The organism is Streptomyces lucensis JCM 4490 (genome assembly GCF_014650035.1).
Classification (GTDB): Bacteria; Actinomycetota; Actinomycetes; order Streptomycetales; family Streptomycetaceae; genus Streptomyces; species Streptomyces lucensis.
Genome location: NZ_BMUE01000004.1, coordinates 169,777 through 227,256 on the forward strand (window position 1 = coordinate 169,777; position 57,480 = coordinate 227,256).

Annotated in this window: 46 protein-coding genes (2 of these 46 cut by a window edge); 19 read left to right on the forward strand and 27 right to left on the reverse strand. The window is 72.9% G+C overall.

The features are described from left to right. Positions 1–620, forward strand: partial view of an ergothioneine biosynthesis protein EgtC gene (gene egtC / locus IE177_RS12000; RefSeq protein WP_190015252.1) — the 3' portion only. The gene continues 160 nt to the left of window position 1, outside the view; only the last 620 of its 780 coding nucleotides appear in the window; the start codon falls outside the window, past its left edge; it ends in the stop codon at positions 618–620. Then, positions 617–1,576 carry an L-histidine N(alpha)-methyltransferase gene (egtD, locus tag IE177_RS12005; protein ID WP_190015253.1) on the forward strand — a complete coding sequence of 320 codons (960 nt, stop codon included), beginning with the start codon at positions 617–619 and terminating at the stop codon, positions 1,574–1,576. Before egtC ends, egtD begins: the two co-directional genes overlap by 4 nt. A 29-nt stretch (positions 1,577–1,605) precedes the next feature. Here the strand turns inward: egtD and IE177_RS12010 are convergent, their stop codons facing one another. After that, the gene (locus IE177_RS12010; protein WP_190015254.1) at positions 1,606–2,862 is read right to left on the reverse strand and encodes an extracellular solute-binding protein; all 1,257 of its coding nucleotides are present in this window, start codon (positions 2,860–2,862) and stop codon (positions 1,606–1,608) included. 205 nt (positions 2,863–3,067) lie between these two features. Between IE177_RS12010 and IE177_RS12015 the strand changes: the two genes are divergently transcribed. Next, a complete protein-coding gene (locus IE177_RS12015; protein WP_190015255.1) occupies positions 3,068–3,283 on the forward strand; it encodes a dodecin in 216 nt (71 codons plus the stop codon). 12 nt (positions 3,284–3,295) lie between these two features. Here the strand turns inward: IE177_RS12015 and IE177_RS12020 are convergent, their stop codons facing one another. After that, the gene (locus tag IE177_RS12020) at positions 3,296–3,787 is read right to left on the reverse strand and encodes a phosphatase domain-containing protein (RefSeq protein WP_190015256.1); all 492 of its coding nucleotides are present in this window, start codon (positions 3,785–3,787) and stop codon (positions 3,296–3,298) included. 101 nt (positions 3,788–3,888) lie between these two features. On the opposite strand from IE177_RS12020, the gene IE177_RS12025 reads away from it, so the two are divergent. From IE177_RS12025 to IE177_RS12035, 3 genes are all read left to right on the forward strand, one after another. Continuing rightward, positions 3,889–4,896, forward strand: a complete 1,008-nt coding sequence (locus IE177_RS12025; RefSeq protein ID WP_190015257.1) for an LLM class flavin-dependent oxidoreductase — start codon at positions 3,889–3,891, stop codon at positions 4,894–4,896. 80 nt (positions 4,897–4,976) lie between these two features. Beyond that, positions 4,977–5,165: an antitoxin gene (locus tag IE177_RS12030; protein WP_190015258.1), complete on the forward strand. Its 189-nt coding sequence runs from the start codon at positions 4,977–4,979 to the stop codon at positions 5,163–5,165. A 79-nt stretch (positions 5,166–5,244) separates the two neighbouring features. Then, on the forward strand, positions 5,245–7,575 hold the full coding sequence (locus IE177_RS12035; RefSeq protein WP_190015259.1) for an ATP-binding cassette domain-containing protein: 2,331 nt from the start codon (positions 5,245–5,247) through the stop codon (positions 7,573–7,575). A gap of 145 nt (positions 7,576–7,720) precedes the next feature. On the opposite strand, the gene IE177_RS12040 is transcribed toward IE177_RS12035, so the two are convergent. Genes IE177_RS12040 through IE177_RS12050 form a run of 3 tightly spaced genes read right to left on the reverse strand, consistent with a single transcriptional unit; the run spans position 7,721 to position 11,102 of the window. After that, a complete protein-coding gene (locus IE177_RS12040; protein ID WP_190015260.1) occupies positions 7,721–8,473 on the reverse strand; it encodes a succinate dehydrogenase/fumarate reductase iron-sulfur subunit in 753 nt (250 codons plus the stop codon). Beyond that, entirely contained in the window at positions 8,470–10,428 is a 1,959-nt protein-coding gene (locus IE177_RS12045) for a fumarate reductase/succinate dehydrogenase flavoprotein subunit (RefSeq protein ID WP_190015261.1), read from the reverse strand. The genes IE177_RS12040 and IE177_RS12045 overlap by 4 nt, the downstream gene beginning before the upstream one ends. A 2-nt stretch (positions 10,429–10,430) precedes the next feature. After that, positions 10,431–11,102, reverse strand: coding sequence for a succinate dehydrogenase (locus IE177_RS12050; protein ID WP_190015262.1), 672 nt, complete (start codon positions 11,100–11,102; stop codon positions 10,431–10,433). A gap of 120 nt (positions 11,103–11,222) precedes the next feature. On the opposite strand from IE177_RS12050, the gene IE177_RS12055 reads away from it, so the two are divergent. Beyond that, entirely contained in the window at positions 11,223–12,107 is an 885-nt protein-coding gene (locus IE177_RS12055) for a LysR family transcriptional regulator (protein WP_190015263.1), read from the forward strand. A 58-nt stretch (positions 12,108–12,165) separates the two neighbouring features. Here the strand turns inward: IE177_RS12055 and IE177_RS12060 are convergent, their stop codons facing one another. The 3 genes from IE177_RS12060 to IE177_RS12070 all read right to left on the reverse strand — a co-directional run bounded on the left by IE177_RS12060 (position 12,166) and on the right by IE177_RS12070 (position 16,364). Next, the gene (locus tag IE177_RS12060) at positions 12,166–14,310 is read right to left on the reverse strand and encodes a putative bifunctional diguanylate cyclase/phosphodiesterase (protein WP_190015264.1); all 2,145 of its coding nucleotides are present in this window, start codon (positions 14,308–14,310) and stop codon (positions 12,166–12,168) included. Beyond that, on the reverse strand, positions 14,307–15,119 hold the full coding sequence (locus IE177_RS12065) for an SAM-dependent methyltransferase (RefSeq protein ID WP_190015265.1): 813 nt from the start codon (positions 15,117–15,119) through the stop codon (positions 14,307–14,309). The genes IE177_RS12060 and IE177_RS12065 overlap by 4 nt, the downstream gene beginning before the upstream one ends. Before the next feature lie 279 nt (positions 15,120–15,398). After that, positions 15,399–16,364 (reverse strand): SCO0930 family lipoprotein, encoded by a 966-nt coding sequence (locus IE177_RS12070; RefSeq protein ID WP_190015467.1) that lies wholly within the window; start codon positions 16,362–16,364, stop codon positions 15,399–15,401. 780 nt (positions 16,365–17,144) lie between these two features. Between IE177_RS12070 and IE177_RS35380 the strand changes: the two genes are divergently transcribed. Together IE177_RS35380 and IE177_RS12075 are read left to right on the forward strand one after the other, a co-directional pair. Beyond that, a complete protein-coding gene (locus IE177_RS35380) occupies positions 17,145–17,273 on the forward strand; it encodes a hypothetical protein (RefSeq protein ID WP_268253158.1) in 129 nt (42 codons plus the stop codon). A gap of 31 nt (positions 17,274–17,304) precedes the next feature. Beyond that, on the forward strand, positions 17,305–18,069 hold the full coding sequence (locus IE177_RS12075) for a bestrophin-like domain (protein ID WP_190015266.1): 765 nt from the start codon (positions 17,305–17,307) through the stop codon (positions 18,067–18,069). Positions 18,070–18,190: 121 nt separating this feature from the next. On the opposite strand, the gene IE177_RS12080 is transcribed toward IE177_RS12075, so the two are convergent. Then, the gene (locus IE177_RS12080) at positions 18,191–18,877 is read right to left on the reverse strand and encodes a hypothetical protein (protein ID WP_190015267.1); all 687 of its coding nucleotides are present in this window, start codon (positions 18,875–18,877) and stop codon (positions 18,191–18,193) included. Between the two features lie 332 nt (positions 18,878–19,209). Here IE177_RS12080 and IE177_RS12085 point away from each other — a divergent pair, with 332 nt between their 5' ends. Next, a complete protein-coding gene (locus IE177_RS12085; protein WP_190015268.1) occupies positions 19,210–19,881 on the forward strand; it encodes a class F sortase in 672 nt (223 codons plus the stop codon). Positions 19,882–19,920: 39 nt separating this feature from the next. On the opposite strand, the gene IE177_RS12090 is transcribed toward IE177_RS12085, so the two are convergent. Then, on the reverse strand, positions 19,921–20,760 hold the full coding sequence (locus IE177_RS12090) for a polysaccharide deacetylase family protein (RefSeq protein ID WP_190015269.1): 840 nt from the start codon (positions 20,758–20,760) through the stop codon (positions 19,921–19,923). Positions 20,761–20,851: 91 nt separating this feature from the next. Then, positions 20,852–24,130: a bifunctional lysylphosphatidylglycerol synthetase/lysine--tRNA ligase LysX gene (lysX, locus tag IE177_RS12095; protein ID WP_190015270.1), complete on the reverse strand. Its 3,279-nt coding sequence runs from the start codon at positions 24,128–24,130 to the stop codon at positions 20,852–20,854. Positions 24,131–24,219: 89 nt separating this feature from the next. On the opposite strand from lysX, the gene IE177_RS12100 reads away from it, so the two are divergent. From IE177_RS12100 to IE177_RS12120, 5 genes are all read left to right on the forward strand, one after another. Continuing rightward, entirely contained in the window at positions 24,220–24,690 is a 471-nt protein-coding gene (locus tag IE177_RS12100; RefSeq protein ID WP_190015271.1) for a universal stress protein, read from the forward strand. Positions 24,691–24,861: 171 nt separating this feature from the next. Then, positions 24,862–26,286, forward strand: coding sequence for an amino acid permease (locus IE177_RS12105; RefSeq protein ID WP_190015272.1), 1,425 nt, complete (start codon positions 24,862–24,864; stop codon positions 26,284–26,286). Between the two features lie 159 nt (positions 26,287–26,445). Further along, positions 26,446–27,015 carry a sigma-70 family RNA polymerase sigma factor gene (locus IE177_RS12110; RefSeq protein WP_190015273.1) on the forward strand — a complete coding sequence of 190 codons (570 nt, stop codon included), beginning with the start codon at positions 26,446–26,448 and terminating at the stop codon, positions 27,013–27,015. A gap of 126 nt (positions 27,016–27,141) precedes the next feature. Beyond that, on the forward strand, positions 27,142–27,657 hold the full coding sequence (locus IE177_RS12115) for a hypothetical protein (protein ID WP_190015274.1): 516 nt from the start codon (positions 27,142–27,144) through the stop codon (positions 27,655–27,657). 215 nt (positions 27,658–27,872) lie between these two features. Then, entirely contained in the window at positions 27,873–28,526 is a 654-nt protein-coding gene (locus IE177_RS12120) for a zf-HC2 domain-containing protein (RefSeq protein WP_190015275.1), read from the forward strand. 3 nt (positions 28,527–28,529) lie between these two features. Here the strand turns inward: IE177_RS12120 and IE177_RS12125 are convergent, their stop codons facing one another. From IE177_RS12125 to IE177_RS12135, 3 genes are all read right to left on the reverse strand, one after another. Continuing rightward, entirely contained in the window at positions 28,530–29,393 is an 864-nt protein-coding gene (locus IE177_RS12125) for an Fpg/Nei family DNA glycosylase (protein ID WP_190015276.1), read from the reverse strand. A 78-nt stretch (positions 29,394–29,471) separates the two neighbouring features. Then, positions 29,472–31,538 carry a SpoIIE family protein phosphatase gene (locus IE177_RS12130; protein WP_190015277.1) on the reverse strand — a complete coding sequence of 689 codons (2,067 nt, stop codon included), beginning with the start codon at positions 31,536–31,538 and terminating at the stop codon, positions 29,472–29,474. A gap of 78 nt (positions 31,539–31,616) precedes the next feature. Further along, on the reverse strand, positions 31,617–32,633 hold the full coding sequence (locus IE177_RS12135) for a DUF6777 domain-containing protein (RefSeq protein WP_190015278.1): 1,017 nt from the start codon (positions 32,631–32,633) through the stop codon (positions 31,617–31,619). Between the two features lie 128 nt (positions 32,634–32,761). On the opposite strand from IE177_RS12135, the gene IE177_RS12140 reads away from it, so the two are divergent. Next, entirely contained in the window at positions 32,762–34,183 is a 1,422-nt protein-coding gene (locus tag IE177_RS12140) for a lipase maturation factor family protein (RefSeq protein WP_190015279.1), read from the forward strand. 58 nt (positions 34,184–34,241) lie between these two features. Here the strand turns inward: IE177_RS12140 and IE177_RS12145 are convergent, their stop codons facing one another. Further along, positions 34,242–37,271, reverse strand: coding sequence for an alpha-mannosidase (locus tag IE177_RS12145; protein ID WP_190015280.1), 3,030 nt, complete (start codon positions 37,269–37,271; stop codon positions 34,242–34,244). A gap of 232 nt (positions 37,272–37,503) precedes the next feature. Between IE177_RS12145 and IE177_RS12150 the strand changes: the two genes are divergently transcribed. Next, positions 37,504–38,853, forward strand: a complete 1,350-nt coding sequence (locus tag IE177_RS12150; protein WP_190015281.1) for an amidase — start codon at positions 37,504–37,506, stop codon at positions 38,851–38,853. Positions 38,854–38,976: 123 nt separating this feature from the next. On the opposite strand, the gene IE177_RS12155 is transcribed toward IE177_RS12150, so the two are convergent. The 7 genes from IE177_RS12155 to IE177_RS12185 all read right to left on the reverse strand — a co-directional run bounded on the left by IE177_RS12155 (position 38,977) and on the right by IE177_RS12185 (position 48,822). Beyond that, positions 38,977–39,150: a hypothetical protein gene (locus IE177_RS12155; RefSeq protein WP_190015282.1), complete on the reverse strand. Its 174-nt coding sequence runs from the start codon at positions 39,148–39,150 to the stop codon at positions 38,977–38,979. Between the two features lie 387 nt (positions 39,151–39,537). Further along, positions 39,538–41,031 carry an SDR family NAD(P)-dependent oxidoreductase gene (locus IE177_RS12160; protein WP_190015283.1) on the reverse strand — a complete coding sequence of 498 codons (1,494 nt, stop codon included), beginning with the start codon at positions 41,029–41,031 and terminating at the stop codon, positions 39,538–39,540. A gap of 480 nt (positions 41,032–41,511) precedes the next feature. Next, entirely contained in the window at positions 41,512–42,843 is a 1,332-nt protein-coding gene (locus IE177_RS12165) for a wax ester/triacylglycerol synthase family O-acyltransferase (protein WP_190015284.1), read from the reverse strand. 147 nt (positions 42,844–42,990) lie between these two features. Beyond that, positions 42,991–45,312 (reverse strand): GH92 family glycosyl hydrolase, encoded by a 2,322-nt coding sequence (locus IE177_RS12170; protein WP_190015285.1) that lies wholly within the window; start codon positions 45,310–45,312, stop codon positions 42,991–42,993. A 242-nt stretch (positions 45,313–45,554) separates the two neighbouring features. Next, positions 45,555–46,775 carry a glucose-1-phosphate adenylyltransferase gene (gene glgC, locus IE177_RS12175; protein ID WP_190015286.1) on the reverse strand — a complete coding sequence of 407 codons (1,221 nt, stop codon included), beginning with the start codon at positions 46,773–46,775 and terminating at the stop codon, positions 45,555–45,557. A gap of 51 nt (positions 46,776–46,826) precedes the next feature. Beyond that, positions 46,827–47,990, reverse strand: a complete 1,164-nt coding sequence (glgA, locus tag IE177_RS12180; protein WP_190015468.1) for a glycogen synthase — start codon at positions 47,988–47,990, stop codon at positions 46,827–46,829. A gap of 46 nt (positions 47,991–48,036) precedes the next feature. Then, positions 48,037–48,822 (reverse strand): (2Fe-2S)-binding protein, encoded by a 786-nt coding sequence (locus IE177_RS12185; RefSeq protein WP_190015469.1) that lies wholly within the window; start codon positions 48,820–48,822, stop codon positions 48,037–48,039. 323 nt (positions 48,823–49,145) lie between these two features. On the opposite strand from IE177_RS12185, the gene IE177_RS12190 reads away from it, so the two are divergent. Further along, positions 49,146–50,420, forward strand: coding sequence for a DMT family transporter (locus IE177_RS12190; protein WP_190015287.1), 1,275 nt, complete (start codon positions 49,146–49,148; stop codon positions 50,418–50,420). On the opposite strand, the gene IE177_RS12195 is transcribed toward IE177_RS12190, so the two are convergent. Continuing rightward, a complete protein-coding gene (locus IE177_RS12195; RefSeq protein ID WP_190015288.1) occupies positions 50,410–51,609 on the reverse strand; it encodes a transglycosylase family protein in 1,200 nt (399 codons plus the stop codon). The two genes, IE177_RS12190 and IE177_RS12195, sit on opposite strands and share 11 nt — an antisense overlap. A 271-nt stretch (positions 51,610–51,880) precedes the next feature. On the opposite strand from IE177_RS12195, the gene gnd reads away from it, so the two are divergent. Then, positions 51,881–53,320 (forward strand): NADP-dependent phosphogluconate dehydrogenase, encoded by a 1,440-nt coding sequence (gnd, locus tag IE177_RS12200; RefSeq protein ID WP_190015289.1) that lies wholly within the window; start codon positions 51,881–51,883, stop codon positions 53,318–53,320. A 788-nt stretch (positions 53,321–54,108) separates the two neighbouring features. On the opposite strand, the gene narI is transcribed toward gnd, so the two are convergent. The 4 genes in view from narI to IE177_RS12220 are tightly spaced (at most 1 nt apart) and all read right to left on the reverse strand, a layout consistent with a single transcriptional unit that may run on beyond the window. After that, the gene (gene narI, locus IE177_RS12205) at positions 54,109–54,879 is read right to left on the reverse strand and encodes a respiratory nitrate reductase subunit gamma (protein WP_190015290.1); all 771 of its coding nucleotides are present in this window, start codon (positions 54,877–54,879) and stop codon (positions 54,109–54,111) included. Beyond that, a complete protein-coding gene (narJ, locus tag IE177_RS12210) occupies positions 54,876–55,538 on the reverse strand; it encodes a nitrate reductase molybdenum cofactor assembly chaperone (protein WP_190015291.1) in 663 nt (220 codons plus the stop codon). The genes narI and narJ overlap by 4 nt, the downstream gene beginning before the upstream one ends. Beyond that, positions 55,535–57,235, reverse strand: a complete 1,701-nt coding sequence (narH, locus tag IE177_RS12215) for a nitrate reductase subunit beta (RefSeq protein ID WP_190015292.1) — start codon at positions 57,233–57,235, stop codon at positions 55,535–55,537. Before narH ends, narJ begins: the two co-directional genes overlap by 4 nt. Before the next feature lies 1 nt (position 57,236). Beyond that, a protein-coding gene (locus IE177_RS12220) for a nitrate reductase subunit alpha (RefSeq protein WP_190015470.1) crosses the window boundary here: on the reverse strand, positions 57,237–57,480 show its end. The gene runs 3,446 nt beyond the window's last position; 244 of the gene's 3,690 nt are visible here — the last part of the coding sequence; its start codon lies beyond the right edge, outside the window — the gene reads right to left on this strand; its stop codon occupies positions 57,237–57,239.

Below are 57,480 nucleotides of genomic sequence, written 5' to 3' on the forward strand. Positions count from 1 at the left end.
ATCCGCTTCCGGCCCGCTACCGGCGGGCCGGGCCGATCTGGGCCGACCTGTCCTTCGCCGACCTGGTCCGGGTGGTGCGCTCCGGCGCCGTGCTCGCCGCCGTGCGGGACGCGACGCTCGCGGGCGCGGACGCCGAGGCCGCGGCGGCGCCGTTCGCCTCCGGGCGGTGGCTGTTCAGCCACAACGGCGCGATCGCGGGCTGGCCCGACGCGGCGGCGCCCCTGGTGTCCGCGCTGCCCCCGGTCGAGCTGCTGTCCCTGCAGGCCCGCACCGACTCGGCGTTCGTCTGGGCCCTGGTCCTGCACCGCCTGCGGGCCGGCGAAGACCCCGCGGAAGCCCTTGGTGAAACGGTTCGCCAATTCGCCGGTGCCGCTCCCGCCTCCCGACTCAACCTCCTGCTGACGGACGGGGAGACGATCACCGCCACCGCCTGGGGCGACACCCTGTGGTACCGCGCGGAGCCCGGCCGCGGCACGGTCGTCGCCTCCGAGCCGTACGACGACGACCCGCTCTGGCAAGAGGTACCCGACCGCACCGTGCTCACCGCGAGCCGCGCCGGCGTGCTGCTCGCCCCGCTGGAGGATCCGGCGGCCGCAATCCCGAAGGAGCCCTGCCGTTGAGCCCCCTGCACGTCACCCGCACCCTGCCCGAGGACGCGACGGAGGCCGCGCTGCGCGCCGACGTCCGCCACGGGCTCACCGTCTCACCCAAGTGGCTGCCGCCGAAGTGGTTCTACGACGCCCGCGGCAGTGAGCTGTTCGAGCGGATCACGGAACTGCCCGAGTACTACCCCACGCGCGCCGAGCGGGAGATCCTCGTCGCCCGGTCGGGCGAGATCGCCGCCGCGAGCGGGGCCCGCACGCTGATCGAACTGGGCTCGGGGTCCTCGGAGAAGACCCGCTATCTGATCGACGCGCTCGCCCCGTCGGCGTACGTCCCGGTGGACGTCAGCGAGAGCGCCCTCACCCAGGCCGGGCAGGCGCTCATCGAGGAACGCCCGGACCTCGAAGTCCACGCGCTGATCGCCGACTTCACCGCCCCGCTGGCCGTGCCCGCCACCCCCGGCCCCCGGCTGGTGGCCTTCCTCGGCGGCACGATCGGCAACCTGCTGCCCGCCGAACGCGCCGGCTTCCTCACCTCGGTGCGCACCCTGCTCGCCCCGGGCGACGGGCTGCTGCTCGGCACGGACCTGGTCAAGGACGAGGAGGTGCTGGTCCGGGCGTACGACGACGCCGCCGGGGTGACGGCCGCGTTCAACAAGAACGTGCTGGCCGTCGTCGACCGGGAGCTGGGCGCCGACTTCGACCCCGACGCCTTCGACCACGTGGCGCTGTGGGACCCCGAGCGGGAGTGGATCGAGATGCGGCTGCGCTCCCGTACCGCGCAGACCGTGAAGGTGCCCGCGCTGGACCTCGCGGTGGACTTCGCGGCGGGCGAGGAGCTGCGCACGGAGGTGTCGGCGAAGTTCCGCAAGGAGAAGGTGGCGGCGGAACTGTCCGCCGCGGGCCTCGAACTGACCCGCTGGTGGACCGACGCCGAGGACCGCTACGCGCTGTCGCTGAGCGTGGTGCGGTGAACCGGCCGGGATGAGCGGGGGGCGCCGGGTCAGCCCACGTCCGGGGTGAGCGCCCCGGTGATCTTCCGGGAGGCCCGGCGTGCCTCGGTCGCCGGGTCCGCTCCCCGCAGCACCCGGGTCATGTACTCCTTGATCGGGTTGTCGGCCTCGACGGCGGCCCACTGGGGAGTGTTGGGGGTCGCCCGGCCGTGGGCCGCGCCCGCGGCCATGGCGGCGACCCCCTCCTCACCCGCGACCGCGCCGGACAGGGTGGTCTTGTTGGGCACGTAGTTCATGGTGCGGGCGAGTTCGGTGTCCCACTTGGCGCCGGTGAGCGCCGCGACGACGGTGGTCGCGGCGAACTGGTCCCCGGTGTTCTGCGGGACGACGAGGTCGGAGCCGCCGGTGAACACGGTGCCGGGCCGGGCGGCGGTCCTGCCGGGCACGGGGAAGAAGCCCAATTTCCCCTTGAGGGCCGGGCTCTGCCGCACGATCGACTGGGCGAGCCCGGGCACGGCGATGATCTGCGCGACCTTGCCGCGGGCGAACACGCCCGCCTGGGGCGGGTGTTCCTCGTCGGCGTCCACGGGTCCGTCGCCCAGCGCCTGGAGCCGCCGGTAGAAGTCCATGCCGCGCAGGGCGGCCGGGGTGTCCAGGGTGCCGTGCCACTCGTGGTCCTTCTCCCGGGCGAGGTCGCCACCCTCGTCCCAGATGAACCCGGAGAGCGTGTACCAGTCCTGTCCGGCGAGGTAGATGCCCTGGTCGCCGCCGGAGTCGAGCTTCTCGGTGTCGGCCAGCCACTCGTCGCGGGTCCTCGGCGGACGGGTGATGCCGGCCCGCTCGAACAGGTCCTTGCGGTAGACCACGACGCGGTTGGCCGCGTACCAGGGGATGCCGTACTGCTTGTTGCCGTCCTCGCCTGGTTCGGCGAGGCCGGGCAGCCACTTCTCCTGGCCCCAGTCCCGCATCGACTCCAGCGTGAGGTCCACGAGCCTGCCGTCGTCCGCGTACAGCGGCACCTGGGTGTTGCCGACCTCGATCACGTCCGGGCCGTCCCCGGAGTCGTCCTCCAGCGCCGCGCGGACCTTCTCGACGATGCCGGTCCACTCCTGGACGCGGATGTCGAGACGCAGGTCCTCGTGGGTGCGTTCGAAGTCCTCGGTGAAGCGCTGCAGGAACTCCCTGGAGGCGCTGTCCTTCATCAGCCACACGGTGACCGTCCTGCGCTCGTGCTCGCCGGGGAGCATCCCGCAGGCGCTGACGAGGGAACCGGTGACGCAGAGGAGGGCGAGCAGGCGACGTCTCACGAGGGGTCCTGTTCTGTCTGGCATTGGGCGGTGCGGACAGGGGTGGGGGCCCGGCGTGGGGGGACGAGCGCACGGCTCGTACGGGTGTGCTGGATTTTGGTATGGACCAATGCGTAGGTCAAGGGCCGCTCCTCGGCAGGCCCATGACGCCGTGCGGGACGGGCGCGGATGCGGCACGGTGGAGTCCGGCGAGAGGAGCATCCGCATGTCCAACCACACCTACCGGGTCACCGAGATCGTCGGCACCTCGCACGAGGGCCTGGACCAGGCCATCCGCAACGGCATCGCGCGCGCCGACCAGACCCTGCGCAACCTGGACTGGTTCGAGGTGACCCAGATCCGCGGCCAGATCGAGAACGGCCGGATCGAGCACTACCAGGTGGGTCTGAAGGTCGGCTTCCGCCTGGAGGACGAGGACTGACCGTCCCGCGCCTCAGGTGCGTCCGTCGCACTCCTGCGCCTCCTCCAGCGCGGCGGACCTCGCCGCCCAGCGGGCCCGTACGACGGTGAACCCGGCCCGTTCGGCGGCGTCGCAGACCAGTTCGTCGTCGTCCACGAGAACCCGGACCTCACGGTCCCGGGCGAGCCGGCGCAGGATCTCCAGTTTGGTGAACCGGGCGGGCCTGCGATCGGCGTTGCCGCGCATGTACAGGCAGCCCTCGGGCAGCCCGTGCGCCGCGAGCCAGTCCAGCGTGTCCCGGCGGCACCGCGCGGGGCGGCCCGTGAGGTAGACGACCTCGCACTCGCGGGCGCTGTCGACGGCCAGCGCCACTCCCTCGGCCAGCGGGGGGTCCGCGGGAGCCGCGGCGAAGAAGGCGTCCCAGTCGCGCGGCCGGACCCGCAGGAAGTGCTGCCGGTGGGCGGTGTCGGCCAGGGTGTTGTCGAGGTCGAACACGGCGAGCGGCGGCTTGCTGCTTTCTGTCACCCCGCCACCCTAGCCAGCCGTGCCGGGGCGGCCCCGGGTGTCCGTGGGCCCGCACCTGGCGCGGGCGGGAATCCCGGGCCCGCCGGGGCGTTGAACGGTGTGTGAGCAGCGCAGTGATCGCCCGGACCCGGTTCTCCGTCCTCGACCGCTCCCGCATCCGCGCCGGGCGCCCGCCCGGTGAGGCGCTGCGGGACACCGTCGCACTGGCGCGGGAGGCGGAGGCGCTCGGGTACCACCGTTTCTGGGTGTCCGAGCACCACGGCGTGCCCGGGGTGGCGGGGTCCGCGCCGACCGTGCTCGCCGCGGCGGTCGCCGGGGCCACCCGGACGATCCGGGTCGGCACGGGCGGGGTGATGCTGCCCAACCACCGGCCGCTGGTCGTCGCCGAGCAGTTCGGGGTGCTGGAGTCGCTGTTCCCGGGACGGATCGACATGGGGCTCGGCCGGTCCGTGGGCTTCACCGACGGCGTGCGCAAGGCCCTCGGCCGCGGCAAGGGCGACGCCGAGGACTTCGCGGCCCAGCTCGGCGAGTTGCTGGGCTGGTTCGCCGGAACCTCGCCGACGGGCGTGCGCGCCCGCCCCGCTGAGGGGCTGCGGGTGCCGCCGTTCGTCCTGGCCATGGGTGAAGGGGCGCGGATCGCGGCCCGCGCGGGCCTGCCCTTGGTCATCGGGGACCTGCGCGGCCGCGAGAAGATGCTGCGCGGCATCGACGAGTACCGCTCCCTGTTCCGCCCGTCGGCGTGGGCGGCCGAGCCGTACGTGGTGGTGTCCGGCACGATCGCGGTCGCCGGCACCCAGGAGGAGGCGCGCCGGCTGCTGGTCCCGGAGGCGTGGGCGATGGCGTACTCGCGCACGCACGGCACGTTTCCGCCCCTCGTCGACGCGCGGGAGGTGGCCGCCCGGACGATGACGGCGAAGGAACGGGACCGGTACGAGGCCTCTCTCGCCGGTCACGTCGCCGGTACGCCGGAGCAGGTCGCCCACCGGCTGGAGAGGGTGCTGAAGGAGACCGGCGCCGCCGAGGTGCTGGTCACCACCAGCACCTACGACCGTGCCGCGCTGCTGGACTCGTACCGGCGGCTCGCCGCCCTCTTCGCCGCGGGCGGGTGAGCCCGGGCCTCCCGAGATGCGGACCCGGGCCGGTCCGGTGACCCTGGGAGGGCAAGCCTCAAGCGATGAGGAGGGCTGCCATGTCCTTCATGGACAAGATCAAGGGAATGCTCAAGGGCCACGAGGGAACGGCCGACAAGGGCATCGACAAGGGCGGCGACTACGCCGACCAGCGCACCGGGAACAAGTACCAGTCGCAGGTCGACACCGCCCAGGACAGGATGAGGGACGAATTCGGCAACCCGCAGGACCGGCCCCCGCGGTCCTGACCGACCCGGGGGCGGGACAGGGCCTTAGGATCGCGGGGTTCGTCCCCGCCCAGGCAGGCCCGTACGGAGTGTCCCCGCGATGCACAGCCCCCACGACCCGTACGTCCGCGTCCGCGGCGCCCGCCAGCACAACCTCAAGGGCGCCGACGTGGACGTCCCGCGGGACGTGCTGGCCGTGTTCACCGGCGTGTCCGGCTCGGGCAAGTCGTCCCTCGCCTTCGGCACGATCTACGCCGAGGCGCAGCGGCGCTACTTCGAGTCGGTCGCGCCGTACGCGCGCAGGCTGATCCACCAGGTCGGGGCGCCTGAGGTGGGCGAGATCACCGGGCTGCCGCCCGCGGTGTCACTGCAGCAGCGCCGCTCGGCCCCCACCTCGCGGTCCTCGGTGGGCACGGTCACCAACCTCTCCAATTCGCTGCGCATGCTGTTCTCGCGGGCCGGGGAGTACCCGGCGGGCGCCGAGCGGCTCGATTCGGACGCGTTCTCGCCGAACACGGCGGCGGGCGCCTGCCCCGAGTGCCACGGACTCGGCCACGTGCACGACACCACCGAGGAGCTGCTGGTCCCGGACCCCTCACTGTCCGTCCGCGAGGGCGCCATCGCCGCCTGGCCGGGCGCCTGGCAGGGCAAGAACCTGCGGGACATCCTGGACACGCTCGGGCACGACGTGGACCTGCCCTGGCGCGAGCTGCCCCCCGCCGAGCGCGAGTGGATCCTGTTCACGGACGAACAGCCGGTCGTCACCGTGCACCCGGTCCGGGACGCGGACCGCATCCAACGGCCCTACCAGGGCACGTACATGAGTGCCCGCCGGTACGTGCTGAAGACGTTCTCGGACACCAGGTCCCCGACGCTGCGGGCCAAGGCCGAGCGCTTCCTGACCAGTTCGCCCTGCCAGGCCTGCGGGGGCAGCCGGTTGCGGCCCGAGGCCCTGGCGGTGACCTTCGGCGGCCGGACCATCGCCGAGCTGGCCGCGCTGCCGCTGACCGACCTCGCCGGACTGCCGGCCGGCGCGGGCGAGACGGCCAGGGTCCTCACCGAGGATCTCAGGTCCCGGATCGCACCGGTCGTCGAACTGGGCCTCGGTTACCTCAGCCTCGACCGGGCCACCCCCACCCTCTCGGCCGGCGAGCTGCAACGGCTGCGGCTGGCCACCCAGTTGCGGTCCGGGCTGTTCGGCGTGGTGTACGTGCTCGACGAGCCGTCCGCCGGTCTGCACCCGGCGGACACCGAGGCGCTGCTGACCGTGCTGGACCGGCTGAAGGGCGCGGGCAACTCGGTGTTCGTCGTGGAGCACCACCTGGAGATCGTGCGCGGCGCCGACTGGGTGGTGGACGTGGGTCCGGGTGCGGGCGAGCACGGCGGACGGGTGCTGTACAGCGGGCCGCCGGCCGAGCTGGCGGCCGTGGAGGAGTCGGCGACGGCGGCGTTCCTGTTCGACGAGTCCCCCGGACCGGCGCGTGAGGTCCGGTCGCCTCGCGGCTGGCTGACGGTCGGGCCGGTCACCCGGCACAACCTGCGCGCGGTGACGGCCGAGTTCCCGCTCGGCGCGTTCACCGCCGTCACCGGGGTGTCCGGTTCCGGGAAGTCCACGCTCATCGGCGAGCTGACGGAGGACCTGGCGGGGGTGGGCCGTCTGGTACGGGTGGACCAACGGCCGATCGGGCGCACCCCGCGCTCCAACCTGGCCACCTACACCGGCCTGTTCGACGCCGTGCGCAAGGTGTTCGCCGGCACCGAGGAGGCGCGGGCGCGCGGGTACGGCGTCGGGCGCTTCTCCTTCAACGTGGCCGGGGGGCGCTGCGAGACCTGCCAGGGCGAGGGGTTCGTCAGCGTCGAACTGCTGTTCCTGCCGAGCACGTACGCGCCCTGCCCGGACTGCGGCGGCGCCCGCTACAACCCCGAGACGCTGCGGGTGACGTACCGGGGGCGTGACATCGCCCAGGTGCTGGACCTCACGGTGGAGGCCGCGGCCCGCTTCTTCGCGGACGTCCCGGCCGCGGCCCGCAGCCTGGCCACGCTGCTGGACGTGGGCCTCGGCTACCTGCGGCTCGGCCAGCCGGCGACCGAGCTGTCCGGCGGCGAGGCTCAGCGGATCAAGCTGGCGAGCGAGCTGCAGCGCGGCCGCCGCGGCCACACCCTCTACCTCCTGGACGAGCCGACGACCGGACTGCACCCCGCGGACGTCGAGGTGCTGATGGACCGGCTGCACGGGCTGGTCGACGCCGGACACACGGTCGTGGTGGTGGAGCACGACATGACGGTGGTCGCGGGTTCCGACTGGGTGATCGACCTGGGACCGGGCGGCGGCGCCCGGGGCGGCCGCGTCGTGGCGGCCGGCCCCCCGGACCGGGTGGCCCGGGCGGCGGACAGCGCGACGGCCCCGTACCTGGCCCGGGTCATGCCCTGACCCGGGCCGGGAGCGGCCTCGTCCCGACCCCGGCGACGGGGGCGGCGGGCCGGTGAGTACTCGTGGACGGGAGAACCAGACGGGGCCGGGGATGAGCACCACTCCCGGCCCCGCCCGTCCACCACCGCGGCGAACGTTCTTCCGGTTACCGGCCCCCCGCCGCCTTGCGGGTGGCGCGCAGCCATTCCTTGTTCATGCTCGTGATCGACACCAGGGGGATGCCCTTCGGGCAGGCGGTCGCGCACTCACCGGCGAGCGTGCACCCGCCGAAGCCCTCGGCGTCCATCTGCGCCACCATGTCCAGCACCCGCGTCTCCCGCTCCGGCGCGCCCTGCGGCAGCACGTTGAGGTGGTTGACCTTGGCCGAGGTGAACAGCATCGCCGCCCCGTTGGGACAGGCGGCCACGCAGGCCCCGCATCCGATGCACTCCGCGTGCTCGAAGGCGAAGTCGGCGTCGGCCTTGGGTACCGGCGTGGCATGGGCCTCCGGCGCGGATCCGGTCGGCGCGGTGACGTAGCCGCCGGCCTGGATGATCCGGTCGAACGCCGACCGGTCGACCACCAGGTCCTTGATCACCGGGAACGCCGACGCGCGCCACGGCTCGACGTCGATCGTGTCGCCGTCCCGGAAGGAGCGCATGTGCAGCTGGCAGGTGGTGGTCCGCTCCGGCCCGTGCGCGTCGCCGTTGATCACCAGGGAGCACGCGCCGCAGATGCCCTCGCGGCAGTCGTGGTCGAAGGCGACGGGCTCCTCGCCGGCGAGGATGAGCCGTTCGTTGAGGACGTCCAGCATCTCCAGGAAGGACATGTCGGGCGAGATGCCGTCCACCTCGTAGGTGGACATGGCTCCTTCGGCGCCGGCGTTCTTCTGCCGCCAGACGCGCAGGGTGAGCTTCATGCGTAGCTCCGCTGGGTGGGGTGGACGTACTCGAAGACCAGGTCTTCCCTGTGCAGGGCGGGGGCGCTGCCCGTGCCCGTGAACTCCCAGGCGGCCGCGTAGGCGAACTCGTCGTCCCTGCGGGCCGCTTCACCGTCCGGTGTCTGGGACTCCTCGCGGAAGTGGCCGCCGCAGGACTCCGCGCGGTGCAGCGCGTCGAGGCACATCAGTTCGGCCAGTTCCAGGTAGTCGACGATGCGGTTGGCCTTCTCCAGCGACTGGTTGAACTCCTCGCCCGTCCCGGGGACCTTGATGCGCCGCCAGAACTCCTCGCGGATCTGCGGGATGCGTTCCAGGGCCTTGCGCAGTCCCGCGTCCGTGCGCGCCATGCCGCAGAACTCCCACATCAGCTCGCCGAGTTCGCGGTGGAAGGAGTCGGGGGTGCGGTCGCCGTCGACGGCCAGCAGCAGGTTCAGCCGGTCCTCGGTCTCCGCCAGCACCTCCTGCACCGCGGGGTGCCCGGTGGTCACCGGCTCCTGGTGCGGGTGGCGGGCCAGGTAGTCGTTGATCGTCGCCGGGAGGACGAAGTAGCCGTCGGCCAGGCCCTGCATCAGCGCGGAGGCGCCGAGCCGGTTGGCGCCGTGGTCGGAGAAGTTGGCCTCGCCGATGGCGAACAGGCCGGGGACGGTGGTCTGCAGGTCGTAGTCGACCCAGAGGCCGCCCATCGTGTAGTGCACGGCCGGGTAGATCCGCATCGGCACCTCGTACGGATCCTCGTCGGTGATCCGCTGGTACATGTCGAAGAGGTTGCCGTACTTCGCCTCGACCGCCTTGCGGCCCATGCGCTCGATGGCGTCGGCGAAGTCCAGGTAGACGCCCTGGCCGCCGGGGCCCACTCCCCTGCCCTCGTCGCAGACGTTCTTCGCGGCGCGGGAGGCGATGTCGCGCGGGACGAGGTTGCCGAAGGAGGGGTAGATGCGCTCCAGGTAGTAGTCGCGCTCGTCCTCGGGGATCCGGTTCGGCGGGCGGTCGTCGCCCTTGGCCCTGGGCACCCAGATGCGGCCGTCGTTGCGCAGCGACTCGCTCATCAGCGTCAGCTTGGACTGGTGGTCGCCGGTGCGCGGGATGCAGGTGGGGTGGATCTGGGTGAAGCAGGGGTTGGCGAAGTACGCGCCGCGCCGGTGCGCCCGCCAGACGGCGGTGGCGTTGGAGTTCATGGCGTTGGTCGACAGGTAGAAGACGTTGCCGTAGCCGCCGCTGGCGAGGACGACGGCGTCCGCGAAGTACGTGTCGATCCTTCCGGTGATCAGGTCGCGGGCCACGATGCCCCGGGCCCGGCCGTCGACGACGATCAGGTCGAGCATCTCGGTGCGCGGGTGCATCTCCACGTTCCCCGCGGCGATCTGCCGCGACAGCGCCTGGTAGGCGCCCAGCAGCAGCTGCTGGCCCGTCTGGCCGCGGGCGTAGAAGGTGCGGGAGACCTGGACGCCGCCGAAGGAGCGGGTGTCGAGCAGGCCGCCGTACTCGCGGGCGAAGGGCACGCCCTGGGCCACGCACTGGTCGATGATCTCGACCGAGATCTGTGCGAGCCGGTGGACGTTGGATTCCCGGGCCCGGAAGTCGCCGCCCTTGACGGTGTCGTAGAACAGCCGGTGGACGGAGTCGCCGTCGTTGCGGTAGTTCTTCGCCGCGTTGATGCCGCCCTGCGCGGCGATGGAGTGGGCGCGGCGCGGGGAGTCCTGGTAGCAGAACTGGACGACGTGGTAGCCCTGTTCGGCGAGGGTGGCGCCGGCGGAGCCGCCCGCGAGGCCGGTGCCCACGACGATGACCGTGTGCTTGCGCCGGTTGGCGGGGTTGACCAGCTTCGCCTCGAAGCGGCGCTTGTCCCAGCGTTCGTGGATCGGCCCCGCGGGCGCGGCGGAGTCCGTGAGGGGTTCGCCGATCGTGTAGTCGGTGTACTCCGGGGAAACGGTCATGGTCAGCTCACCACTCCGGTCATGACGCCCACGGGTACGGCGACGAAGCCCGCCGTGAGCAGCAGCGCGAGGACGTTCGCGAGGGTCTTCAGGGCGCGGTCGCGGGTGCGGCTGCCGACGCCGAGGGTCTGGGCGGCGCTCCAGAAGCCGTGCCGGACGTGCAGGCCGAGCGCGAGCATCGCGACGATGTAGACGACGTTGCCGTACCAGGTGGAGAAGGTGTCCACGACGTTCTGGTACGGGTGCCCCTCCTGGAAGCCGCCCGGGTGCGCGGTGCCGGTGGTCAGGTCCAGGATGTGCCAGACGACGAACAGGCCGAGGATGACGCCGCCCCAGCGCATGGTGCGGGTGGCGTAGCTCGCCCTCGGCTTCTTGTGCACGTACTTGCTGGGCCGCGCCCTGAGGTCGCGGCGGCTGAGCTGGTAGGCGGACGTGGCGTGGGCGGCCACGGCGGCGACGAGGACGATCCGGACCAGCCAGAGCGTCCACTCGTAGTGCATGAAGGGTTCGCCGACGGTGCGCAGCCAGTGCGCGTAGTGGTTGAACTCCCCCGCTCCGAAGAAGATCTTCAGATTGCCGATCACGTGGGCGACCAAGTACAGCAGCATGATCACGCCGCTGACGGCCATCACGGTCTTCTTGCCGACGGTGGAGTCCCACACGGTGCGTGCCATGGACGGCCGTCGGTCCGTCCGCGTTGCCAGAGCCATGGGACAGAACGCTAGGGCCGAAGGTCCCGATCGGTCCAAGACATGCTCCGGCTCGTTTCCATAGGCGGGGCCTATCGTGGAGCCATGCAGTTCCAGCAGCTCCAGTACTTCGTGGCCGTGGCCGAGACCCGGCACTTCACCCGGGCCGCCGAGCGGGTCCACGTCGCCCAGCCGTCGCTGTCCCAGCAGATCAGGGCGCTGGAGCGGGAACTGGGCGCGGACCTGTTCCTGCGCGCCCGGGGCAACATCACGCTCACCGACGCGGGCGAGGCGCTGCTGCCGCTGGCCCGGCGCATCCTGGCCGACGCGGACACGGCCCGGCACGAGGTGCTGGAGCTGGTGCAGCTGCGGCGGGGGCGCGTGCGGCTGGGGGCGACGCCGAGCCTGTGCACGGGGCTGCTGCCGGACGTGCTGCGCGCCTTCCACGACCGCTATCCCGGCATCCGGCTGCTGATCGAGGAGAGTGGCTCGCACGACCTGGTGCGGGCACTGGCCCGCGGGGCCCTGGACCTGGCGCTGATCGTGCTGCCGCTGCCGGCGCCCGCGCCCGCGCTGACCACCGTGGAGCTGCTGCGGGAGGACCTCGTGGTGGTGTCCTCACCGGAGGTGCCGGCGCCGGGGCGGGACGGCCGGGCCGTCGCGGTCGACGACCTCGAGGGTGAGCGCCTGGTGATGTTCCGGCACGGCTACGACCTGCGCGAGCTGACCGTCGCCGCGTGCCGTTCCGCCGGGTTCGAGCCGGATTTCGCCGTGGAGGGGGGCGAGATGGACGCGGTGCTCGGGTTCGTCCGCGCCGGGCTGGGGGTGGCCGTGGTGCCCCGCATGGTCGCCACCCGGGCGGGGCGCGGGCTGCGGGTCACGCCGCTGGCGCGGCCGGGACTGCACCGGACCATCGCGCTGGCCCACCGCAGCGACGTCGCTCCACCGAGGGCCGCGCGGGAGCTGCAGCGGATGCTGCTCGAACGGTGAGGGGGGTCCGCTCGCCGGGCCCGCCTCCGGGATCCCGCGCCGCCCCGCGCCGCGCGGTTCAGCCCGTGGCGTCCACCAGCGCCAGGTCGTGCAGTCTCTCCGGTGGCCCCGGCCTGGCGTAGTACCAGCCCTGGGCCGTGTCGCAGCCGAGGATCCGCAGCTGTTCGGCCTGGGCGCCCGTCTCCACACCCTCGACGGTCACCGCGAGGTCGAGGCTGTGGGCCAGGGAGACGATGCCCTCGACGATCTTCAGGTCGACCGGGTCGGCGGGGAACCGCTGCATGCCCTGGGTGAAGGAACGGTCCAGCTTGAGGATGCTCACCGGCAGGCGGCGGAGGTTCGCGAGGTTCGAGTACCCGGTGCCGAAGTCGTCCAGGGCGATGTCGACGCCCATCTCGGCGAGCCGGCGCAGCGGTTTGAGGAGATCGTCGTCGGCGCCGATCAGCGCGGACTCGGTGACCTCCAGGCACAGGGCTTCCGGGGCGACGCCCGCGCGCTCCAGGATCTCGACCGTGTCCTGGACCAGGCCGGGGTGGCTCAGCTGGCACGGGGAGAGGTTGACGTTGATGCGCAGCTGGCCTGCGCTCGCCTGGTCGCCGTGCCGTTCGCGCCAGGAGCGGGCCTGGCGGATCGACTCCTCGAGGACCCAGCGGCCCAGCGGGACGATCAGGCCCGTGTGCTCGGCGAGCGGGATGAAGCGGTCGGGGCCGAGAACCCCGTGCTGCGGGTGCAGCCAGCGGACCAGGGCCTCGGCGCCGCGCACGCTGCCGTCACCGAGGTGGACGAGCGGCTGGTACTCGATGAAGAACTCGCCTCGTTCCAGGGCCGTCGGCAGCGCCGTGGTCAGGCCGTGGCGGGTGATCGTGCGGGCGTCGGCCTCGGGGTCGGCGAGTTCGCAGCGGTTGCCGCCCGCCGACTTCGCCCGGTACATGGTGATGTCGGCGCTGCGCAGGACCTCCGCCGCGGAACGCTCGCCCGCCGGGCCCTCGACGATGCCGAGGCTGCCGCGGACCAGCAGGTCCCGGCCGTCGATACTGATCGGGGTGACCAGCGCGCTCATGATGCGCTCGGCCAGTTCGTCCACCGTGCGCTCGGTGCCGGGCCCGGTGGTGAGCGCCACGAACTCGTCGCCGCCGAGCCGGGCGACCATCTCGCCGGGCGCGGTCGCGCAGGACTGCAGCCGGTCCGCGACCTCCACCAGCAGCCGGTCGCCGGCCGCGTGGCCGAGGCTGTCGTTGATGGTCTTGAAGCCGTCCAGGTCCAGGTAGCACAGCCCGAAGCGCTGACCCTCGCCGGCGCCCAGGGCCTTCTCCAGCCGCTCGAAGAACAGCGTGCGGTTGGGCAGCCCGGTGAGCGCGTCGTGCGTGGCCTCGTAGCGCAGCCGGAGGTTGAGCAGGCGGCGCTCGGTGGTGTCCTCCATCAGGGCGAGCTGGTACTGCGGGGTGCCGTCGGCGTCGCGCAGCAGGGAGACCGTCAGGTTGGTCCACAGGACCGTTCCGTCGGGGCGGTTGAACGCCTTCTCCACGTGGTAGTGCTCACGCTCGCCCTGGACGAGTTCCTCGTACAGCCGCCAGGTCTGCGGCGCGTCCTCGGCGTGGGCCCAGGCCGGCACCTGCCGGCCGCGCAGGGTCTGCTCGGACAGCCCGAACATGCGCAGCAGCGCCTCGTTGACCTGCAGGACGTTGCCCTCCAGGTCGGCGATGCCGATCCCTATGGCGGCGCCCTCGAAGACGGCCCGGAAGCGGGCCTCGCTGGCGTGCAGCGCCTGGGCGACCACTCCCTGGGCCAGCAGTGCGGCCTGGGCGATCGCCTCCTGCTCGGCGAGGGTGCGCTCGCGCAGCGCCTGGGCGTAGCCCGCGGCCATCGCGTGCTGCAACCGCGAGGAGCGCAGGCGCAGTTCGTCCTGCGGGCCGTCACCTCCGCAGTACAGGACCAGGTAGGCGTCGACGCAGTCCAGGGTGCGGGTGAGTGCCTCGGGGTCGGTGCAGTGCGCGTCGACGAGCGCGGCCCCGACGGCCCGCGCGCCGTCCGCGTCGAAGCCGCGCGCCCGCAGCAGCCGGCTCAGCCGGCGTGCCAGCGGCAGGAGTCGCTGCTCGAACTCCTCGCGGGTGAGCGGCGTGGAGGTCACCGGGAACACCGCCCGGCTCCAGATCGTCGTCAGCCGGCGCAGTCTGTCCTCCGCCCCGTCCGGTTCCGCGCTCACGCCGTACGCCCTACGCCGGCGAACCCGGAGAAGGCGTACGGGTCCTCGTCCTGCGGCGCCGACTCCGGCCGCCAGTGCGGCATCGGCACCAGTCCGGGTTCCACCATGTCGTACCCCTCGAAGAACCGCGCGATCTCGTCGCGCGAGCGCATGATCAGCGGATTGCGGATGTCCTTGTACACGTCCACCGCGCCCTCGGCCCGCTCGGCGGGCACCGGGATTCCCTCGTAGGAGGCATGCGTCAGGATCAGCAGGCTGCCGGGCGCGAGCGCGTCGCGCAGCTCCGCCACCGCACCGTAGGGGTCGTCCGCGTCTTCCACGAAGTGCAGTATGGCAACGAGCAGCAGGGCCACTGGCCGATTCAGGTCGATCAGCCGCTCCAGCCGGGGACTGGCGAGCATCTCCCGCGGCTTGCGCAGGTCCGCGGCGACCACGTCCGCGTCGTCGTTCCCCGTGAGGAACGCCTGGCTGTGCGCGACGGCGACGGGGTCGTGGTCGACGTAGACGACACGGGCGCCGGGCACGGCCCCCTGCGCCACCTCGTGCACGTTGCCGAAGGTGGGGATGCCGGAGCCGACGTCGAGGAACTGGGTGATGCCCTGCCCGGCCGCGAACCGCACGGCCCGGCGCATGAACGCCCGGTTGGCCTGCATGATCTTCGGCAGTCCCGGCAGGAACTCCATGGACCTGCGGGCCGCTTCCCGGTCGACCTCGAAGTTGTGCGAACCGCCCAGGTAGTAGTCATAGATCCGCGAGACGCTGGGCACGGAGATGTCGATGCTCCGTGGGGCCCAGGCGGGACGCTCCATGTATCTCTCCAAGGCGTGGACGACGGGCACAGGCGATCCGGTGTTCGAGCTGAGGCTACTGATCGCCCGCCAAAGGAGCGACCTGAAACGGAAATTGGGCGTCCGTTCCCGGTCACTGCCTGCGGCAAGTGCCCGTACGACCCCGCTGTGTGACGGCTGTGCACGCCCGCGGCGATGGTCCGCCACGCACGACGATCCGCCCCCTCCGTGCGGTGCGGAGGGGGCGGATCTTCGGTCTGCGCGCCGGTCGGGCGGGGCGATCGACCCTGGGGAGGTGATCTATTTGCCCGGCGCGCCTACCGGCTTGCCGTCGGGCGAGACGGCGTACCAGGTGCCGCCCACGCCCTGACCGTTGGTGTCCCCGGCGGACTTGTCCCCGGAGAAGGTGTAGATCGGCCAGCAGTCGACCGTCATCTGCTTGACCCCGTCGGGACGGGTGAAGCCCATCAGGCCCTTCTTCTGGACGCCCTCGGTGTCCTCGGTCTTGACCGGGGCGACCGCCGGCCACTTCTCCAGGCAGGCGCCCGTGCAGTTGGAGACGGACTTCGGCCAGGCCTTGTCCTTCAGGAAGCGGTAGACCGTCATGCCGTTCTTGTCGACGACGATGTCACCGAGCTTGGGGTCCTTGTGGACGGACAGGCCGGGCAGGTCGGACAGCTTCGCCTTCTTGCCGTTCGGCGCGAGCGCGAACCACTTGCCGCCCACGCCCTGGCCGTTGACGTCGCCGGCGTTGACGTCCTTGGCGTACCGGTAGGCGGGCCAGCCGCCGACGGTGAGCTGCTTGGAACCGTCGGCGCGGGTGACCTCGCCGAGCAGCGCCTTGTCGATGCCGGCGCCGGCGGTGGCGTCGTCGGCGGGGACCGGCGGCCAGGTGGTGGCGCAGTCGCCGTCGCAGTTCGACTTGGGCGGGTTCGCCGTGTCCTTGTCGAACCGGTACAGCGTGAGCCCCGAGCCGTCGGTCAGCACGTTGCCCAGGTCGGGGTTGCTGGCCACGGTCAGCTTGCCCGCGGGGGCGGCCTGGCTCGGGGAGCTGGAGGCCTTGTTGCCGTCGGTGCCGTAGCCGTTGCCCGCGCCGGTCGCGGTCCCCGAGCCGGGGTCGCCGTAGTCGCCCGCCGCGGCCGTGGCCCCGACGTTCTGGGCCGACGACGCGGGGGCGCCGGCGTTGTCCTGACCGCACGCCGTCGTCAGCGCCAGCACCGAAACGGCCGTGGCCGCCAGTGATGCGGCCCGCCAGGAGGTCTTCATCGTCAACTCCCCATCATCGCCTGAATTAGCAGCGCCTTGCAGCGCCTTGCCGCGCCGCCGCACGGCCATGGGTACGCGGCGAGGGGGCCGCGGCGTTCAACGGGAGGGAGATTTCTTCGGGATTTTCTTTCCGGCGGCTGTGCGGGGCACCGCCACAGGAAGGCCGTACAGGCGTACGTATCCGGCCAGTTGTGGTCGTTCCTCATGTCAAACCATTGATCGCATCATGTCCTTCCTTCCGGGTAATCCGGGCACCGCGCGGGTTGCGGGCGCCCTCGACGCCCCATGATCTTCGTCGTGCATGGATCCGAAGTGACCCGACGCGCGGCCGCCGCAAGGGCGTTGACCCTGGTGGCGCTGACCTGGGCCATGGTGGGCTGCCCGGTCGGCAGCGCATCGGCCGACGCCTGCGCGTACGCCTCGGCGGGGCCGGACGGCGCGGTGGCGGAGGCCTATGCCGGCGGGCACTGGCCGCCGCCCCCGCCCTGCCCGAGCCCGACCTCGCCGCCGTGCCCGCCCACACCGACACCGACTCCCACACCCACGCCCACACCGCCCCCCGCACCGACGCCGACTCCCACACCGGCGCCGACCACCACGCCGACGCCGGTGCCGAGGCCCACCCCGCGCCCGAAGCCGCCCGCCCGGCCCGCCCCGGCGCCCCCGGCGCTCCGGCCGGCACCCACGCCCACGCCCCCAGCCCCGGTCCCCGTGAAGCCCAGGCCCAGGCCAAGGCCCAGGCCGACGCCCAGGCCCACTCCCCGGCCGTCGGTGGCTCCGGTGAGCTACCCCGCGTACCACCCCCACCCGGTCGCCCGCCCCGCGCCGCACCACACCACGCCGGTCACCTACGTCCTGCTCATCACCGTTCCCGCGATCGTCGCCGTCGCGGCGCTGCGCCCGCGCTGACGCCCCGGTCCGCCCATCTGTGGAGGCACTGTTGTCGGATTGGCTTGTTCTCGTCCTCGCGATGCTGGGGGCCTGTGCCGTGGTGGTGGTCGTCACCCTCGTGCGGCACCGGAGGGCGCCCGACGACGAGGATCCCAGCGAGACCCCGGACGTCATCGAGTACATGACGATGTGGATCGGTGTCGTGTACGCCATCGTCCTCGGTCTGGCCATCGCGGGCGTGTGGGAGGCCCGCAGTTCCGCCCAGGACTACGTGCAGTCCGAGGCCCAGGCGCTGCACGAGATCCACGAGCGGGTCCGGGTCTATCCGCCGGACGTCCGCGACCGCGTCCGGGACGATGTGGACGCCTATGTCGGCCATGTCGTGCGCACCGAGTGGAAGTCGATGGCCGACCGCGAGCGGGTCACCGCCCGCGGCACGGAACTGCTGCGCCAGGTCCGGCGGGACGTCACCGACTACCGGCCGGGCAACGACTTCGAGGCGCAGGCCTACCAGCCGCTGCTGGACCAGCTGGCCGCCGCCGACCAGGCCCGCAACGCACGCGCCGACTCCACGGAGCCCACCATGCCGCCGGTGGTGTGGTGGGGACTCCTCGCGGGTGCGGTGATCACCGTCGGCATGGTGTTCGCGCTGCAGATCCGGCGCACCATGCGCGAGTTGGTCCTGGCCGGCCTCTTCTCCGCCACCATCGCGTTCATGCTGTTCCTCATCTGGGACTTCGACGCTCCCTACAGCCGGGGCATCGCGGTGACCGCCGAGCCGTTCCTCACCCTGTTCCCGGGCGTCACGGGGTAGCTCCCGGGCAGCGCGGCCGGGCACCGTCCGGCGCGGGACAGGCCGTCGCCCCCGGTCTCCTCGAAGGAACCGGGGGCGACGGCCTGTCCCGCGCTCGCCGGACGGCTGGAGGCCGGGTCCGTCAGATCCGCGTCTCGTTGCGCCGACGCAGCCAGATCACACCGCCACCGACGAGGGCGGCGGCCACCATCGTGCCGCCGATGGCCGTGTCGGTCACCGTGGCCCCGCTGGTGGTGCCGCCGCCGAGGCCCGCTCCGACACCCCCGGAGGGCCACCTCCCGGGAACGCCGTTCCCGCCGCCGATACCGCCGACGCCGCCGATGCCGCCGACGCCGTTGCCGCGCCCGTTGCCGAAGTTCTCGTTGCCCCGGCCGGCGCCGATGTTGCCGTTGATGTGGCCGTTGAAATTGCCGTTGAAGTTGCCGTTCAGACTGCCGTTGAAGTCGGCGTTCCCGCGGCCGGGGAAGTTCCCGTTCCCAGGGAAGTTGCCGTTTCCGGGGAAGTTCCCGTTCCCGGGGAAGTTCCCGTTCCCAGGGAAGTTGCCGTTCCCAGGGAAGTTCCCGTTCCCGGGGAAGTTCCCGTTCCCGGGCAAACGGCCGTTGCCGAAGAAGTTGCCGTTACCGGGGAAGTTCCCGTTGAAGTTGCCCGTGCCGGTTCCGGGGATGATCGCCACCCCGGTGCCGCCGGTTCCCGTGTCGGTGGACGGACCGCCTCCGGCGCCCATGCCGTCCGCGACGGCCACAGGGGCGGCAAGCCCGAGCACGGCGACCGCGGTGCACGCGGCCGCCAGGGCACGTTTGTTTCGCATGTGATCCTCCGCGGGAGGCGCCCCGGGTCCGTCCCGAGTCGATCGGCGAGAAAACACCTCCCGGATAGACCCTCAGACCCCCGGAACACGCCCGCATGTCGAGAATGCTCCATCCCGGTGAGGCAACACGCCGAAGCGCAACCACACAATCGGATATTCTCCCAGGTCACCGGCTGTCGTAAAAATCCTGGTGGGCGCAACTCGGATGGCGCACCGGGAAGGCCCCCGGCCACCCGTTCGCCTGTTGCCCCGTCGCCCTTCGCGCGCGCGGGACTTAGCGTTTTCCCATGCGCGATGGACGTGGCGGCGGCCGAGTCGAGAGGGGATGGCGAATGTCTGCGTCCCGACTGTCCGTGCTTGCCGAAGAGGAGGAGCGGCGCCGGAGGCGCGCCCCGTGGGGCGTGATAGCTCTTGTCCTGCTGACCGGCCTGGCGCTCATCCGGAACGGTTCGGGTGAGTTCGACACCGGCCCGCCGCAGCCCGCGTCGGCGGCCGCGCCGGACACCCGTGCGACCCCGGACGCGGTCGGCTCCGCGCCCACGGCGCTGGGGTTCTCCGCCGTCGACCGGGTCCGGATCCCCGTGATCCAGGTCGACGCCCCGGCCATGCCGGTCGGGCTGGACACGAACGGCTGGGTCGCCGCGCCGCCGCCGGAGGACGCCAACCTCGCGGGCTGGTTCACCGGTGCGGTCTCCCCCGGCGAGAAGGGCACCGCCGTCGTCGTCGGGCACGTCGACAACAGGCAGGGCCCCGCCGTGTTCTACGGCCTCGGGGCCCTGAAGAAGGGGAACCGGGTCGAGATCCTGCGCAAGGACGGGAAGACCACGGTGTTCGAGGTCTACGGGGTCGAGGTCTTCGAGAAGAGCAACTTCCCCGGCGACCGGGTGTACGGCTCCAAGGGGACACCGGAGTTGCGGGTCATCACCTGCGGCGGCGGATTCTCCAAGCAGAACGGCTACGACGGCAACGTGGTCGTCTTCGCCCGCCTGGTCGCGATCACCTGAGGTGCCGCGGCCGGGCGGGCGGGAGTCCCGGCGCCGGTGTCAGACCGGCCGGCGGCGCGGCACGGTGAGGTGGTACCCGGAGTCGAGCAGGTAGGGCAGCCATTCGCGGATGGCGCGGACCGTCTGCGAACGGTCGCCCCCGGCGTCGTGGGAGAGCACCACGACACCGGGGGCGGCGCCGCTCTCCACCCGGTCGACGATGGTGCTCGTGCCCGGCTCCTCCCAGTCGGTGGTGTCGACCGTCCACGCCATCGGTTCCATGCCCATGTCGGCGCCCAGCTGGAAGGCGGCCCGGTTCCAGGCGCCGTAGGGCGCGCGGAACCACTGGGGGCGCTCGCCGTAGGCGTCCTCGATGACATCGCTGGTGCGCTCCATCTCGGAGCGGATCTCGCCGCGGTCGAGAGCCGTCAGCAGCGGGTGCGTCCAGGTGTGGTTGCCGACGACATGGCCCTCGTCGGCCATCCGGGCGAGCAGTTCCTTGTTCTCGACCGCCATCTCGCCGCACACGAAGAACATGGCGCGGACGCCGTGCTCGGCGAGGGTGTCCAGGATGTGCGGGGTGTAGAGCGGGTTGGGGCCGTCGTCGAAGGTCAGCACCATGCGCCGGCCGGTCCCGGAGACCCGCAGGATGGGTTCGTCCCGCACCTTCAGCCGGTGGGGCGCGGCCCGTGGCGGTCCGTATCCGGTGAGCGGCTGGAGCCGGAAGGCGGAGGGTCCGAGCGCCTGGCGGGCCTGCGGACCGGCGACCGGGGCCACGGATGTCCGGGCGGCCTCCTCGCCGCTGTCCGCCAGGATGAGTCCGGCCGTGCCGGCGGCCCCCAGAGCGGCGGCGCCGGCGAGGAGCGCCCGGCGCCGTGTGAAGAGCTGATCCTTCTGCATGACCCATCAGTCGCCCCGCCGGGCTCCGGCGCACCGCAACGGCATCGGTGCGGCGGCCGGAATGCACCCGGACGGCCCAGTGCCGGGGGTTTCAGCGGCGGCGCACGAGGGGGAAGGGAAGCGTCTCACGGATGGTCAGGCCGGTGAGGAACATGACGACCCGGTCGACGCCGATGCCGAGTCCGCCGGTCGGGGGCATCGCGTACTCGAGGGCCTCGAGGAAGTCCTCGTCCAGTTCCATGGCCTCGGGGTCCCCGCCGGCGGCGAGCAGCGACTGCTCGGTGAGGCGGCGGCGCTGTTCGACGGGGTCGGTCAGTTCCGAGTAGGCGGTGCCGAGTTCCGTGCCGAAGGCGACGAGGTCCCAGCGTTCGGCGAGCCGGGGGTCGGTGCGGTGCTGCCGGGTGAGCGGGGAGACGCCGGTCGGGAAGTCCTTGTAGAAGGTGGGTGCGCCGGTCCGGGCCTCGACCAGCCGCTCGTACATCTCCAGCACCACGTCGCCGGGCCCGTCGTCGGCGGTGTACGGCACCCCCGTGCGGTCACACATCCGGTGCAGCCGCAGCAGTTCGGTGCCGGGGCCGATCTCCTCCCCCAGCACCTCGGAGAGGGCGCCGTGCACGGTCTTCACCGGCCACGGCCCGGAGATGTCGTGCTCCTCGCCGTCCCTGCGGGCCACCGGCGCGCCGAAGGCGGCGGTCGCGGCGCCCTGGATCAGCTCGCGGGCCAGGCCGAGCATGACGTCGTAGTCGGCGTGCGCCTGGTAGGCCTCCAGCATGGTGAACTCGGGGTTGTGCTTGTGGGAGACGCCTTCGTTGCGGAAGGTGCGGCCCAGCTCGAAGACCTTCTCCAGGCCGCCGACGCACAGCCGCTTCAGGTACAGCTCGGGGGCGATGCGCAGGTACAGGTCGAGGTCGTAGGCGTTGATGTGGGTGGTGAAGGGGCGGGCGTTGGCGCCGCCGTGGATCTGCTGGAGCATCGGGGTCTCGACCTCGAGGTAGCCGCGCTCCAGCAGGCCCTGGCGCAGCGCCTGCACGGCGGCGGAGCGGGCCCGGACGACGGCGCGGGCGCCGGGGCTGGTGGCGAGGTCCAGGTAACGGCGGCGGACCTTGGCCTCGGGGTCGGTGAGGCCGCGCCGCTTGTCGGGCAGGGGGTGCAGGCACTTGCCGGTGAGCTGCCAGTCGGTGACGAAGACGGTGGGTTCGCCCCGGTCGCTCGGCCGGGCGCGGCCGGTGGCGGTGACGTGGTCGCCGATGTCGGTGTCGGCGGTGAAGCGGTCGAGGGCGGGGCCGGAGCCGTCGCGGGTCAGGGCGATCTGGTGGTCGCCGGACCAGTCGCGCAGCACGGCGAAGACGATGCCGCCCAAGTCGCGGACCAGCATGACGCGTCCGGCCACCGTGACGTCCGCGCCGGGCGGGACGTCGGCGAGGGCGTGGGTGGGCGCGGGGACGCCGGCCGGGTAGGGGTCGGTGCCGGCGGCGCGCAGGCGGTCGAGCGTACGGCGGCGGACGCGGACCTGCTCCGGCAGGCCCGCGTCCGGGGCGACGGGTCCGGCCTGGTCCCCTCCGTCGAGGCCGAGCGCCGTCGGTGACGGCGGCCCTCCGGTGCCGGCGGGCCGCCGCCCGGTCCTCGGGTGCCCTTTTCCCCAGAGTTTGCGCAGGGAAGGTACGGAGACGAAGCCTTCGGCGATGCCGGAAGCGAGGCCGATGCGTGCGAGGGAGGCGGCCTCGCCGTAGCAGATGAAGCGCGGGTACCACTCGGGGCGGTACTTGGCGTTGGAGCGGTACAGCGCCTCCAGTTGCCACCAGCGGGAGAAGAAGAGCAGCAGCCGGCGCCAGGCCCTGAGCACGGGGCCGGCCCCGATCCGGGCGCCCTCCTCGAAGACGGACCGGAAGACGGCGAAGTTCAGCGAGATCCTGTGCACCCCAAGTTTCGGCGCGGCGGCGCACAGTTCGGCGACCATGAACTCCATGACGCCGTTGGGGGCGGCGCGGTCACGGCGCATCAGGTCCAGAGAGACGCCGTCGCGGCCCCAGGGCACGAAGGAGAGCAGGGCGAGGAGCCGGCCGTCGTCGCCGAGGGCCTCCACGAGCAGGCAGTCGCCGTCGGCGGGGTCGCCGAGCCGGTCCAGGGCCATGGAGAAGCCGCGTTCGGTCTCGGTGTCGCGCCAGGCGTCGGCCTTCTCGACGATCTCCTCCATCTCGCGTTCGGTGAGGCCGGCGTGGCGGCGGACGCGGGAGACGGCGCCGGTGCGGCGGACCCGGTGCACGGCCTGCCGGGTGACGCGCATGTCGCGTCCGTTCAGGTCGAAGCCGGGCACGTGCACGATCGCCTCGTCGCCGAGCTGCAGGGCGCCGAGCCCGGCGCGGGCGTAGGCGCGGGCGCCGTCCTCGGACGCGCCCATCACGGCGGGCGCCCAGGCGTGGCGGCGGGCCACGTCCAGCCAGGCCTCGATGGCGTGCGGCCAGGCCTCGGGGTCGCCGACGGGGTCGCCGCCGGCGAGGCACACCCCGGCCTCGACGCGGTAGGTGACGGCCGCCTTGCCGCTGGGTGAGAAGACGACGGCCTTGTCGCGGCGGGTGGCGAAGTAGCCGAGGGAGTCGCGTTCGCCGTAGGCCGCGAGGAGGGCGCGGATGCGGGCCTCCTCGTCGTCGTGCAGGGCGGCCTCCAGGCGCTGGGAACGGAACAGCGTGGCGGCGGCGTTGAGGAGCGCGAGCGCGCCGAGCAGGCCGAGCACGAAGGTGACCTCGCGCGGCGGGCGGCCGTCGAAGGAGCCCGCCGAGACGAGGCCGCCGCACACCCGGTCGGCGGCCCAGGCCAGGTGCTGTCCCCGCGGCAGGGTGCCCGGGAACAGCGTGACCAGGCCCCAGCCCAGCAGGATGGCCACGGTGAGACCGGCCAGCAGCACGGCGAGCGCCCGCCACACGGCGCCGCGGCGGGAGGCGGCGTAGAACTCCTTCCGGGCGGCCACCAGCAGGAGCAGCAGCAGGGCGCACAGCACGAGCGACGGCAGCGACTGGCCGTACAGGCCCAGGGCCACGCCCATCGCGTCGCTGAGGACGAGCAGGCCGAGGTAGACGACCACCAGCCACCAGGCGGCCTTCTTGCGGGCGGCGGTGGCCGCGGCCAGCAGGAAGAGGAAGACGGCGTAGGCGAGGTTGGCGCTGATGGGGATCAGGAGCTGGTCGAGGGTGCGGGCGACCGGGCGGAGCAGGCGGCGCAGGGGGGCGACGACCGCGAGCAGGGCGCACAGCAGGCCCAGCGCGGCGAAGAGGACCGCCAAGCCCTCCGGCACCCGGCCGAGGCGGCCGCCGGCGGGCGGGCGTGTGCGCGCCGTGGCGTCCCCCCGGGCGGCGGGCCCCGCGGTGGCAGTCATGGTTCCGACTCTAGGAAGGGGCCGGGCGGCTCGCCCGTCGAGCGGGCCCGGCCCTCGGCTGGAAGCGGCGGTTCCGATAGCCTCGGCCTGTGACGGAGCAGCACGAACAGCACGCGCACCGGTTCGAGCGGGGAACGGACGGGCCCAAGGTCATCCTGGCGGGGGTGGACGGCTCCGACTCCTCGATGCGTGCCGCGGCGTACGCGGGCGGTCTGGCCCGGCGGCAGGGTGCGCTGCTGGCGGTGGTGTACGTGCAGCCGGTACTCGCGACCGGGGCGGCGCTCGGGGCGCCGGTGGTGGAGACGACCGACGAGGTCGCCGAGGACCTGGTCGCGCAGATCCGGGAGGCGGCCGAGCGGGTCAAGGGGATATTCGACGTGCGCTGGGAGTTCCACACCTTCCGCGGCGACCCGTACAACGGCCTGGTAAAGGCGGCCGACGAGCTGAAGGCGGACGCGGTGGTGGTGGGCGCCTCCGAGCAGGCCGGGCACCGGATCATCGGCTCGGTGGCGGTCCGGCTGGTGAAGGCCGGACGCTGGCCGGTGACGGTCGTTCCTTAGGGCGCGACGCGCTGGAGGCGGGCACGCGCGCGGTGCCGCCGGTTGCCGCCCCGTCCCGTATCCCGTGCGTGGAGTCCGGTGCGGCCCGTGCGTGGCGTCTTCCGTCGGGGACGGCCCTGGGACATCATGATCCGCCGTCAGCCGTTTGCCGTCGGCGAAGAGGTGAGGCGTATGGCCAAGCTCCGTCCGGGTGAGGGGATTCTCCGCCGCAAACCCATCGAGCACATCGAGGAGACCGAGGTCGGCGAGGGCACCCGCCTGGACCGCTCCCTGGGGCTGTGGCAGCTGACCGCGATCGGCGTGGGCGGCATCATCGGCGCGGGCATCTTCACGCTGGCCGGCACGGTGGCCCACGAGACGGCCGGGCCGGCGGTGCTGGTGTCGTTCCTGATCGCCGGTGTCGCGAGCGCCTGCGCCGCCCTGTCGTACGCCGAGTTCGCGGGGATGATCCCGAAGGCGGGTTCGGCGTACACCTACGGCTACGCGGTGCTCGGCGAGTTCGCGGGCTGGTTCATCGGCTGGGACCTGCTGCTGGAGTACACGGCCATCGTGGCGGTGGTCGCCATCGGCATCTCGGGCTACTTCGGCTTCCTGATCGGGGAGATGGGCGCCGATCTGCCCGCCTGGATGCTGGGCGCGCCCGGTACCGGCCACGGGCACCGGGTGGACCTGTTCGCGGCCGTGCTGTGCCTGCTGATCGCCTGGCTGCTCACCCAGGGCATCCGCAGCGCGGCCCGGTTCGAGACGTTCGTGGTCGCCCTGAAGGTGCTGGTGGTGCTGCTGGTGATCGGGGTGGGCGTGTTCCACATCACCACGGCGAACTACCACCCGTTCTTCCCGTTCGGCATCAGCGGGGCGTTCACCGGTGCGGCGACGGTGTTCTTCGCCGTGTTCGGCTACGACGCCATGTCGACCGCCGCGGAGGAGTCGAAGGACGCCCAGCGGCACATGCCGAGGGCGATCATCTACTCGCTGGCGATCTCCATGGTGCTGTACGTCGCGGCCTGCCTGGTGCTGACCGGCATGCAGAACTACAAGGACATCGACCCGGAGAGCGGCTTCTCCACGGCCTTCAAGTCGGTGGGGCTGAGCGGGCTCGCCGACGTGATCGCGGTGGGCGCGATCATCGGCATCCTGACCGTGATGTTCACGTTCATGCTGGGCGTGACCCGGGTGTGGTTCGCGATGTCCAGGGACGGGCTGCTGCCCCGGTGGTTCGCCAAGACGCACCCGACGCGGCACGTGCCGACCCGGGTGACGTGGATCGTCGGGGTGGCGTCGGCGCTCATCGCCGGGTTCGTCCCGATCGGCGAGGCCGCCGAGCTGACGAACATCGGCATCCTGCTGGCGTTCGTGGTGGTGTGCACGGCGGTGATCGTGCTGCGCTACCGGCAGCCGGACCTGCCGCGCTCGTTCCGCACGCCGTGGATGCCGTTCCTGCCGGCGCTCGGGGTCCTCTTCTCCGTCTGGCTGATCACTTTCCTGCAGTGGCAGACCTGGGTGCGGTTCGCGGTGTGGTTCCTGATCGGCTGCGTGATCTACTTCGGTTACTCCTACCGGCGCTCGGTGCTCGCCACCCGGCAGCCCGCCGACTGACCGCTCCCGCCCGCCGAACCGTCCACCCGGCCGTCCACCCGGCCGTCCGCCGACCGTCCGCCGACCGTCCGCCGACCGTTCGCCGACGCGATCGACCGTCCGTCGCACGGCCGTGTGCGCGCCTTGTCCGGGGCCGTGCCCCTGCGCTGCCATACGGCCATGACGGCCGGAATCTCACTGATCCACGGGACGACGACACGCGCCGGCGGGACGACGACCGCCGAACACGAGCTGGCCGCGCTCCAGCGGGAGCACGGCGGGTCCCTGTTCGCCCTGCTGCTCAGGCTCTGCGACGGGGACCGCCAGCGCGCCGAGGACCTGGTGCAGGAGACCCTGGTGCGTGCCTGGCAGCATCCCGAGGCCCTGCACGCCGCCGGCTTCGACTCGGTACGGCCCTGGCTGCTGACCGTGGCCCGGCGGCTCGCGATCGACGCGCGGCGGGCCCGGCAGGCCCGGCCGCCGGAGGTCGGCGACGCGGTCCCCGAGGACGCGCGGGTCACCGCCGACCACGCCGAGCGGGCCGCCGCGGCGCTGGACGTGCGGGAGGCTGTGAAGACACTCACGCCGGAGCACCGTGACGTCCTCGTACTCGTGTACTTCCGCGGGGCCAGTGTGGCGGAAGCGGCGCGGACCCTCGGCATCCCACCCGGTACCGTGAAGTCCCGCGCGTTCTACGCGCTGCGCGCCCTGCGCCAGGTCCTTCCGGGTTATGCGGCCGACCTGCGGTGAAACCGGAGGCCGGGTCAAACCTCGGCAAAGCGCCTTGCTGTGGACCCCGTTCGGGCAATGGGCTGTCCTCATCCGCGTTCCGGGGGTTCGGGCGACGCGTACGCACCGGAGGAAGGGCAGGAAGGGATGCTGCACAGAGGTCACGAGAGCACGGACGGCACCGACGGCGGTGAACTGGCCGTCCCCATGGCCTGGTTGTACGCCGAGTACATCGCCGACGAGCTGCTGCGCACCGGCGATCTGATGCCGCCGACGTCCTTCGAGTTCCGGGCCGGCCGGGACGCGCTGGCGCTGACCGTCTTCCTCTCCGACACCGACGGAGAGCTCTCCGGGATCCGGGTGATCTCGCAGCTGGAGCACTGGCTGTCGCTGACCGCCTACGACCAGCCGTGGCGGGACTGGGTGCACGAACGCCTGGCCGAGATGACCGCCGAGGACGCGCGGTCGGCCACCGCCTCGCCCGACCTGGCGCTCGCGGCGGACGCCTGGCGCTGGCTGGAGGAGACCGAGCTGCTCGCGCCGGATCTGGACGCGGTGCCGGGCGGGGGTGCGGTGTTCGGCGAGGACGACGGGCCGAAGGTGTGGACACCGGCCTGGCGGCTCGGGCTGCCCCTCGGGCACCTCGCGATCCACCTCTTCTGAGCCGCCCCCGCACGGATGCCGGGTTCTTCACCGCTGTGACCTGCCGGATCACCGGGCGCGCGGAGTTTTCTGGGAAACGGACCAATCCGCGGGCCCGGCCGCTCCGAATCCCCTCTCCGGGATTCTGTGCGTGACTTGAGTGATTCGGCCGTCGGCTGCGTACGGATGGGAGCAAGGAGTAACCCTTCCCCCACCCTTCGGCACGAGGATTCGGCATGAGGTCCCTGGAAAGGCATCGCGACGTCGGCGCGTACGCGCTCGGCGTGCTGGACGAGGCGGAGGCCTTCCGCTTCGAGGACCACCTCATGGAGTGCCCCCGGTGCACGGCCAGCGTGACCGAGTTCGGGCCCACGACCCGGCAGCTGCTGCTGTACCGCCGGGCCACGCCGCGCCCGGTGCACCCCATGGCCCAGCCGGGTCCCCGGCTGCTGGACCGGCTGCTCGGCGAGATCGCGCACCGTCGGCGCGCCCGGCGCCGCAGGCTGCTGTACGGCCTGGCCGCCTCGGTGGTGCTGGCCGTGGCCGGACCCGCCATCACGGCGTTCGCCGGCCATGCGAAGCCTGCCGGGCACGTCACCGCGGCGACCGATCCGCGCACCGGGGTGTGGGCGCGGGTCACCGCCGAGGACGAGGACTGGGGCAGTGGCCTCCGGCTGGAGGTGAAGGACGGCTCGGGTCCGCGGGACTGCCGGCTCGTCGCGGTCGGCCGGGACGGCACGGAACAGGTCGTCGCGGGCTGGACGGCCTCCGGCGGGGGCACCGGGCCCACCACGACGCTCGGCGCCGCCGAGATGCACCCCGGCCAGATCGCCCGGTACGAGGTCCGCACGGCGGACGGACAGCCCCTGGTGACCCTCCAGGCGCCGTAGCACTCACTTGAGCAGCCGGGACAGCCGGCGGTCCGCCAGGGGCTTCCCACCCGTCTGGCAGGTGGGGCAGTACTGGAGCGAGGAGTCGCTGAAGGAGACCTCGCGGACGGTGTCCCCGCACACCGGGCAGGGCTCGCCGGTGCGACCGTGGACGCGCAGGCCGCTCTTCTTCTCGGCCTTCAGGCGCCCGGCGGCCACCCCGCGGGAGCGCTCGACCGCCTCGGTGAGGGTGCCGCGCAGCGCCCGGTAGAGGTGGCGGGTCTCGTCCGGGGTCAGGGACGAGGCGAGCCTGAACGGGGACATCTTCGCTGCGTGCAGGATCTCGTCGCTGTAGGCGTTGCCGACGCCCGCGATCAGGGACTGGTCGCGCAGCGCGCCCTTGAGCTGCCGTCTCTCGTCCCTGAGCAGGGCGGCGAAACGGTCCTCGTCGAAGTCGTCGGCCAGCGGGTCCGGGCCGAGCCGGGCGATGCCCGGGACCTCCGCGGGGTCGCGGACGACGTACACCGCGAGCCGCTTCTGCGTGCCGGCCTCGGTGAGGTCGAAGCCCTCGCCGGTCTCCAGTGCCACGCGCAGCGCGAGCGGGCCCCGGCCCGGCTTGGGCGGGCCGTCCGGCAGCCGGTCCCGCCACTGCAGCCAGCCCGCGCGGGCCAGGTGGGTCACCAGGTGCTGCCCGCTGTCCGACACCAGGTCGAGGAACTTGCCGTGCCGGCGCACGGCCGTCACCTCGCCGCCCTCGAAGGCGGTGACGGGAGGGTCGTACGTCTTCAGGACGCTGACGGCGACCGGCAGCACCCGCACCACCCGGCGGCCCACCAGGTGCTCGGTGAGGAAGTCCGTCAGCGCTTGTACCTCGGGCAGTTCCGGCATACGTCCAGGGTGCCACCCGGCACCGGCATCGGCGGCCGCCCACCAGCCAGCCGCGTCACCAACCTGTCCGGACAGAACCTAGGGCACCACGAACTCGCACCACACCGCCTTGCCGCCGCCGCGTGCCTCGACGCCCCAGACGTCGGCGAGGCGGTCGACCAGGAGCAGCCCGCGGCCGGAGACGCCGTTCTCCCCCGCCTCCCGGCGGCGCGGCAGGGCACTGGAGGAGTCCTCGACCTCGATACGGAGCCTGCGGTCGCTGCCCTCCAGGGCCCGCAGGGTGACGATCGCCGCGCCCTCGGTGTGCATGAGCGCGTTGGTGGTCAGCTCGTCGGCGACCAGCTCGATCTCGTCGGCGCGGTCGCGGGCGCCCCAGGCGCGCACGGCGGCGCGGATCATGTGCCGGGCCTGGCTGAGGGCCTCCGGGTCGCCGGGCGCCACGTGCTGCTGGAGCCGGCCGCCGGCCCGGGAGGTCTCCGGGACCCGGCGGCGCAGCAGGAGCAGGGCCACGTCGTCGTCGCCGCCGCGTTCCTCTGCCATCCGGATCAGCCGGTCGGCGAGCGCGCGCACGTCGTCCGGGCCCTTGGTGATGAGGTCGGTGAGGCCGCGCATGCTGTCGTCGAGGTCGGTGCCGGGCTGCTCGACGAGTCCGTCGGTGCACAGCAGCAGCGTGTCGCCCGGGTCGAGTTCGAGGGTGGTGACGGGGTACTCCAGGCGGCCGAACTCGGCGGACAGGCCGAGCGGCAGTCCGCCTTCGACGGGCACCCGGCAGCAGGTGCCGTCGGTGTGCCGGACCAGCGGGTCGATGTGCCCGGCGCGGACCGCCTGGACGACCCCGGTGGCCAGGTCGGCCTCCGCGTAGAGGCAGGTGGCGAACCGGTCGGTGTCGAGTTCGTGGAGGAAGAGCGAGGCCCGGGCCATCACGGTGGCCGGGGTGTGTCCCTCGGCGGCGTAGGCGCGCAGCACGATCCGCAGCTGGCCCATCACGGCCGCCGCGTGCGTGTCGTGCCCCTGGACGTCGCCGATGACGGCGCCGACCCGGCCGCCGGGCAGCGGGATCAGGTCGTACCAGTCGCCGCCGATGTCCCGGCCGAGGGCGGCGGAACGGTAGCGGACGGCGACGTCGGCACCGCGGACGCTGGGGATGGTGCGGGGCAGCATGGCCTGCTGGAGGCCCTGGGCCAGGTCCTTCTCCTGTTCGTAGAGCATGGCCCGCATGAGGCTCTGCGCGATGCTGCCGCCGAGCGCGACCAGCACGGCGCGCTCCTCGGTGGAGAAGCCCCGCCGGTCGCTGTAGAGCAGGCCCATGGCGCCGATCGGCCGGGCCTGCGCGATGAGCGGCAGATAGGCGGCCGAGGTGACGTGCAGGTCCGTCAGGTGCGGCCACAGGATCGGGTAGCCCTCGGCGAACTCCTCCGGGGACTCGATGAACCGCGGGACGAGGGTGCGCACCACCTCGCTCATCGGGTACGGCTCGTCCGTCCGGGTGATGCGGGTCCCGGGGACGGAGGCGCCGGCCGGGCCCTCGGCGACGAGCCGGATGCGGCCGGCCTCCACCAGGCCCATGACCAGGCTGGCGGCGCCGAGGTGGCGGATGCCGTGCGAGTCCTTGAGGACGTCGATGACGTCCTGGACGCCCTGGGCGTGGGCGAGGGCGGCGGAGATGACCTGGACGACGTTGGTCTGCTGGCGGAAGGCCTCGTCCTGTGCGGCCCGGAGGCTGCGGGCCTCGCTGTCGGCGAGTTCCTCCGTCGCGTCGCGGACGATGCCGACGACCCGCCGCGGGCGGCCGGTGGCATCGCGCCGGATGTAGCCCTGGGTGTGGGTCCAGCGCGGGGTGCCGTCCCGGCACCGGATGCGGAAGTAGGCGCCGTAGTTGTCGCTGCCGTCCTTGATGGCCTGGGCGACCACCGCGTCGAGCCGGGCCGCCTCCGGGGGCGGCACCCGGACGGCCAGTGACTCGGGGCGGCCGTCGTACTCCTCGGGAAGCAGGTCGAAGACCTCGTGGGCCTGGGCGTCCATGTGGAAGAGACCGGTGTCCAGATCCCAGTCGAAGGCGCCCATGCGGTTCAGCGCGAGAATCGGGTCCGGATGGGCGGGCCAGTCCTCCGGGAGTGGCAGGGCGCTCGCTCCCCGATCAGCCATGGGCCCACCTTGCCAGGATTTCCGCGATTCTTCGACCGCATCGGGCCGCCCGGGACGGACGCCGCCGCGGGTCTCCGTTCAGGCCCCGGGGGTGCCGGACGGGTCGCCCGGAGGGCTTGTGGTCCCGCCCTCCGCGCGGGGGGTGCCGGACGGGATGCCCGGAGGGCTTGTGGTCCCGCCCTCCGCGCGGGGGGTTCCGGGCGGGTCCGCGGCGAACGGCGGGGCGGTGGGCGGCGAGCCGGTGGGCGTGGCCCCTGCCTGCTCCGGGCCGACGGCCGGAGGCCGGGGCCGGGCCGTGGTCCGCGCGGGGGCGGGTACGACGCGGTCGCGGCGGACGTCGTCACCGGTCCGGCGCTCGATCCAGGCGCCCGTCCGCACGTCCACGATGGTGAGGCCGGTGACGGCGCGGGGCGCCGGGGTCACCACGACCACCTGGTCCGGGCGGTAGCCGGGCCACGCGGTGCCGCGGACGCCGACTCCCCGGTCGGACGACGGCGGCCCGAGCGGGTTGCCGCAGGCGCACCGCACGCGGGGCACGCCCCGGTCGTCGACGAGGACGGCGGTGCCTGCCTGCAGGACGGCCTGGTACGCGGCCACCTGGCGGTCGTGGTAGGCGTGGCTGGTGACGCGGGTGTCCGTGCGCAGCACGACCGGGGTGAGGGCGCGCAGGTGCCGGGGCAGCCGGGTGCGGGGGACGCCGGCCGTGGCGGCGAAGGCGCCGGCCCTGACCGGGTCCGCCGCCAGGTGCGCGACCTGCCGCCCGACGTCGCAGTCGGCGACGTGCGCGGTGCCCTGGTAGAGCCCGGGTGTCGCGCCGGACAGGGCGCGTGCCCCGGCCGGTGAGGGGACGGCCCGCCCGGCCGGCGGCGGCTGCCGCGGGGCCGCCGCGGTGGGCGAGGGCGGGGACGCGGGGGGCAGGGTTCCGCCGACGGCCGTGGAGGCGGTGAAGAAGTCGGGGCCCGGCGCCGTGGCCGGCAGGAGGAAGACCTCCTCCCCCATCCGGGTCCTCGTGACACCGGGTCCGCCGCAGCCGGCCATGAGGAGCGCCGCCATGAGCGCACAGGCCGTGCCGCTGGTTCGGGTGGCTATCCGCACCGCATACTCCGCATCACTGTGGGTGATTCACCGCTATTGTCTGCATCGCACGTGTCCGCCTGGCAACTCGGGCGCTGGGCCGACACGGCCCGGGACACGAGGAGCCGCGGAGAAGGGCGCGCACCGCCTTGGACTGGTTCACCGCACCCGACTACTGGCTGAGCCGGCTGGTCCTGCAGCGGGCTCTGGCCGCCGTGTACCTGGTCGCCTTCCTGACGGCGGCCCTGCAGTTCCGGGCGCTGCTCGGGGAGCGCGGCATGCTGCCGATCCCCCGCCTCACGGCCCGGGTGCCGTTCAGGCGGGCCCCGAGCCTGTTCCACCTCCACTACTCGGACCGCTTCTTCGCGGTGTGCGCCTGGGCGGGCTGCGCGGTCGCGGCGGCACTGCTGGCCGGCGTGGACTCGCTGCTGCCGCTGTGGGGCGGCGTCCTGCTGTGGCTGGTGCCGTGGGCGCTGTACCTGTCGGTCGTCAACGTGGGGCAGACCTGGTACTCGTTCGGCTGGGAGTCGCTGCTGCTGGAGACCGGCTTCCTCGCGGCGTTCCTGGGCAACGGCGACGTCGCCCCGCCCGTCGTCGTGCTGTTCCTGCTGCGCTGGGTGCTGTTCCGGGTGGAGTTCGGCGCCGGGCTCATCAAACTGCGGGGCGACGCCTGCTGGCGGAAGCTGACCTGCCTGTACTACCACCACGAGACCCAGCCGATGCCGGGCCCGCTCAGCTGGTTCTTCCACCACCTGCCGAAGCCCCTGCACCGGGTCGAGGTGGCCGCCAACCACGTCACCCAACTGGTCGTGCCCGTCCTGCTCTTCGCACCGCAGCCGATCGCCTCGGCCGCCGCCGCGCTGATGATCGTCACCCAGCTGTGGCTGGTGCTGTCGGGAAACTTCTCGTGGCTGAACTGGATCACGATCGTGCTGGCCCTGTCCGCGCTCCGGCTGCCGGGCTCCGCTCCCCCGGTGCCGCCGGCCCCGTGGTGGTACACGGCCCTGGTGCTCGCGGTCGCCGCGCTGCTGCTGTTCCTGAGCTACCACCCGGTGCGGAACATGATCTCCCGCCGCCAGGTCATGAACCGCTCGTTCGACCCGCTGCACCTGGTGAACACCTACGGCGCCTTCGGCAGCGTCAGCCGGGTCCGCTACGAGGTGGTCGTCGAGGGCACGCTCGACGACGCACCGCGCGAGGACGCCGGCTGGCGGGAGTACGAGTTCAAGGGCAAACCCGGTGATCCGCGGCACTGGCCGCGCCAGTTCGCGCCGTACCACCTGCGCCTGGACTGGCTGATGTGGTTCGCCGCGCTGTCCCCGGCCTACGCCGGCGACTGGTTCGGCCGTTTCGTGGAACGCCTGCTGGAGAACGACCGCGACACGCTCCGCCTCCTGCGCCGCTCCCCCTTCCCCCCGGACACCCCGCCCCGCTACGTCCGGGCGCGTCTGTTCCGCTACCGCTTCACCACCTGGCGGGAACTGCGGGAGACGGGCGCCTGCTGGGAGCGGACCTACGTGCGTGAGTACCTGCCGCCGACGCGGCTGGCGGGCGCGGGCAGCAGGCGGTAGGAGGCCGTGGCCGCGGATCGCGGTGGCCGCGCCCGCGTCCGGGCGGGCGCGGCGGTGCTCAGGCCCTGCGCAGCCGCAGCGTCATCAGCTGGAACGGGCGCAGCCGTACGGTGATCCGGGCGCCGTCGCACACCGGTGGTTCCCCGTCGCCGCCCGGCCGTTCCAGCAGGTCCGTGACGGTGACGCCGGCGACCTCGAACCCGGCCGTGAGCGTCGGCCGGGCCCGGCCTCCCCGGGCCTCGTGGAAGCGGACCACCACGTCACCGCTGCCGTCGTCGGCGAGCTTCACCGCCGTGACCACGACCGCCTCGTCGTCCACGGTGACCAGCGGGCTCACCTCCCGGGCACCGGTCGTGCGCCGTTCCGGCAGGTTGACGCGCCAGCCCTCGCGGACGGCGTCGGTGACCGAGGCGCCCGGGACCAGGGCGTGCCGGAAGCGGTGCACGCCCTGGTCGGTCTCGGGGTCGGGGAAACGCGGGGCGCGCAGCAGGGAGACCCGGACGGTGGTGACCGTGCCGGTGGTACCGCGGTCGCCGTCGCGGCGCACGGTGCGGGTGACGTCGTGGCCGTACGTCGAGTCGTTGACGACCGCCACGCCCCAGCCGGGCTCCTCCAGGTGGACGAATCGGTGGTTGCATGCCTCGAACTTGGCCGCCTCCCATGAGGTGTTGGTGTGCGTGGGCCGGAAGACGTGCCCGAACTGGGTCTCGGCGGCGTACCGTTCGGCGTGCAGGTCGAGCGGGAACGCCAGCTTGAGGAACTTCTCCGTCTCGTGCCAGTCCACCTCGGTGTCGATGACCAGCCGCCGTTCCCCCGGCGGCAGCGACAGCACCTGGGTGACCCGGGAGGCGCCGAAGGAGCGGACGATCCGCACCGACGCCCCGTCCTCGCCCACCGTCACCGACTCGGCGTCCGTGAGGTCGGTGACGGTGTCGCGGTAGAAGGAGTCGACGTCCCAGGCGTCCCACATGTTCGGGAAGTCCGGGTGGAGCTGGAGAAGGTTCGCGCTCCCGCCCGGGGCGATCGCCTCGCGGTCGGCGGTGATGTCGTACGCGGAGACGACCAGGCCCCGGGCGTCGACGGTGATCCGCAGCAGGCCGTTGTCCAGGACGTGACCGCCCTCCGGCCCGGCCGTGAGGGTCGTCCGGCCGGACACGGCGGGTGTTCCCGCTCCGCCCGCCGGGACTCCGTGGCGCGTGTGCGGGGCCGCGTTGAAGACCAGCGGGACGGCGCCCCGGCCGGCGAGAGCGCGCTGGGCGCCCTCGACGATCGCGGTCAGCTCCCCGGCGAGGCGCTCGTACGTCGCCCGGGCCTCACGGTGCACCCACGCGATGGACGAGCCGGGCAGGATGTCGTGGAACTGGTGCAGCAGCACCGTCTTCCAGATCCGGTCCAGCTCCGCGTACGGGTACGGGTGCCCGGCGCGCACGGCGGCGGTGGCCGCCCACAGTTCCGCCTCGTGGAGCAGGTGTTCGGCGCGCCGGTTGCCCTGCTTGGTCCGGGCCTGGCTGGTGAGAGTGGCGCGGTGCAGTTCGAGGTACAGCTCGCCGGCCCAGACGGGCGGGTCCGGGTACTCGGCCTCGGCCTTGCGGAAGAACGCCCGGGGCGTCTCCCAGACGACGGTCGCGGAGCCCTCGAGGTCGCGTAGCCGGGCCGCCTTGGCGACCATCTCGCGGGTGGTGCCGCCGCCCCCGTCGCCCCAGCCGGTGGGCGCGAGCGAGTGCCGGGCCCGGCCCTTCTCCCTGAAGTTGCGTGCCGCGTGGGCGATCTGGTGGCCCGTCATGGAGCAGTTGTAGGTGTCGACGGGCGGGAAGTGGGTGAGGATCCGGGTGCCGTCGATGCCCTCCCAGTGGAAGGTGTGGTGCGGGAACGTGTTCGTCTGCGACCAGGAGATCTTCTGCGTCAGCAGCCACTTGGAGCCGGCCGCCCTGACGATCTGCGGCAGCCCCGCGGCGAAGCCGAAGGTGTCGGGCAGCCACGCCTCCTCGTTCTCGATGCCGAACTCGTCGAGGAAGAACCGCTTGCCGTGCACGAACTGCCGGGCCATCGCCTCCGATCCGGGCATGTTGGTGTCCGACTCCACCCACATCCCGCCGGCCGGCACGAACCGCCCCTCCGCCACGGCCTTCCGCACCCGCGCCCAGACCTCGGGCCGGTGCTCCTTGACCCACGCCCACTGCTGGGCCTGGGACATGACGAAGACGAAGTCCGGCTCGTCCTCGATGAGCGCGGTCATGCTGGACGCGGTGCGGGCCACCTTGCGCACGGTCTCCCGCAGGGGCCACAGCCACGCCGAGTCGATGTGCGCGTGCCCGACGGCGCTGATCCGGTGCGCGGACGGCACGGCCGGCGCGGCGAGCACCTCCGTCAGCTGTGCACGCGCCCGTGCCGCCGTGCCGCCCACGTCCTGGAGGTCGACGAGGTCCAGGGCCCGGCCGACGGCGCGCAGGATGTCCCAGCGCCGCGCGGAGTCCACCGGCAGCTCGGCCATCAGCTCGCCGAGCACCTCCAGGTCCAGCACCAGCTGCCACACGCCCTCGTCGAAGACGGCGAGGTCCATGCGGGCGAGGGTGTACTGCGGGTCCCGGCCGGCGGTGTCCTTGTCGCCGAGCCGGGTCGGCCGGAAGGGGTGGTGCCCGAGGACGACGGGATTGGAGGCGGCCTCGATGTGCAGGCGCACCTCCTCGCCGCCCGCGACCGGCGCGCCGACGCGGACCCACTGGTTGCGCGGATTGAGGCCTTTCACCGGGGTGCCGTCGGGCCGGTAGACCAGGCCCTCGCACTGGAAGCCGGGCATGCTCTCGTCGAAGCCCAGGTCGAGCAGGGCCTCCACGGTCCTGCCGGCCCACGCCCGGGGCACGGTTCCGGTCACCCGGAACCAGCTGGTCCCCCAGGGAGCACCCCACCGGGATCCCACCTCGATCGGCTCGGGCTCGGCGGCGAGTCCCTCCGCGACCGGCACGGGTTCGCCCGGCGCGTGCCACACGGCGACCCGCAGCGGCACGGACTCGGGGTACACGGCGGGACGGACGCGTTCGTCGAGGACGCGCCGGAGACGGGCTTCCACCAGAGTGCGGTCGTCATGCATGCGGGATGCTCCCTGCGGGGTTCCGGGTGGCCAGGGGTGGGTGACGGTCACGGGGTACGAGCCGTTGTACAGCTCCCCCTCGGGGCGCGCTCCGAACCGTGCGGCCGGCTCTCGCCCGTACACGCCCCGGCTGCGTCCCGCCCTCTCGACGTGACGCCCGCGACGGGGCACAGTTCTCTCTGCGACGTGATTCCTACCGGCTGGTAGCCGACGAGTGACCGAGGGAGTGCCCGTGGGGAACTGGGCCGGGCGGAGCGCCGCCGAGATCGCCGACGCCGTACGCGCGAAGCGCGTGGCACCACGGGAGGTGGTGGCCGAGCACCTCGCGCGGATCGAGCGGTACGACGGACGGATCGGGGCGTTCCGCAAGGTGCGCGGACAGGCGGCGCTGGCCGAGGCCGACGAGGTGGCCACCCGTGCCGATCTGGCCGAACTGCCCCTCGCCGGCGTGCCGGTGGCCGTGAAGGACAACCTGGCGGTGCGCGGCGAGTCCACGCGCAACGGCTCCGCGGCCACTACGGACGCCCCGGCCGCCGAGGACCACGTCACGGTGGCCCGGCTGCGCGCGGCCGGCGCGGTGGTCGTCGGTCTGACGAACGTGCCCGAGCTGTGTGTCTTCGGCACCACGGACGGCGTGTACGGCACCGCCCGCAATCCGTGGGACCCCTCGCGCACGGCGGGCGGCTCCTCGGGCGGCAGCGCGGCGGCGGTGGCCGCCGGGCTCGTCCCCATGGCCCTCGGCAACGACGGCATGGGCTCGCTGCGCATACCGGCCGCCAACTGCGGGCTGGTCACGCTGAAGCCGGGGCCCGGAGTGGTCCCGGCGGGGGTCGACGGCGGCTACTGGTTCGGCATGGCGGAGCACGGCCCGCTGGTCACGACGGTGGAGGACCTGCGGCTGACGCTCGCCGTCCTCGCGGGCACCGGCTTCGGCCCGGCGGCGCGGCCCTCCCCCCGCCGGATCGCCGTCGCGCTGCGCAGCCCGCTCACGGGGGTGAGCGTGAGCAGGCCGTACACGACCGCGGTGCGCCAGGCGGCCGGGCTGCTGGCGGGGGCCGGGCACCGCGTGCGGCGGGCCGAGCCGCCGTACCCGCTCTCGCTGGGCGTGACCGCGCTGCGGCACTGGACGGCGGGGACGTCGGTGGACACCGAGGGTCTGGACCGGGCGCTGCTGACCCGGCGCACCCGGGTGCACGCGGCGCTGGGCCGGCGCTTCGTCCGCTCGGTGCGCACCGGTGACGGCCGCGAGCGGCTCCGCGCCCGGCTGACGCCCTTCTTCACCGAGCACGAGGTGCTGCTCACCCCGGCCCTGGCCCGGCGCTCCCCGCAGGCCGGCCCGTGGCACGAGCGGGGCTGGCTGCGCAACATCCTCGCCAACACCGCCTGTTCGCCGTTCACGCCGCCGTGGAACCTGACCGGCTGGCCGGCGATGTCCGTGCCGTTCGGCACCCTGCCCTCGGGCGCCCCCTGCGCCGTGCAGCTGGTGGGCCGCCCCGGCACGGAGGCCGTCCTGCTGGACCTGGCGGCGGAGCTGGAGCGGCTGCACCCGTGGCAGCGGACGGCACCGGATCCCGCTTCCTGATCCGGTGCCGGAAAGGCCGGATCCGCGGCCGTCGGCGGCCGCGGATCCTTTGGCCGGCTCGGGCGGGAGTCTGCCGCTCCACGCCCGTGCCGTCGGCGATCGCGACGGGGTCCTGCCCCGGCGTCAGTCGACGCTGGGCAGGATGTGGGGTTCGGCGAGGTCGTCCTCGTAGCCCGCGAGTCGGATCGGGGCGGACCGGGCCCACACGTCCAGGATGCCGAGCTCTCCGGGCCGGCGGCCCGCGCGCTCCGCGCGTTCCTTGGGGCGCTCGTCGCGATTCGTCTTCTCCGGTGTCACCGCGCACTCCTTATGTGTCGGTCACCCTCGGGGCGTATCGGACGGTCTGCCCTCCGGCACTCGTCGCGCCCGCTCGGGTCTGGTTGGAAAGCCGGTTCGGACGCGGTGGCGCCGGTTCCTCGTGTCAGAGCAGGCCGTTGTCGACCGGCTCGCCCCGGGACGGACCGTGGGTGTGGGTGGGACCCAGTACTGCTGTCCGTCCGCTCCAGATTAACCAGATGAGCGGGCATCCGCTCGATAGGGAGTGCAAACACCGTGTAAGTAATGCGTTTCGTCCGGCCCCTCAATACCCCTTTTAATGCTGGTATTTACGACAAAGCGTGTCACTCGCAGGGCAGGGTGAATCACCCGCTCGGCCTACGTTTACGAACGGGCTTTCGAGGTGATTCACCACTTGCCGGGCGCGTAGTCCTTCAGGAAGACGCCGTACAGGTCCTCGCCCTCCTCGCCGCGCACGATCGGGTCGTAGACGCGGGCGGCGCCGTCGACCAGGTCGAGGGGGGCGTGGAAGCCGGCCTCGGCGAGGCGCAGCTTGTCGAAGTGGGGCCGCTCGTCGGTGATCCAGCCGGTGTCGACCGAGGTCATGAGGATGCCGTCGGTCCGGAACATCTCCTCGCCGCTGGTCCGCGTCACCATGTTCATCGCGGCCTTGGCGGCATTGGTGTTCGGGTGGCCCGCACCCTTGTAGCCACGGCCGAAGACGCCCTCCATGGCGGAGACGTTCACGACGTACGCCCGCCCGCTCGCCGCCTTCCTGGCGGCGTCGGCCATGACCGGGCGGAGCTTGCTGATCAGGATGAACGGCGCCGTGTAGTTGCACAGCTGGGTCTCGAGCAGCTCCACCGGGGAGATCTGCTCGATCGTCTGCACCCAGGTGTTGGTGTCGACGACGTCGGGGACCAGGCCGCCCGCGTCGATGGCGGTGCCGTCGAGGTGCCGGGCGACGCTGGCGTTGCCGGCGACCAGGGCGAGGTCGGCGACCTTCTGCGCGTCCAGGCCGCTGGTGCCGACGGGCAGCGCGGCCAGGCCGTCCACGGCGCCGGAGTTGAAGGCGCCGATGACGTGGTGGGCGGGCAGTTCACCGGCGGGCAGCGGGGCGTTCTCGCCGCCGACCAGGGCCGCGTAGGCGGAGGGCAGGCGGCGCACGGTCTGCGTGGCGTTGTTGATCAGGATGTCGAGCGGGCCGGCCTCGGCGACCCGGTCGGCCAGCTCGACGGCCTGGGCCGGGTCGCGCAGGTCGATGCCGACGACCTCCAGGCGGTGCATCCAGTCCGCCGAGTCCTCCATCGCCTTGAAGCGGCGGATGGCGTCCTTGGGGAACCGGGTCGTGATCGTCGTGTGCGCGCCGTCCCGCAGCAGGCGCAGCGCGATGTACATGCCGATCTTGGCGCGGCCGCCGGTGAGCAGGGCGCGCTTGCCGGTGAGGTCGGCGCGGACGTCGCGCTTGGCGCGGTTCACGCGCGCGCACTCCGGACACAGCTGGTGGTAGAAGTAGTCGACCTCGACGTACCGGCCCTTGCAGGTGTAGCAGGATCGCGGGCGCTGGAGTATGCCCGCGATCCGGCCCTCCTCGACCTTGGAGGTGGGCAGGATGCCCTCGGTCTCGTCGTCGATGCGCTCGGCGGAACCGGTGGCGGTGGCCTCCGTGACGGAGCGGTCGTGCGCGGTCTTGGCGGCCCGGCGCTCCTGGCGGCGGCGCTGCTTGACCGTCCGGTAGATGTGCGAGGTGGCCCGGCGCACCTTGATCGCGTCGGGGTGGTCGACCTCGATCCGGTCGAGCTCCTCCAGCACGCTCAGGCAGACGGCGAGCCGCTCCGGGTCGATCCCGGGCCCGTAGACCACGTCCTGCGCGGCCATCGGGCCGTCTTCCGTCACCGTCATCGCGCTGCCGCTTCCCTCATCCCGCGCAGCGCTCCGACTCGCGCCCGCTTTCGAACGGGGAATTTTACGGAGCGCCGGGCCGGGGAGCCAAACCGCGATCGCCGTGGCCCTGCGCACACCCGGGACGGCCGGGCGCTCGGGCCGCGCGGCCGTAGGCATCGGAGACCTCGGCGGAGGGCCACAGACGCCTCTGGAGTCACAGATGCCTCGTGAGTCACAGACGCTCGTGAGTCGCCGATGCTGCCTCGCGAGTCGCCGATGCCTCATGAGTCGCCGATGCTGCCTCGCGAGTCGCAGATGCCTCATGAGTCGCAGATGCCTCACGAATCACAGACCGTATGACAGGCGGGCGCTGGGTCGTGCCCGCGACGTCGCGTCGTTCGCCCGCAGAGCGGGCGTCGCGGCGCAGGCGCGACTTCGCGGACACGGCCCGGGCCGCCCGGCCGACGGCCGTCGAGGTCCCCGGGTCCCCGGGGGACCTCACACGTCGCAGACGGCGAGCAGCGTCGAGACCTCGTCCGACACCGCCCGCGCGAACACGTCCAGGTCCGGTACGGCCTGCGCGTCGGCGACCAGCCCGTAGTGGACCCGGCCGCGATACGTCGAGATCGCGACCGCCAGCGACTGCCCGGGCGCGAGCGGGGCCAGCGGGTACACCTCCCTCAGCTCCTGACCGCCGAGCCGCAGCCCGAACCCCGGCAGCGGCACGCTGGTGACCAGGATGTCGAACCACAGCCGGGCGGCCTGGCCGACGAGCGGTCCGGCGAGCCGGTGGCCGAGGGCCGGCACGTGGTCGGCGAGCAGCGCCACGGCGCCGGCGCCCCGGTCCGGCCCGGCGTCCTTGTTGCGGGCCATGGCGGTGCGCACGGCGGTGAGGCGGCCGAGCGGGTCGGGGTCGCCCACCGGAAGCGGTATCAGGTACCCGGAGAGCCGGTTGCCCTGTGGGTGGGCGGTGCGCGGGCGGCGCCGCGAGACGGGGACGAGGGCCCGGGGGGCCACACCCGCACTGCCGTCGCCGCGCTCGTCCAGCCAGCGGCGCAGGGCACCGGCGACGACGGCGATGAGGACGTCGTTCACGGTGCCGCCGACGCTCTTGCGCACCCGGTGCACGTCGTCGATGTCGAGGACGACGCCGGCGGTCCTGCGGGTGCCGCTGGCCGCGGAGGTCAGCGCGGAGGAGGGGCGCATGCCGAGCGTGGAGCGGGCGAGCGAGGCGCCGATGTCCAGGGCCCGGCCCACGTCGGACAGCGCGCCCCTGACCAGCCCCGGGACGAGGCCCGGCAGCCTGCGCAGGTCCGGCAGCAGGCCGCGGGGCGGCTCGATGGCGCGGGGCGGGCGCTCGGGCAGGTCCATCGGGTCCAGGACGCCGGCGGCGAGCTTGAGCGCGCGCAGACCGTCGGCGAGGGCGTGGTGGAACTTGAACAGCACCGCGAAGGACACCCCGTCCTCGCCGGGCAGCACGTGCGCCTCCCACGGCGGCCGGTCACGCTCCAGCGGGCGTTCCATCAGCCGCCCGGCGGCCGCGTGGAAGTCGGCGGTCGGCGCGTGCAGCCGCACGTGGTTGAGCGGGTCGAAGCCGGGGTCGGTCTCGCGGGCCGCGCCGCCGAAGGCGAGCGGCTGCCAGACGTCGCGGATGCGCAGGCGCAGCCCCGGGACGGCGGCGGCGCGGGCGGCGAGCAGGTCCGCCGCGTGTGCGCCGGCCGTGGGCGAGTGCGCCCCGAAGACGCCGAGCGCGCCTAGGTGCATCGGGTGCCGGTCGGACTCCATGTTCCAGAAGGCCAGGTCCAGGGGGGCGAGCAGGTCGGAAGTCAAGGGCTTGCCTCGCGCGTCGACGGAGGGGGGATCTTCAGTCAATCTCCGCCAGCCGATTACGGTCAAGTACGATCAGGCTACGTACAGTTAACGGCAGGTTAAGTCCCGCCTCACCCGGATGAGGCGGGGCCCAGGTGGCGCCTGAGGTCACCTCAGCACCGGTTGCGCGGCCTCGGGCGCCGTGCCCCACTCGGACGGGCGCGGGCCGACCGTGAACGCGAGGGTGCGCAGTGAACGCAGCGAACCGGTCGTCAGATAGGTCCGCGCGTGCGGGCGCCGGTCGGTGTGGACGGCCTGGATGTAGCGGTCGGTGCCGGAGGTTCCGGGGGCGGTGATCGTCAGCCCGCCGCTCGGCCAGTAGCGGCGGTCGAGCCTGAGGCGGACGCGGTCGAAGACCGGGGTGGACAGGCCCCAGGTGTCGTAGCCCGGCTGGATCGGGAAGAGGCCGACGGACGACAGCACGTTCCAGGCGGACATCGTGCCGAGGTCGTCGTTGCCGGTCATCCCGGTGGGGGTGTCGGTGAACAGGGTCAGGGCCGCGTGCACCACGTCGGTGGTCTTCCACGGCTGACCGGTGGCCAGGTAGGTGTAGGGCGCGATGAGGTCGGGCTCGTTCATCGGGTTGTACTTGTCGGCGTTGTAGTAGTCGTACGCGTCGCCGTGCACCCACACCTCGCGGGCGGTCCTCCCGGGATCGGCGAGCAGCCGGTCGTAGGCGAAGAAGGCGTCCAGGCGCGCGTTGGCCGCACTCTTGCCGCCGATCATCTCGACCATGCCGGGCACGTCCTGCGGGACCAGCCACTGGTACTGCCAGGCGGAGCCCTCGTGGAAACCGGTGGCGAGCGCGGGGTCGGACGGTCCGGTGAACGCGCCGGAGGCGTCGCGGGCGCGGAAGAAGCCGGTGGCCGGGTCGAAGAGACTGCGGTAGTTGCGTGACCGGGCGGCGTACCGGGCGGCGTCGTCCTCGTGGCCGAGACCGCGGGCCATCTGCGCGAGCATCGCGTCCGCGAGCGCGTACTCCAGGGTGACGGAGGCGCCGTGGTGGTAGTCGGAGTCGCCCATCTTGGCCAGGGGACGGCCCTTGACGAAGGGCGCGAAACCGCCCGCGACGTACTCGGTGTTGGCCTCGCGGCCGATGCCCGGGTACTCGGCGGGCGGCACGCCGTCGGCGTTCTTCCTCAGCGCGCGGTAGGCCCGCTCCTCGAAACCCTTGAGCAGGCCCATGTGGTAGGCCGTGGTGAGGAACGGGGTGACCGGGTCGCCGCTCATGACGTTGGTCTCGACGGGGCCGTAGCCCCACTTGGGCAGCCAGCCGCCGTCCTCGTCGACGGCGACCACCGACCGGGCCATGTCCCGGGCCTCGCGCGGCGCGAGGAGGGCGAGGAGCTGGGCCTGGGTGCGGTAGGTGTCCCACAGCGACCAGTTCTGGTAGTACGTGAAGCCGTCGGCGCGGTGGGTGCGCCGGTCCCAGCCGGTGTACCGGCCGTCGGCGTCGCTGCCGATGTTCGGCGCGAGGAACGACCGGTACAGCGAGGAGTAGAAGGTACGGCGCAGGGTGCTGGTGCCGCCCTGGACGCCGACGCCGGCCAGCCGGGCCTCCCACTGGGCGCGCGCCCGCCGGCGCACGGAGTCGAAGGGCCGGCCCCCCTCGGCGCGCAGGTTGGTGGCGGCGCCGCGCGCGTCGACGTACGACAGCGCCGTGGTCGCCTCCACCGTGCGGTCCCCGGTGGTGTCGAAGCGGACGTAGGCGCCGCCGCGCCCGCTGCGGGCGCCCGGGGCGACGGCCCGGCCGTCCCAGGTGCCGTACGCGGTGAACGGGCGGCTGAAGCGGGTGATCGTGTAGACCGTGTAGGGGCCCGTGTCCCGGCAGAAGCCGTGGCCGGTGATCTCGGTGCGCACGGTGCGGTCGTCGAGGATCTCCACCACGCCGCCGCCCGGCCTGTGCAGCGACTGGGCGGCGTTCAGCAGGACGTTGGCCTTGTCGGTGGCGGGGAACGTGTAGCGCTGGACGCCGGTGCGCCCGGTCGCGGTCAGCTCGGCGCGGATGCCGGAGTCGAGACCGACGCGGTAGTAGCCGGGGCTCGCCTCCTCGTCCTGGTGCGAGAACCCGGCCGCGTACTTGGCGTAGTCCGTCTGCGTGACGTCCCCGGTGGTGGGCAGCACGGGCAGGTCGCCGCCGATGCGGCAGCCGACGCCCGAGAGGTGGACCAGGGAGAAGCCGCGGATACGGTTCTGCGTGTAGTCGTAGCCGGTGCTGTGCCCGGTGTCCGGGGAGAGCTGCACCATGCCGAAGGGCACGGCCGCGCCGGGGAAGGTGTTGCCCTCGTTCTGGCTCCCGATGAAGGGGTTAACCAGGTCGGTGAGGTGGCCGTCGGTCCGCTCGGCGGCTCGCGCCGCGGGGGTGGCGATCAGCGCGGACGCTGCCATCACCCCGGCCAGGCACAGCCGGGTGCGCCGGGTCCCTCTCATCTCGGATGACCTCCGCAGGTTCGACGTCGTTGTCTGCATCCTGCTGGGCCGACGACGCAAACCCGGGCATCCCGGGGCCTTCGGGCGGAACGCGTCGCAGGGATCCGCGACGGAGACGGGGGGTGACGAGAGGTCAGAGGGGTGACGAGAGGTCACGGGGCCGGGCGGTCGTAAGGGTGACGGGCGGTCAGGAGGGTGACGGGCGGTCGGGGGCCGGCACGGCGCGGGCCAGGACCGTCGCCCTACGTCACCCGCCGGCCCTTCCCCAGCGCGATGACCCCGCCCCGGGAGACGGTGTACAGCTCGGCGTCCCGTTCCGGGTTGACGCCGATCGTCGCGCCCGGCGGGACGTCGACGTTCTTGTCCAGGACCGCGCCGCGGACCACGGCGCCCCGGCCGATGTGCACGTTGTCGTGCAGGACCGAGCCCTGGACGACCGCGCCCGGGTCCACCCGCACGCCGGGAGAGAGCACCGAACGGCTGACCTGACCGCGGATCAGGCAGCCCGCGCTGATGATGGACTCGCTCGCGATGCCGCCGGCGTTGAACCGGGCCGGGGAGAGCTGGTTGGAGTGGGTGTAGACGGGCCACTGGCGGTTGTACAGGTTGAAGGCGGGGCGCTCGGCGATCAGGTCCATGTGCGCCTCGTAGTAGGCGTCGAGCGTGCCGACGTCCCGCCAGTAGCCCTGGTCGCGCGTGGTCTCGCCGGGGACGTGGTTCTCGCTGAAGTCGTACAGCTGGGCCTCGCCGCGCGCGGTGAGCTGCGGCAGGATCGAGCCGCCCATGTCGTGCACCGACTGCGCGTCCTCGGCGTCGCGGTGCAGCGCCTCCACGAGGGCCTTGGTGGTGAAGACGTAGTTGCCCATCGAGGCGAACACGCACTCCGGGTCGTCGGCCAGCCCGGGCGGGTCGGCGGGCTTCTCCAGGAAGCGCTCGACCGTACGCCCGTCCGGGCCCGGTGTGATCACCCCGAAGGACGACGACTCCGCGCGGGGCACCCGGATGCCGGCCACCGTCACGCCCGCGCCGCCCTCGACGTGCTGGCGGACCATCTGCCGCGGGTCCATCCGGTAGACGTGGTCGGCGCCGAACACGGCCACGTACTCCGGCTGTTCGTCGTGGAGCAGGTTCAGCGACTGCAGGATCGCGTCGGCGCTGCCCAGGTACCAGCGCGGACCGAGCCGCTGCTGGGCCGGTACCGGGGTGACGTAGTTGCCGAGCAGGCTGGACATCCGCCAGGTGGTGGTGATGTGCCGGTCCAGCGAGTGCGACTTGTACTGCGTCAGCACGCAGATGCGCAGGACGTCGGCGTTGACCAGGTTGGAGAGCACGAAGTCGACGAGGCGGTACGTCCCGCCGAAGGTGACCGCCGGTTTGGCCCGGTCGGCGGTGAGCGGCATCAGCCGCTTGCCCTCCCCGCCCGCCAGCACGATCCCGAGAACCGAAGGCCCTCCACGACGCATGGCCGCTCCCCTCACCCTGGATGGAACCATGGATGCCCCGAGCGGGCCGGACTAAGCCTGTTTGAGGATCTCCTCGTAGAGCCCGGCCGTGCGCCGGGCCACCGCGTCCCAGCCGAACTCGCCGACGGCGCGCTCCCGTCCGGCCTCCCCCATCCGCCGGGCCGCCGCGGGATCGCCGAGGACGGCGTCGAGTGCGCGGGTCAGGCCGGACTCGAAGTCGCGGGCGTCGCCGCCCGCTTCGGCCACGTCGACCAGGAGGCCGGTGCGTCCGTGGTCCACGACCTCCGGGATGCCGCCCACCCGTGACGCGACGACCGCGGTGCCGCAGGCCATCGCCTCCAGGTTGACGATCCCCAGCGGTTCGTACACCGACGGGCAGACGAACACGGCGGCTCGGGTGAGGAGTTGGATCACCTCGGTGCGGGGCAGCATCTGCGGGATCCAGAAAACGCCCTCGCGCACCCGGCTCAGCTCCTGGTACAGCTCGCGGAACTCCAGGTCGATCTCGGGGGTGTCGGGCGCGCCCGCGCACAGCACGACCTGCGCGCCCGGGTCGATGTTCCGCACCGCGCGCAGCAGATGGGGCACGCCCTTCTGCCGGGTGATCCGGCCGACGAAGAGGACGTAGGGGCGCGCGGGGTCGATGCCGTACCGGGTGAGGGCGTCGGTGGCGTGGTCGGGGCGGTAGAGGCGGGTGTCGATGCCGTTGTGCACGACGTGGACCCGCGCCGGGTCGAGGGCCGGGTAGCAGGCGAGGATGTCGTCGCGCATCGCACCCGAGACGGCGACCACCGCGTCGGCCGCCTCCAGCGCGGTGCGCTCGGCCCAGCCCGACAGCGCGTACCCGCCGCCGAGCTGCTCGGCCTTCCAGGGGCGCAGCGGCTCCAGCGAGTGGGCGGTGACCACGTGCGGGACGCCGTACAGGAGCTTCGCGAAGTGGCCGGCGAGATTGGCGTACCAGGTGTGGGAGTGGACCAGTTCGCGGCCTTCGAGGGCGGCGGCGATCGACAGGTCCACGGAGAAGGTGCGCAGGGCGTCGTTGGAGCCGTCGAGGACGGCCCAGGGACGGTGCCGTACGACGCCCTCGGCGCGGCCCTCGCCCCAGCAGTGCACCTCCAGGTCGACCAGGGCGGCCAACTCCCGTGCCAGGAACTCCACGTGGACACCGGCGCCGCCGTACACGTCCGGGGGGTACTCCCGGGTCAGCAGTCCCACTCGCACCCGACAACTCCCTGGTCTCGTCCGCAAGTCCTCTTCATGGTCACCCAGATGCGGCGCGTGGGGAAGAGCGCGGGGGCCGGGTGAAGCAGCAGTCGCCGCACACCCCGCCGCCGGGCACCCGGTAGTACAGGCAGCAGCTGCGGCGCCGGAACGCCGTGCCGTCGCGGGCGCCGGTGGTGCGCAGCAGGGGGTGCGTGAAGAGTTCGTCCGTGAGGACGCGGACCCGTTCCGCCACGTCGGCACGGCCGTTGGCGCGGGCCCAGCGGTCCGCCTCCCGGGCCGCGCCGGCGAGCGCGGAGCCCGCGTTGCCCCGCAGCAGGCCCGCCGGAACCCCGTAGCGGCTCCGCAGTGCGGCTCCCAGGGGCTCCAGGTGCCCGTGCAGCACGGTCTCGGCGAGGGTGGCGGCGTCGCCGGGCAGCGGGCGCGGCTCGGTGAGCCACAGGTCGTCGGGGGCGGACGCCAGGGCGTCCCAGCGCAGCAGCCGCGCGTCGAGGTCCGGCAGCCGGCCGCTCAGAGCGGCACAGCCCAGGGCCACCGACCACAGCCGGGCGGCGAGGCCCTGTTGTGCGATGGAGGCGGCGACCCGCGGTTCCCGGGTGCGCAGCCGCTCCGCGACAGTGGCGACCCGCGTCGTCAGCGCGTCGCCGTGAACGCCCCCGGCCGCCCGTGCGTATGTCTCCGCGAGGGTCGGCAGCCGTCCGTCCGGGGCCGTCCGGAGGACGAAGAAACCGCCGAGCCGGCGAAGGGCGGCGAGATCAGGGGCGAGGTCGGTGTGATCAGGGTTCCGGTCGGGGTGATCAGGGTCGACGTCAGGGTGATCGGGGATGAGATCGGGGTCGGGATCGGGGGCAGGATCGGGGTCGAGGTCCACGACAGGCACTAGTACCAGACCGGCCGGGAACCGGCTCAGGGGGGCGGCTCCGGAGGGTGGGGCCCGGAAATCACCTCCCCGCGGCACCCCCCTGAGGGATGACCGCGCGCCGGGCGTACTCCATCGGCAGTAGGACGCATTGGGTGCTCAAGAACGACGACGGGAAGCCCTCGGACGGGCAGAGTGTTGGCCATGGAAGCCGACCGTCCGCCGCGCCGGGCTCAGGGTCCGCGTCACATGCGGGGCCGGGGTCCCCGCCACCCGCAGAGGAGACGCCGATGAGCGCCCTCGCGCTGTCCGTGCTCCTGTCGTTCGTCTCCGCCGTCGCCTACGCGGGTGGAGCGATCGTGCAGGAGCAGGTCGCGGTGTCCTCCTCCGGCGGCTCCTACCTGCCGCTGCGCCGGCCCGGCTGGTGGGGTGCGCTGGCACTCAACGGCCTCGGCGGCGTGCTGCACGTCGTCGCGCTGGCCTATGGCCCGCTCAGTCTGGTCCAGCCGCTCGGCGCGCTGACCATCGTCTTCGCGCTGCCCATGGCGGCGCTGTTCGTCGGCCGGAAGGCCGGCGCGACGGCCTGGCGCGGCGCCCTCATGGCCACGGTGGGCCTCGCCGGCCTGCTGTCCCTGGTCGGCTCCTCCGAGGCGCATTCCCTCGACGCCGCTCAGCGGTTGGCGGTCGCGCTGGTCACCGGCGGGGCCGTCGTGGCGCTGATGTTCGCGGGACTGGCCGCGCACCGGCACCCCGCCGTGCGCAGCGTGCTGCTCGCCACCGCCTCCGGCATCGCCTTCGGCATGTCGTCGGTGTTCACCAAGACCGTCGCCGTCGACTGGAGCGAGGGCATCGGCCTGGGCGAGCTGTCCTCCCTCGCGGTGATCGCCGTGTTCGCCGCCGCCGGTGTCCTGCTGTCCCAGGCTTCCTACCGGGGCGGCGGCCTCGCCGCTCCCCTGGCCACGTTGACCGTGGTCAACCCGGTGCTGGCCGCGGCGGTCGGCATCCTGATGTTCGGCGAGACGTTCCGCTACGGCAGCACGGGGACCGCGCTGGCGCTGGGCTGCGCCGTGGTGGCGGCGGGCGGCCTGATCATGCTGACGACCCAGCGGATGGCGGGCGCCGCGACGCCTTCGGACGCGGCGCGGCCGGACCCGGCGGAAGCGGACACGGCGGCGCTGGACCCGGCGGCGCCGGACCCCGCGGATCTGGACCCCGCGGTGGCCGGTCCGGCTCCGGCGCGGGACGTGCTTCCCGTCGTGCCCCGGCAGCGCCGGACCGCGGAATCCCGGAGCGCCGGGACGGGCGCCGCGGAGCCGCGGGAAGCGGCTCCAGGACAGCCGGACGGGCCGGCCCTCGGGCAACCGGCCGGGCCGGGCGTGCGGGAGCCGGCCGAACCGGTCCTGGAGGAGTTGCTCGTGCCGGTGCCGGAGGGCGCCGGGCAGGACACGGGGGACGGCGCACCGCCGGCCGGTCTCGTGCTCCCGGTGGCGTGCGCCGCGTTACCCCCCGGCCTCTACCTGCCGCTGCCGGTCGTGCACCGGCGCCGTACGCGCGTCAGATATTGACACCGCCGGCCCGCAGGTAGGCGAGCGGGTCGATGTCCGAACCGAAGCCGGGCCCGGTCCGCACCTCGAAGTGCAGGTGCGGGCCCGTGACGTTGCCGGTCGCGCCGGAGCGGCCGATCCGCTGGCCCAGGGCGACGCGCTGGCCGGCCCGCACCGAGATGGCGGACAGGTGCCCGTACTGGGTGTAGCGGCCGTCGGCGTGCCGGAGGACCACCTGGTAGCCGTAGGATCCGCCCCACCCCGCGGACACCACCTGCCCGGCCTCCGCCGCCTGCACGGAGGTTCCGGTCGGGACCAGGAAGTCGATGCCCGTGTGGTAGCCCTTCGACCAGTGCGAGCCGGCCGTGTGGTAGCCGGTGCCGATGGGCGCGTGCACCGGCGGGGCGAGCCTGTGACCGGCCGGGTGGTGCTTCGGCTGCGGCTTGGGCTTCGGATGGGCCTTCGGCTGGGACTTCGGCCTGGGCTTCGGTGAAGGCGCCTTCTTCCCGTGCGACTTGGTCGTGGTGTCGGGCGGGGGCGTGGCGGGCCGCAGGCTGAGCCGCTGGCCGGGCAGGATCAGGTCGGGGTCGGCGCCGATCGTCGCCCGGTTGCCGGCGTACAGCTGCCGCCAGCCGCCCTGGACATGCTGCTCCCCGGCGATGCCGGACAGGGTGTCGCCGTGCACCACCGTGTACATCTCGGCGCGGCCCGCGCGGGACTGCGGGGTGGTCTGCGGGCTCACGTCCTGCACCGGCCCGGCCTTCGCGGCACGGGTCCTCGGGGCGCTGCGCGCGGGGTGTGCGGCCGCGTCGTCCGTGTGCGGGCCGGCGCCGCCCCGGGTCAGCCCGGCCCTGACCGAGCACACCGGCCACGCTCCCGGTCCCTGCCCGTCGAGAACCTTCTCGGCGACGGCTATCTGCTGGTCCCGGGTCGCCATGTCGGCGCGCGGCGCGTAGTGGGTGCCGCCGTAGGCCTCCCAGGTGGACTGGGTGAACTGCAGTCCGCCGTAGTAGCCGTTGCCCGTGTTGATGCTCCAGTTGCCGCTGGACTCGCAGGCGGCGACCTTGTTCCAGGTGGCCGCGTCGGCGGCCTCGGCGGTTGTGGCGGCGACCAGCGGGATCGCGAGGCCGGCGCCGCCCGCCGTGACGGTGAGTGAGGCGCGGTTGATCCTGTTCGGCTGGTACCGGCGGTGCCGGCCGCGTGCGGCCATGTCCGATATCCCCTCGGCATGTGTCAGGAGCGGCAAAAGTAAGCGCCCCGAACAGGCCATGACAAGACGGAAAACCGGCCTCGCGTCGGCTCCAAGTGGCCGGGAACGGACGGTCCTTGCCCGGCATCGCCGAAGACTGAGGCACAGGGCGCCCTCCCTGCGTAATCAAGCCTGGCGGGTCGGATGTGCGCCCGCCACGGCGGCACGCAAGGATGGGCGAGGGCCCGTACTGACGGAGCCGTAGTCACGAGGCAACCAGGGAGCAGGCGGTATGAGCACTTCAGCGCAGATCGGCGTCACGGGACTGGCGGTCATGGGCCGCAACCTCGCCCGCAACTTCGCCCGCAACGGCTACGCCGTCGCCGTGCACAACCGTACGGTCTCGCGGACCAAGGCGCTGGTGGAGGAGTTCGGGCACGAGGGCGACTTCGTCGCGGCCGAGACCGCCGAGGACTTCGTGGCGGCGCTGGAACGCCCGCGCCGGCTGGTGATCATGGTCAAGGCGGGTGGGCCGACGGACGCGGTGATCGAGGAGTTCGCGCCGCTGCTGGAGCCCGGCGACATGATCATCGACGGTGGCAACGCGCACTTCGCGGACACCCGGCGCCGGGAGCGTGAGCTGCGGGAGCGGGGCATCCACTTCGTCGGCACGGGCATCTCGGGCGGCGAGGAGGGCGCGCTGCACGGGCCGAGCATCATGCCGGGCGGCTCGAAGGAGTCGTACGCCTCGCTCGGCCCGATGCTGGAGAAGATCTCCGCGAAGGCCGCGGACGGCGCCCCGTGTGTGACGCACGTGGGTCCGGACGGTGCCGGTCACTTCGTGAAGATGGTCCACAACGGCATCGAGTACGCCGACATGCAGCTGATCGGCGAGGCGTACCAGCTCCTGCGCGACGTGGCCGGCTACTCCCCCGCCCAGATCGCCGACATCTTCCGCACCTGGAACCGGGGCCGGCTGGACTCCTACCTGATCGAGATCACCGCCGAGGTGCTGTCCCACGTGGACGCGGAGACCGGCAAGCCGTTCGTGGACGTGGTGGTCGACCAGGCCGAGCAGAAGGGCACCGGCCGCTGGACGGTGCAGATCGCCCTGGACCTGGGCGTCCCGGTGTCCGGCATCGCCGAGGCGGTCTTCGCCCGCTCCCTGTCCGGCCACGCGGGGCTGCGGGACGCCTCCCGGGGCCTGGCCGGGCCGAAGGCGTCGCCGCTCGGCGAGTCGGAGGCGGCGGCCTTCGCGGACCGGGTGGAGCAGGCGCTGTACGCGTCGAAGATCGTGTCGTACACGCAGGGCTTCCACGAGATCGCGGCGGGCAGCGAGGAGTACGGCTGGGACATCGACCTCGGCGCCGTCTCCGCGATCTGGCGCGGCGGCTGCATCATCCGGGCCGCGTTCCTGGACCGCATCCGCGCCGCGTACGACGCCCGGGCCGACCTGCCGAGCCTGCTGTCGGACGAGACGTTCGCGCGGGAGATCGCGGCGGCGCAGGACGACTGGCGCGAGGTGCTGATCGCGGCGACCCGGCAGGGCGTGCCGACGCCTGGCTTCGCGGCGGCGCTCGCGTACTACGACGCGCTGCGTGCGGAGCGCCTGCCGGCGGCGCTGACGCAAGGACAGCGGGACTTCTTCGGCGCGCACACCTACCGGCGGGTGGACCGCGAGGGTTCGTTCCACACGCTGTGGGGCGGCGACCGGACCGAGGTCACGGCATAGGCGCACCCCTCTCAAGAGGCCGGTGACCAAGAGGCCCGTGACGCGGCCTGGGCCCCACTGACCGGAGCAGGCCGGTCATCCGGCCCTGGAGCCCCTCATGGTGCCGTCCGGGCCCGGAGCCGCCTGGTGAGCGGCGGGCCGGGCTCGGGGCTGGGCACCGGCTCCGGTCCCGGCGGGATCGGGGACGGTGACGGCTCCGGGGGCCCCGGTGCCGGTGGCGCGGGCGGCGGGGTCGGATCGGGGCCCGGTGCGGGCGGCGTGGGCTCGGGACCGGGGCCCGGCGGCGCGGGTTCGGGGCCCGGCTCCGGGGTCGGCACGGGGCTGGGGTACGGGTCCGGCGGGGTCGGGCCGGGGCCCGGCGTGGGAGCCGGCGGAACGGGGCCGGGGTAGGGGTTCGTCATCGCAGTCCTCCGCACGTTCGCTGGGCGTCGCCTCTGGACTACTCCCCCGCCTACCCGGCCCCCCGCTCCACACTCACCCGGGGGCGGCGCCGGACGCGTCCGGGCGGGTGACGGGGCCGGGCTCAGCCACCGGAGCCGGCCCGCGCCCTCTCCGCGCATCCGGGCGGCCTGGTGATCATCATCAGTCACGCTCAGGATCCCGGAGGTCACCGGAGCGGATCAGGTCCTGCGGGTCTTCGGCACCGTCGCCGACGCGGACGCGGTGCCGGGCGGTGCCTGAGCCGCTTCCCCGATCTCGCGATCGGCACCTTGCGCACCTGCGGCTTCGTTCCCACGCCGCGGTTCCACCTGATCGGCACTCCGGACCGCCGATGACGGGACCGACCGTCACGAACCCGTCCGTTCCCAGCCGCGGTGCGGGGCCCGGGCACCGAGTCGGACGTCGCGGCTGCGGTAGACGATGTAGGGGCGGGTGAGGTAGCCGATCGGCGCGGTGAGCATGTGGACGAGGCGGGTGAAGGGCCAGGCTGCGAAGAGCAGCATCGCGCTGATCGCGTGGAGTTGGAACAGGATGGGCGCGCCGGTCATCCGGTCCGGGTCGGGCTGGAAGTAGAAGATCGAGCGGAACCAGACGGAGATGGTCTCGCGGTAGTCGTAACCCCCGCCGACGACGTTCGCGGCCACGGTGGCGGACAGGCCGAGCACGATGGTCACGGTGAGCGAGACGTACATCGCCTTGTCATTGCGGGTGGTGGCGGAGAAGACCGGGCCGACGGTACGGCGCCGGTAGATCAGGATGGCCAGCCCGCCGAGGGTGGCGACGCCGGCGACCGTGCCGAGGACGACCGCACCCATGTGGTACATGTGCTCGCTGATCCCGGCCGCCTCGGTCCAGCTCCTGGGGATGACCAGGCCGCCGATGTGGCCGAGGAGGACGACGAGGATGCCGAAGTGGAACAACGGGCTGCCGATACGCAGCAGGCGCCGCTCGTACAGCTGGGAGGAGCGGGTGGTCCAGCCGAACTTGTCGTAGCGGTAGCGCCAGACGTGGCCGAGGACGAAGACGGCCAGGGCGACGTAGGGCAGGACGACCCAGAGCAGGATGCCGCCGGTGCCCGGCTCGGCGGCCAGGGTGAGGCGCTGCGCGGGAGCGGTCATCGGGGACCTCCTACGACGGGGTCGGGCAGGAACACCGGGGACGCGTACGGGTCCAGACCGACCTGTTCGTCGGGCGGGCCCTCGGCGGCGAGGCGCATGACGGCTTCTCGCTCGTCGCCGGCGAGCGGGGGCAGGGTGGCGGACACGGAGTCCAGGACGTGCGCCCAGGGGGAGCCGTCGTCGGTCAGGGCCAGGCGCAGCAGTTCCAGGCCGGCGCGGTGTTCGGTGAGCAGACGTCGTCCGACTTCCGGGTCCGCTGCGGCGAACTCGAGGACGACGGCGAGGTGATCGGGCAGTTCGTCGTCGTCCAGGCGCCAGCCGGCCGCCGCGTATGTCTGCTTCAACCGCAGCAGGGCGGTGCCGCGCTTCCTGGTGTCGCCGTGTGCGTAGTACGTCAGGTAGAGGCAACAGCGCTTGCGGTGGTCGAAGGTGGCCACGTAGGTGGCGGCCAGGTTCCCGGGGGCGGACTGCTCGGCGTGGGCGGTGAAGCGGAACAGGGGGCGGGCTACCGGGTCCGGCAGGGTGGCGGCGACCCGACCGGCCAGGGCGAGGCGCTGCCCGAATTCCTCGTCGGGATAGGCCAGCAACAGGGACTGGGCCTGCCAGGCGTCGGGGAGCCAGGGCTCCACTCGAGACGCGCGTGCGGTCTTCCGTTTCATGGCTTCGGCTCGGCCTCCCCACCGCTGTCCACGCCGGCGCCGCTGCCGGATGGATTGTCCGGGAACAGGCCGGGCGGAGATCCCTTGCCGTCCCAGTTGAGGAGGTTGACGCGGGTGGCCTTGTCCGTCGGGGCGGCCGGGGTGTCGGAGGTCTGCCGGTCGCGCAGGGCGTGGAAGTTCTCCACCGCGACGGGCGCGGCACCGCCGGACGTCTCACCGAAGGGGCCCGAGCCGCCCATGCCGGGGCCGCCCTCGTAGTCCAGGCTGCACTCGGTGGCCAACTCTTCGAGTTCGTGCGCCTGTTCGGCGTGGGCGGGCGGGATGACGTACCGCTCGTCGTACTTGGCCAGGGCCAGCAGCCGGTACATGTCGTACATCTGCTCCTCGCCCATGCCCACCGCCTTCGGGATGGCGGCGTTCGGCTCGCGGCCCAGGTTGATGTCCCGCATGTAGGCACGCATGGCGGCCAGGCGGCGCAGCACCGCATCCACGGGCTGTGGATCACCGGCGGTGAACAGCTGGGCAAGATAGTCGACGGGGATGCGCAGGGCCTCGACAGCGGCGAGAAGGTTCTGGTGGTCCTCGGCGTCCTGGCCGGTGTCACGGACGGCGTCGACCACCGGCGACAGCGGCGGGATGTACCAGACCATCGGCATCGTCCGGTACTCCGGGTGCAGCGGAAGCGCCACCTTGTAGGTGTTGATCAGGGCGTGGACCGGGGAGCGCTGGGCGGCCTCGATCCAGTCGCGGGGGATGCCCGCCTTCTCGGCTTCGGCGACGACCCGGGGGTCGTCGGGGTCGAGGAAGACCTTTCGCTGGGCCTCGTACAGGCCGGTCTCATCGGGGGTGGAGGCGGCTTCCAGGACGCGGTCGGCGTCGTAGAGGACGAGGCCGATGTAGCGCAGACGGCCCACGCAGGTCTCGGAGCAGACGGTGGGCAGGCCGACCTCGACCCGCGGGAAGCAGAACGTGCACTTCTCGGCCTTGCCGGTGCGGTGGTTGAAGTACACCTTCTTGTACGGGCATCCCGTGACGCACATCCGCCAGCCCCGGCAGCGGTCCTGGTCGACCAGGACGATGCCGTCCTCCTCCCGCTTGTAGATGGCGCCGGAGGGGCAGGAGGCCGCGCAGGACGGGTTGAGGCAGTGCTCGCAGATCCGCGGCAGGTAGAACATGAAGGTCTGCTCGAACTCGAACTTGACCTTCTCGGAGACCTCGTTCAGCAGGACGTCCTTCTCACTGGTCGCGGCCGAGCCGCCGAGGTCGTCGTCCCAGTTCGCCGACCAGGAGATCTTCATGTCCTTGCCGCTGATCAGGGACTTGGGGCGGGCGACCGGGGTGTGCTCCTGCAGCGGGGCGTTGGTCAGGGTCTCGTAGTCGTACGTCCAGGGCTCGTAGTAGTCGTCGAGGGACGGCAGCACCGGGTTGGAGAAGATCTGGATCAGTTTCTTGAACCGGCCGCCGGCCTTCAGCGCGAGGCGGCCCTTCTTGTTGAGTTCCCAGCCGCCCTTCCAGGTGTCCTGGTCCTCGTAGCGGCGGGGGTATCCCTGGCCGGGGCGGGTCTCGACGTTGTTGAACCACACGTACTCGACGCCGGTGCGGTTGGTCCATGCCTGTTTGCAGGTGACCGAGCAGGTGTGGCAGCCGATGCACTTGTCGAGGTTCATCACCATCGCCATCTGGGCCATGACGCGCATGTCAGTACTCCACCTCCTGGTTCTTACGGCGGCGGATGACCGTGACCTCGTCGCGCTGGTTACCGGTCGGGCCGAGGTAGTTGAAGGCGTACGACAGCTGGGCGTAGCCGCCGATGAGGTGGCTGGGCTTGATCAGCAGACGGGTGAGGGAGTTGTGGATGCCCCCGCGCCGGCCCGTGGTCTCGGTGCGGGGCACGTCGATCAGGCGGTCCTGGGCGTGGTGCATGTAGACGGTGCCCTCGGGC

What these genes read in the sequence shown, in the direction of transcription:
- IE177_RS12015 (WP_190015255.1), top strand. Translation starts at nt 3,068, where the DNA reads ATGTCCAACCACACCTACCGGGTCACCGAGATCGTCGGCACCTCGCAC.
- IE177_RS12030 (WP_190015258.1), top strand. Translation starts at nt 4,977, where the DNA reads ATGTCCTTCATGGACAAGATCAAGGGAATGCTCAAGGGCCACGAGGGA.
- IE177_RS12035 (WP_190015259.1), top strand. Translation starts at nt 5,245, where the DNA reads ATGCACAGCCCCCACGACCCGTACGTCCGCGTCCGCGGCGCCCGCCAG.
- IE177_RS12040 (WP_190015260.1), bottom strand. Translation starts at nt 8,473, where the DNA reads ATGAAGCTCACCCTGCGCGTCTGGCGGCAGAAGAACGCCGGCGCCGAA.
- IE177_RS12045 (WP_190015261.1), bottom strand. Translation starts at nt 10,428, where the DNA reads ATGACCGTTTCCCCGGAGTACACCGACTACACGATCGGCGAACCCCTC.
- IE177_RS12050 (WP_190015262.1), bottom strand. Translation starts at nt 11,102, where the DNA reads ATGGCACGCACCGTGTGGGACTCCACCGTCGGCAAGAAGACCGTGATG.
- IE177_RS12055 (WP_190015263.1), top strand. Translation starts at nt 11,223, where the DNA reads ATGCAGTTCCAGCAGCTCCAGTACTTCGTGGCCGTGGCCGAGACCCGG.
- IE177_RS12065 (WP_190015265.1), bottom strand. Translation starts at nt 15,119, where the DNA reads ATGGAGCGTCCCGCCTGGGCCCCACGGAGCATCGACATCTCCGTGCCC.
- IE177_RS12070 (WP_190015467.1), bottom strand. Translation starts at nt 16,364, where the DNA reads ATGAAGACCTCCTGGCGGGCCGCATCACTGGCGGCCACGGCCGTTTCG.
- IE177_RS12080 (WP_190015267.1), bottom strand. Translation starts at nt 18,877, where the DNA reads ATGCGAAACAAACGTGCCCTGGCGGCCGCGTGCACCGCGGTCGCCGTG.
- IE177_RS12085 (WP_190015268.1), top strand. Translation starts at nt 19,210, where the DNA reads ATGTCTGCGTCCCGACTGTCCGTGCTTGCCGAAGAGGAGGAGCGGCGC.
- IE177_RS12090 (WP_190015269.1), bottom strand. Translation starts at nt 20,760, where the DNA reads ATGCAGAAGGATCAGCTCTTCACACGGCGCCGGGCGCTCCTCGCCGGC.
- lysX (WP_190015270.1), bottom strand. Translation starts at nt 24,130, where the DNA reads ATGACTGCCACCGCGGGGCCCGCCGCCCGGGGGGACGCCACGGCGCGC.
- IE177_RS12105 (WP_190015272.1), top strand. Translation starts at nt 24,862, where the DNA reads ATGGCCAAGCTCCGTCCGGGTGAGGGGATTCTCCGCCGCAAACCCATC.
- IE177_RS12110 (WP_190015273.1), top strand. Translation starts at nt 26,446, where the DNA reads ATGACGGCCGGAATCTCACTGATCCACGGGACGACGACACGCGCCGGC.
- IE177_RS12115 (WP_190015274.1), top strand. Translation starts at nt 27,142, where the DNA reads ATGCTGCACAGAGGTCACGAGAGCACGGACGGCACCGACGGCGGTGAA.
- IE177_RS12120 (WP_190015275.1), top strand. Translation starts at nt 27,873, where the DNA reads ATGAGGTCCCTGGAAAGGCATCGCGACGTCGGCGCGTACGCGCTCGGC.
- IE177_RS12125 (WP_190015276.1), bottom strand. Translation starts at nt 29,393, where the DNA reads ATGCCGGAACTGCCCGAGGTACAAGCGCTGACGGACTTCCTCACCGAG.
- IE177_RS12130 (WP_190015277.1), bottom strand. Translation starts at nt 31,538, where the DNA reads ATGGCTGATCGGGGAGCGAGCGCCCTGCCACTCCCGGAGGACTGGCCC.
- IE177_RS12145 (WP_190015280.1), bottom strand. Translation starts at nt 37,271, where the DNA reads ATGCATGACGACCGCACTCTGGTGGAAGCCCGTCTCCGGCGCGTCCTC.
- IE177_RS12160 (WP_190015283.1), bottom strand. Translation starts at nt 41,031, where the DNA reads ATGACGGTGACGGAAGACGGCCCGATGGCCGCGCAGGACGTGGTCTAC.
- IE177_RS12170 (WP_190015285.1), bottom strand. Translation starts at nt 45,312, where the DNA reads ATGAGAGGGACCCGGCGCACCCGGCTGTGCCTGGCCGGGGTGATGGCA.
- glgC (WP_190015286.1), bottom strand. Translation starts at nt 46,775, where the DNA reads ATGCGTCGTGGAGGGCCTTCGGTTCTCGGGATCGTGCTGGCGGGCGGG.
- IE177_RS12190 (WP_190015287.1), top strand. Translation starts at nt 49,146, where the DNA reads ATGAGCGCCCTCGCGCTGTCCGTGCTCCTGTCGTTCGTCTCCGCCGTC.
- IE177_RS12195 (WP_190015288.1), bottom strand. Translation starts at nt 51,609, where the DNA reads ATGGCCGCACGCGGCCGGCACCGCCGGTACCAGCCGAACAGGATCAAC.
- gnd (WP_190015289.1), top strand. Translation starts at nt 51,881, where the DNA reads ATGAGCACTTCAGCGCAGATCGGCGTCACGGGACTGGCGGTCATGGGC.
- narI (WP_190015290.1), bottom strand. Translation starts at nt 54,879, where the DNA reads ATGACCGCTCCCGCGCAGCGCCTCACCCTGGCCGCCGAGCCGGGCACC.
- narJ (WP_190015291.1), bottom strand. Translation starts at nt 55,538, where the DNA reads ATGAAACGGAAGACCGCACGCGCGTCTCGAGTGGAGCCCTGGCTCCCC.
- narH (WP_190015292.1), bottom strand. Translation starts at nt 57,235, where the DNA reads ATGCGCGTCATGGCCCAGATGGCGATGGTGATGAACCTCGACAAGTGC.